The following is a 54,276-nucleotide window of genomic DNA, read 5'->3' on the forward strand; positions in this document are numbered from 1 at the left end:
GGCCGAACACGCCCGCCTCGTTGTCCTCGGTTCGCGCGGCCACGGCGGCTGGAGCGGACTCCTGGTCGGGTCGGTCGCGGTCCAGGTGACCACGCACGCTCCGTGCCCGGTCATCGTGATCCCGCACGACCTTCGGGCGCACGCCCACGAAACACCGACCGTGGTCGTCGGAGTCGACGGATCCAAGGCGTCGGCCAAGGCGATCGACTTCGCCTTCGACCAGGCCGAGGCCTTCGGCGCCCAGGTCGTCGCGCTGCACGCCTGGACCACGTCGTTGCTGAACTACGCCGACGGCGCTTCGATGCTTGCCTTCGACGAGCAGAAGATCGAGGACGAGGCCCGGCTGCTCGTCGCCGAGTCCGTGGCCGGCGCGGCGGCGGATCATCCGGACGTGCACTGGACAACCGAACTCCTCAGCGGATCGGCAGCCCAGGCCCTCGTCCGCAGAGCCGAATCCGCCGACTTGGTCGTCGTCGGCTCCCGCGGCCGGGGCGGCTTCACCGGCCTGCTCATCGGCTCGGTCGGCCAGAGCGTCCTGCACCACGCCCAGTCCCCCGTCGCGATCGTGCGCTGACGCCATGCCCAGCGTCGCTCCGCAACCACGGATGCTCCCCGAGCAGGCGACCGCCGTCCGGCGCGCGGTCCTCGTGCCGGCGCAGTTGACCGACTGGGTCCCCCAGGCTTGTGCGGAGGTCGCGACGTGCCTGTTTCGCCGTGGCATCCCGCCGTCCGGATATCCGTTCGCCCGCAGCCGGCCGGTCCACGACGATCTCATCGAGGTAGAGGCCGGCTTCCCGGTGGCGGCTCCGATCGCTGGCTCCGGCCGGGTCCGGCCGTCCACTTTGCCGGCCGGCCCGGTCGTCGTCGGCAGGCACAAGGGGGCGCACGAGCAGATCGGCCCGGCACGCCAAGCCATCGACGACTGGCTGCAAACCGAGGGCGCTGACCGGGACGGAGACAGCTGGGAGATCTACCACGACCTGCCCACCTGTGACGATCTGGGCGGTCGCATCGAGGTCGTGCAGCCGATCACCTTCTCGGCTGCCGACGTCTGACCCCGAACGGCAAACAGCCGCGGTCCGCGACGCCAGATCGCGGACCGCGGCTGTTGTGCTGCTACTCGGCTCCGGCTTCGGTGAAGAGGGCGACCTTCAGGGCACCGGTCTCCGCGGGCCGGGAGAAGACGTCGTACGCGTCCTGCATCTCGTCGAGGCCGAAGCGGTGAGTGATCAGACCGGGCATCTCCAGCCGGCCGGCGGCGAGCATCGCCAGCAGCCGCGGGGTCGACGAAGTGTCGACCAGTCCGGTGGTGATGGTGACGTTCTTGATCCAGAGATCCTCCAGGTGCAGCGTGGCCGGCGCACCGTGCACACCGACGTTCGCGACCGTCCCGCCAGGCCGGACGACACGGGTGCACAGCTCGAAGGTGGCCGGGATTCCGACCGCTTCGATCGCGACGTCGGCGCCCAGCCCACCGGTCAGCTCACGAACCGTCTTCTCGATGTCGTCGTCCGGGTCGAGTGCGAGGTCCGCACCCCGCTCGAGCGCGGCCTTGCGCCGCGAGTCGGCGGCGTCGACCACGATGATCCGCGACGGACTGAACAGCTTGCTGGTGGCGATCGCCGCGAGGCCGATCGGCCCGGCTCCCACGATCACAACCGTGTCCCCCGGCGAGACCTTGCCGTTGAGTACGCCGACCTCGTACGACGTCGGCAGGATGTCGGCCAGCAGCACTGCCTCCTCGTCACTGACGTTGTCCGGCAGCTTGTACACGGACCGATCCGCGAACGGAACCCGGACCTGCTCGGCCTGGGTGCCGTCGATCCGGTGACCGAGGATCCAGCCGCCACCGCCAAGGCACTGACCGTAGTGACCCTGCCGGCAGTACTCGCACCGGCCGCACGACGTGATGCAGGAGATCAGCACCCGATCGCCGACTGCCACACCACGAACCCCGTCGCCGACGGACAGGATCGTGCCGACCGCCTCGTGACCGAGGATCCGGCCCGGCTCGACCGTCGGCACATCGCCCTTCAGGATGTGCAGATCGGTGCCGCAGATCGTGACCGCGTCGACGCGGACGATCGCGTCCTCGGGATCCTGGATCACCGGATCCGGCACCTCGCGCCAGCTCCGCTGCCCCGGACCGTTGTAGACCAATGCCTTCATAACAGACCTCCTCCTAGATGACGTTTCCACCTCCGACGATGGCCCTTCGTACCGGCCCTGCCTGCGGCCGAACTACACCTCCAGGCGGGACCTTCGGCCCTCCCGCCAGCGCCTGCACACGGCTTGACTGGAACTGCAGGAGTACGAACCGAGAGGTGTCCCCCATGTCAGCGCAACTGCCTGTACTCGTCGGGATCGACGGATCACGCGACGGCTTGATCGCGCTCAGCTGGGCCACGTCGTACGCCACCTTGCGCCACGCGCCGTTGCACGCCGTCCACGTCCTGGACGATCAGCCGCAGCTCCCCACGAGCCCACCACCGATCGGAGCGGACGACGGCAGCGAGGTGCTGGAAGACGCCCTCCATGAGCTGGAGCGGATCGGATTCACGGCCGCGTCGCTGGAGGTGCGCCACGGCCACCCGGCCAATATCCTCCTCGAGCTGTCCGAGCGCGCCCAAGCCCTCGTCGTCGGCCGCCGCGGCATGGGCGGCTTCGCCGAGCTCGTGCTCGGATCGACGTCCCAGGCGTGTACGGCGCTCAGCACCAAGGTGCCGCTGGTCGTCGTACCCGACACCTGGGATCCGGCGGCTCCCGCACACCGGCGGATCGTGGTCGGCGTCGACGGATCGCTGGAGGGCCAGGACGCGCTGCACTTCGCCTTCGAGCTGGCCGATGCGACGAACGCCGAACTCGTCGGTGTCCACGCTGTCGAGATCCGCGAGAGCTACCCCGATCCCGGTGTCTGGACCGACCCGAGCCGGCCGCCCTGGGCCGACGCAACCGACGAGCTCCTGGCACGGACGCTGGACGACTGGCAGGCCAAGTGCCCCGAGGTCGCTGTCCACCACCGCGCCGTCGCCGATCATCCGGTGCGGGCGCTCGCGCACGAGTCCGAGCTCGCCGACCTGGTCGTAGTCGGGGGGCTCGGCCACGCCGCGTTCTCCGAGCTGCGGCTGGGATCAGTGGCCCGCGGCCTGCTCCACCACTCGCACTGCCCGGTCGCCGTCATCCATCGCGACATCTCGACCGCGCATGGTGGCTGAGCCATGCCCACGCTCCGCCGCCGCGACCTCGTGGCCTCGACCCTGATCGCCGTACTGGTGACGCTCTACCTGCTGTTCCTTGCCTCCAGCAACTTCCTTACCATCCGTGCGATGACCTGCGCGACGCTGATGCTGGGCGGAGCGATCATCATCCTCTGCTCCGACGGCGAGCGGCCGGACGCCATCAGCTGGCTGACCACCATCCTCGCTGTCACTGCGGTCGGCGCCGGGCGCCCTGGCCCTCGCCGTCTCGCCATCGACCCTCTTCCTGACCGTCGCCATCGCGACCACGCTCGCTGTGTGGTCCGTCCAGCTCGCCGAACACCTCACCTTCACCTCTCGGGAGGCACGCGATGACATCGACCCCGGTAACACGAGTTCCGCTGCCGGTACAGCCCGGTGACGAGATGGCCCAGTTGGCCCGGTTCCATCGCGATGTGCGCTGGACCGGCACCATCCAGGCCGGCGCCATGGGGCCCGGCAGCCCCGCCATGACCGCGACCGGTGAAGGCCGCCACCACACGATCCAGAACGGACTGTGGATCGTCGGCGACTACCAGCAGAACCAGTTCCTCGCCGACGGGACCTTCGTCCTCCATTGGCAGCTGCACTGGGTGGCCGGCTGGGATCCGCAGGCCGGCGAGTACCGCGCCTCGGTCGCCGACAACTACGGCCACCTGGAACTCCTGTCCGGCCGGATCAACGGCGATCTGCTCACCTTCGAGAGCATCGGCCGCCCACCCGTCCGCCTCCGCCTCTCCTGGCACCTCGCCGACGACAACACCCTCACCTGGCGCAACGAAGTCTCCATCCAAGGCGGCCCCTTCAACCTCATCGAGCGCTACCTCTGCACCACCACCGAGTGAACGAGGTCCGGATCCTGCCACCCATCCACTCGCCTGCCTCGCTGACGGACGGGCTTCATCCCTGCTGGTGGGCCGCGTCCAGGGCGGACTGCAGCGAGCGCCGGTAGCCGTCCGAGGTGAAGGTCGCGCCCGACACGGTGTCGATCTGCGCGCTCTGGGCCGCGATCGCCTCGTGCTCGAGCTGCGGCAGTGCAAACGCGCTGATCTCCTGGTCGCGCCCTCCCGACGACGGATAGACGAGCGCGGTCACGGCGACCAGGCGGTGGGAACGGATCGTGACGCGGACCTGCACCGGGCCGTACCGGGTGCCCTCCGAGCTGCCGTTCACCGTCAGGACGCCGGTCGCCGGTCCCGTGCTGACGACCCCGGGCTTGGCCGCGGCGGAGGTCGGCGAGTCGGTCCGATTCGTGCTCGTCGGGTACAGGAACAGCAGGCCGATCAGTACGCCGGTCGCCCCGACAACCGCCGCGTTGCGTCGCAGCCGCTCCGAGTGGGTCGTCATCAGGCACCGGCCCGATGTGCCGCGTCGAGCGCCGACTGCAGCGACCGCCGGTATCCCCCGGAAGTGAAGGTCGCCCCGGATACGGTGTCGATCCGCGCGCTCTGCGCGGTCAGCGTCTCCTGGACCAGCTGCGGTATCGCGTAGCTGTTGATCGCGTCGGTCTGTCCGTCGCCGCTCGGCCGAGCGAGTGCGCGGGTCCGGGTGATCTGCCCGCTCCGCAGGGTGACCTCGACCTGCACCGGCCCGTACTGCGTCTGGACCAGATCACCGGCGACGGTCACAGCCGTGGCCTTCGAAGGACTCGGGCGCGTCGGCGAGGCACTCCGGCGGGTCGCGGTGGAGCCCGGGCGGGTCGCGGAAGGGCTTGGGCGGCCCGAAGCGGTGGGACTCGGGCGGCTCGGCGGCGCCGTCCGGGTCCCGGACCGGTTCGGAGGCAGCGGCGTCGGACGAGTCGGCACGTGCCGGGGCCGCCCGGCTGGAGCGGACGACACCACCTCGGCCGACGAGTGCGGCTGCGCGCTCGCCCGCAACGCCACACCGACGACCACCAAGGTCGCCGCCGCCATGACCAGTTTGATCCCGCGCCTCACGCGCGTACTCCTCTCACCATGAGAACCGCTCTTGATGCAGCTGGTTCGGCGGAAGGCCAGCTTGGGTGGCCGCCGCGCACACCGCATCCATCCACTGGTCAGGGCCGCAGACGTAGACGTCGTACTGGCTGATGCCGGGGACGAGCTGCTGCATCGCGTCCTCGTCGGTCCATGCCGCGGCGCTCTCCGGCAGCCAGGACTGCCGGTTCCGGATCCGCCGGCCGAGCACGTAGTTCACGGTGACGCCGCGGCGCTGGGCCAGCTGGTCGAGCTCGTCACGGAACACCAGGTCGTCGAGATCGTGCGCGCGATACACCAGGACGGCGTCGCCCGGTTCGTACTCGAGCTCCTCCAGCAAGGCCCGCAGCGGTGTGATGCCGATGCCGCAGGCGAACATCGCGACCTTGCGGGTGACCCGCCGCTCGCCGGTCAGCCGCCCGTACGGGCCTTCGATCGCGACCTTGGTGCCCGGCCGCAGCCCGGCCAGCCGGCTGCTCCCGTCACCGGCCGCCTTGGCGGTCACCCGCAGGCGGTCGGGCGCGGGCGAGGGCGACAACGAGTACGGATTACCGCGCGACCATCCCGGGCCGTCGAGGAACCGGAAGACGAAGTACTGACCTGCCTGGACCGGCATCCGATGCAGGCCCCGACCGGCCAGCGTGACCGTCACCACGCCCGGCCCCTCGCGGATGACCTCTCGCACAGTGAGGCCGTGCCGAAGCGTCCGCCAGACCGGCAAGGCCACGCGGTAGACCAGGATCGCGGCGAGTGCGAAGGCGTACGCCGACCACCAGTACGCCCGTGCCACCGCCGAGGTCGTGAAGTCCGCGCCGGTCCAGATCTCGTGCGGCACGGACAGCCCCACCCCGACGTACGCGTACAGGTGCAGCAGGTGCCACGACTCGTAACGCAACGCCCGGCGGGCCACCCGGACCGAGGTGACGACGACGACGACCGTCAACGCGATACTTCCCGCGACCGCGAGGAGCATTCCGCCGTACGTCGTGACGACGCTCCACGTCTCGTGCAGGAGATCGTTGTGATCCCGGAGCGTGTATCCGCCGAGGATCAAGGCGATGTGGACCATCAGCAGGTTGAAGGACCAGAAGCCGACCAGCCGGTGCCTGCGGGCCAACTCGTCCTGGCCGTAGCTGCGCTCGATCATCGGCACCCGGGCCATCAGGAACACCTGCACCAGCAGCAGGTCCGCTGCCACCAGGCCGGACAGCCGACCGAGCGACGTCAGCAGATCCGCCGGGCCGGCCGCGAGCAATTGGACACCGCGTCCGGACAACCACAGTGCGATCACCACCAGCACGCTGCCCCAGCACAGCACGCCGATGGCGTCGCGCCACCAGACCGGAGTACGACGAGCCCGCCGCCGGAGATGCACACTGCGATGCCGGCTCGTCGCCTGGGCAGCACCGCGGTTCGTCATGCTCCGACAATGCCCGCGGATTCTTAGGCCTTCCTTTGACCGGGCTCCTCGATCGCCGGCAGGACCAGCTCGAAGGTCGCCCCGACCTCGCTCGGCGCCAGCCGGAGCTGGCCGCCATGCCGGTTCGCGACATCGTGGGTGAGCGCGAGGCCCAGGCCGTAGTGTGCCCGGCCCGCACGATGACCACCCGTGTCGAACCGGCGCAGCACCCGTTGCGCCTCCTCCGGCCCGATCCCGGGACCGGTGTCGCTGACGGCCAGGATCACGTCCCGCCGATGCCGCCGTACGGCGATCCGCACCTCGCCGTCTCCTGGTGTGTGGTCGATCGCGTTGTCGACCAGCGCGATGGTCGCGCGGCGGATCGCGCTGGCCGCGCCGAGGACCAGCAGGCTGCCCTCGTCCGCATGCCACCGCAGCCGCACGCCGGCCTGCTGGGCGTGGGCTCCCGCGCTGGCCACGACGTCCTCCGCGACCTGGGCGAGATCGACCGGCTCGTGGCCCTCGGCGCCCCGCGGGTCGGCGGCGGCGAGTAGGTCGTCGACGACCTCGCCGAGTCGCTTCGTGTCCTGGACGACGCCGTCGGAGTCACGCAGGATCTCGTCGCTCGAGCTGCTGCGGCGCAAGGTGCGGTCGAGAACCTGGGCGCGCGTGCTCAGCAACGTCAGCGGTGTGCGCAACTCATGGCCCGCATCGGCCACGAACGTCCGCTGCAGGGTGAGCGCCTGGGCCAGCGGCCGGACTGCGCGACGGCCGATGAGGACGCCCAGCAGCCCGGCGAACAACAGACCGAGCGCCGACGCGAATCCCATCGCCTGGAGCAGGCGGGCGCGCTCCTGATGCGCCGTCGCCAGATCGAGCACAGCCTGCACAGGCGTGCCTTTGCGGGTGCCTGTGGCGATGCGGTACTCACCGTCGTCGTTCTCCACCGTGATCAACCGGACCGGCCCGTCGGCTCCGTTGCGCATCGCGGCCAGTTGGGGAAGGAGTTCATCCGGCAGCCCCGGCGTGACCGTGGTACCGGCCGGGCCGGTGATGGCCAGCCAGGTGCCGGCCGGCGGATCACCGACGTCATCGGCCGTCGCGATCGCCGACCGGAGCAGATCGTCGGCGGCACCCGTCTGACCGCGGACCACGACGATCGTGACCAGAGCGATCAACAGCAGCATCGCCACCGCGACCAGAGCCGCGACCTGGACGGCAACGCCACGAGCGGCCCTGCGGACGAGGACCTCGTCACCGATCGGCCGGCCGCTCATGAACTGCCCAGCCGGTAGCCGAGTCCGCGGACGGTGCTGATCACTCCACGCCCGAGCTTCCGCCGGCAGTAATGCACATACGTGTCGACCACAGTCTCCGACTCCGCGTCGTCGAAGACCCGGTCGAGAAGCTCGCCACGACTGAACACGACACCGGGCCTCGCCGCCAGCAGCGCCAGCAAGGCCGCCTCGCGCTCGGACAGCTCGACCGTGCCACCGCCCGCCTGTCGCACTGTGCGGGTGGCGAGATCCAGAGAACCACCCGAACAGCCAGCTGGCCGGCGTGATCGAGGTGGCGCCTCAGCAGGGCCCTCAGCCGCGCCAGCAACTCCGTGAGCTCGAACGGCTTCGCCAGGTAGTCCTCCGCGCCGGCGTCCAGACCTTCGACCCGGTCCTCAGTGCTGTTCCGCGCGGACAGCACCAGGATCGGCGTGACCACGCCGCGGCTGCGCAGCCGGGCGATCAGGTCCAGGCCTTCGACAGCGGGCAGACCACGGTCGACGATCATCGCCTCGAACGACCGCGTCAACGCCAGGTGCAGTCCGGTCTGACCGTCGCCCGCGCGGGTCACGGCGTACCCCTCGTCGGCGAGCACCCGGTCGAGCAGTCCGGCGAGGTCGGCGTCATCCTCGATCAGCAGGATCTGTCTCATCGCGGTCATTGTGCCCCCGACCCCACCGCGGGCCAGCCGGGTGTCGCGAACAGGTTGCCGTCAGCAAGGATTCCCAGGCCTTCGTACCCGGGCAGTGCCGCGAGCACAGCCGGCCACTCCTCGCCCGCGACGAACGCCGCGGTGGCGAGGACATCGGCGTCTTCCAGTGACGGACCGCTCACCGACACCGACAGCCATCGGGTCGCCACCGGACCGCCGGTGCGTGGGTCGTAGAGGTGCGCACCTCTGGCCGCCGTACCGCTCGTTGCCACGGCTCCATCGGTTCGGGCCACGCTGGTGACCACCCGCCCTGGGTCGCGCGGATCCTGGATTCCGACGGTGAACGGATGGTTGCTCGGGCACAGCACCAGCACGTCGCCCCCGGCGTTCAGGCACCAATCCAGGTCGGAGACCTCCCGCAGTCGCTCGCCGGCCCGCTCGACCGCCCAGCCTTTCACCAGCCCCGAGGGATCCCACCCGCCGTCCGGCAGCTCCGGATCGAACAGCCCGCCGGTCAGCTCGCGGGCGCGCTCGCATCGCTCAGCGACCGCACGCACAACCGGGTCGACGTCGTCCCAGCCCACCTCTCCACGCGCCAGCAGGCTGACCGCGCTGTCGGTCTTGTACGGCGAGAACACGCGATCGGCCTCGACCAGCTCCGCGAAGACCTCTCGCACGGCCGCGTCCGCCCGCGCGGAGTCCGCCTGCTCCCCGCGGGCGAGAACGCTGACCGGCAGACCCATGATCTGCTCGACCCAGCTCCGCCGCGACACCATGCGGCAACGGTACGACGCTCCTAGTAGAACGTCCCGGCCGTGCCGGGAGGAGCGGTGTCGACGTCGGTCGACATCAAGTCGGGGATTGTCAACAAGTGGCGCATCATGACTCCTCGTGCCGGCGGACGATCGCGACGGGCGAGTCCGCATGGTGCAGGAGGCTCTGGCTGACGGATCCCAGCAGCAGACCGGCGACACCGCCGCGGCCACGGGAACCGACCACCACCAACGACGCTGTTGCCGACAATTCGACGAGCTGTTCGCCTGCCCGGCCCTCAATCACCAAGGCCAGTGCCTCGGCGGCGGAACGTAGCCCTCGACACCGAGGGCCGGCCACCGGCTCAGCTCGTTCAGGTAGGCCCGGACCACCCGCACCGCGCGCCGCGCCCCTCGGCCGCTTCGACGGCCCAGTGCAGCGCGAGCTGACTCTCGGGCGTGTCGTCGACGCCCACGAGGATGTACTTATCCATCGATGTGTTCCCCTCAGTGACTCGGTTGCTGGACGAGGATTCCCTTCGACCCGTCGACGAAGATGGTCACCGTGGGCATCACCCGTCGGTGGACCTCGACCAGGTAGAGGGCGCCGGAGCGACCGTCCTTGGCCCATTCGAGTTCCATCGGACGCTTGAAGTGCTTGTCGGCGGCAACCGACCAGCCGGCGAGTTCCTGGATGTCGTCGTCGGTCAGCACCAGGCCGGAGCGCTCCCGCGGTGTGGTCGGAACCGCCTGCGTGCCGCGGAGTCCGGCATACACGGTCTTGGTTCGCTTGGCGCCGCGGTGCTTGACGATCATCGGACGCGCGCCCGGGTGAACGGAGTACTGGTCGGGATCGTCGGCGCACGGTTCACCGAGGCCCCACGTGGCCAGGACCCGCACGAAGGTGCTCTCGCCGCGGACCGTGCCGGAGCTCCCCAGGTCCGCGCGCACCATCCGCTGCACGGTGACGGGCATGGCAGCTGCCAGCTGATCCGGTCCTCGGTGCTCACGGTTGCCAACGGCAACGGCACTGAACAGCGACGCGAAGCAGCACCGGCAGGCGGCGAGCACGTCCGCTCCGCTCCGCAAATGCAGGAAGGTCTCGTCGGCGACGCCGTCCTGCGGGTCGATCGGACTGCTGCGGACCGCGACCTCCGTCCCGTCGCCACCCAGCTCCTCGTAGCCGGCGAGGATCTCGTCGGTCAGGGCCGACGGCAACGATGCCTCCCGGAAGGCGGTACGGATCGCGGCGGCGACCACGACGAGCTCCCGGCCGGCGCGGTATCTGCGAAGCTCCTGCGCGATCACCGACCCAAGCCGGGCTTCGCGGACGAAGTCGTGGTACGCCGCGGCGGTCACTGCGAAGCCCGCCGGAATCCGGATTCCTTCGTTCGTCAGTTCGGCCAATCGCGCGTTCTTCACGCCGACCTGCTGTGGATCTGCGTCGCCTTGAAGCCAGACGACTCTCTCGCTGTTCATTACTCCTCCTGTCACAGCAAACCGGCGACGAGCTCGGTCATGTCGACCAGGCGGCTGGTGTAGCCCCACTCGTTGTCGTACCAGCCGAAGACCTTGACCAGGTGGTCCTGGACCTGCGTGAGCTCGGCGTCGAAGATGCAGGACGCCGGGTCGCCGATGATGTCGTGGGACACGATCGGATCTGTGGTGTAGCGCAGGATCCCCTTCAGCGGTCCGGCCGCGGCATCCGCGAAGACCTGGTTCACCTGCTCGACGGTGACGGCCTCGGACACCTGCACCGTCAGGTCGGTCAGCGAGCCGTCCTCGACCGGGACGCGCACCGCGACGCCGTCGATCTTCCCGGCCAGCTCAGGGATGACCAGGCCGACCGCACGAGCCGCGCCGGTGCTCGTCGGGATCAGGTTGACCGCGCCCGACCGTCCGCGGCGCAGATCCTTGTGTGGCGAGTCCAGCAGCACCTGATCGTTGGTGTAGCTGTGGATCGTCGTCATCAGTCCACGCTCGATGCCGAAGGCCCGGTGCAGTACGGACACCATCGGCGCGACGCAGTTCGTCGTACACGAGGCGTTCGAGATCACGTGGTGGGTCGCCGGGTCGTAGTCGTCTTCGTTGACGCCGAGGACGACGGTCACGTCGACGTCCTTCCCGGGCACCGACAGGATCACCTTGCGGGCACCGGCGGCGAGATGCGCGCCGGCGGCCTCGCGGGTCCGGAACTTGCCGGTCGACTCGATCACGATGTCGGCCCCGACCGCAGCCCAGTCCAGGCGCGCGGGGTCACGCTCGGCGGTCGCACGAACGGTGCGGCCGCCGACCGTGATCGTGTCGTCGGTGTGCCCGACCTCTTCCTTCAACGGCCCATAGGTCGAGTCGTAGCGCAGCAGGTGCGCGAGTGTTGCGGGTGCCGCGACGTCGTTGATCGCGACCACCTCGATGCCGCTCGACGTCCGCTCGAGTACGCAGCGCAGGTAGTCCCGCCCGATCCGCCCGAACCCGTTGATCCCAACCCGTACGCTCATGATCGACCCTTCAGCCGGTTGTTTCCGTCACTCTCATTCGACCCGCGGACCGGGGTCGAATGCAGAGTCGAAGGTCCCGCCTTCGGCTGCCGTACGACTTCACGAAGCCGGCGGAATCACGGCGCGCCCTGGGTGCGGCTCGTCCAGTCTGGTAGTGCCCGGGTCGTCACCGCCCATGTCCAACCGGAACGGTGGGTACTCGTCGACCATCAGTCCGGCGTACGCCGCGACCCGCAACGCCCAGCGGTCCATGCCGAGCACCAGATCGAAGACAGGCCGCGGAAAGCGACCGGTGAACAACAGGACCACAGCACCGATCAGCACGAGCAGGCCAACCAGACCGGAGCCCCAGCCCTGCCTTTCCGTCTGCGCAGCGAACCAGGTCCCGCCGCCCAGGAAGAATCCGACCACGAGATAGTGCGGAATCGCGAGCAGCCACCACTTGACCAGGACCAGACCGCGCGACAGGTGCTCCGGATAGGCGATCTCCAGATGCGCCGGGTAATCCGGTACGTCGTCGAGGGTGAAGGGCGGGTACTTGTCGGTGCCGAGCGCGCCGTACGCGTAGAACTGCACCCGCCAGGTCCACCGCAGGACTCCGACGTTGAAGTCGAAGATCCCGCGCGGGTACCGCCCGGTGAACAGGATGGCGAAGAACGCCACGAAGCTCAGCAGGACGAACCCGATCCACAGCACCGCCAGTACGAACAGGTGCGGGATCACCAGCACCCACTTCACCAGCCACAGCCAGCGATTCAGCCGCTCGTCCATCGCCCCGTCCACGCGGACGGGGTAAGTCGTCGTCCTCATCACGACCTCCTGACACTCGTCTCTTACTGCCAGCGTCGATCCGTCGCGGCGAGGTCAGCAGAGCCGAAGGTCTCGCCGAGGACGCGCCTTGGTGCCCTGACCGCGATGGACCGCATCGCACGCCGCAGGTGACAACCGTCCGGAAGGGCCTGCTCCGATCTCGGGGCAGGCCTTCAGTCGCGGATCAGGACGTCGGCGATCGGGCGGCGGGGAGTCGGTGGGACGGGCGGACCGTAGCCGAAGCGGATCACGGCCTGGGGACGTTGCCAGGGACCGAGCGGATCGTTGATCTGCCACCGGAGACCCTCGTGCTCGATCACCTGATTGAGCAGGGACGTTGAGACACCGTGTGCGGTCGCCTCGAGCAGCACGCGCTCCAGTGCCTGGCCGGCGCGGAGCCACTCGATCGGTCCGTCGTACCGAGTCGCCAGTACCGCGAACTGTGGTTGACGCTCGAAGTCCGCCACCGGCCGCAGCTCGTCGGCCCCGGTGGCGGCCAGATCACGGACGACCGGATCGCCGCCCGCGACCCGCGGCCCGAGCGCACTCGACGGCACGCCGTCGTCCGCCCGGTCACTGCCGACCCACCGGCGCCGCTCCGCCGTTCGGCCGCGATCCTGGTCGTCCGCGGTCATCGCGTCGGTCGTTGCCATCCGCAACCACCACTGCATCGGCGGTCGGTCGATCCATTGCAACACGGCGCCCTCGACCCGCGCACTCAGCCCGAGATCCGCACGGACCTGATCCGGAACCCGCACATCGCTGAACGGCTCCCGGTTCGTCCGGCGTTGCATGAGGTACGGCGCCAGTCCGGCCATCTCTGCGCTCAGCGGCGCATCGAGCTCCACCATCGCGACGAGATCCGGGCGCCGCTGGTCCACCAGGTGACGAACCGCCGAACCCATCCCGAGAGCCGCCGCAGCCACCCGCAGATTGAAGATCGACGCACCCAGCGACACGTACAGCATCCGCCGCGACGGATCCTCCGCCGGTAGTTCACGCTCCCGATCCCGGTGCACCTCGACCGTCCGCCCGGCGAACCGGAACCGCCACGGCTGGGTATTGTGCATCGACGGCGCCGCCACCGCGGCCCGCAGCATCGCGTCCGTGTCCGCGTCCGTCAGCCGAACCGTCTCCTCCATCGCGATCACCTCCGTGGATGTCAAAGCCGCCCGCCGCAACGCAGCGACCGGAAGGCCTGGTCGAACTACTGTGGGTCCGCCGCGAGGGCGACCGCGACGTCGGTTCGGGATCGCGTGACGAAATGGCCGCTCAGCCCGGCCGGGAGAGAGAACCCCTCCGGTCCGCCGGGCGCGACGTCAAGCTCGAACGCGGCCTCGCCCCAGGCTTGCCGCCGGTCCAGGTAGAACGGGCTGCCCTCGATCTCGCCGAGAAGCACGTCCCCGGGGCCGATCAGGAACTCGCCATCCGGGTAGCACCTCGGCGTACCGCCGGCACGGAAATCGCCGGACTGGACGAACATCACTGGAGCGCCACGACCGGCGCTCAGGTGACGGATCGCCTGGCGCGCGGCCGCGGTGGCCGTGATACGGATAGTGGGCATCGCATCCTCCGATCCTTACCTTGATGAGTCCATGCACCTTCGAGCGAACTGCAACTCGGTCAGGCCACGTAGGGCCGAAAGGCCTGTCCGCGCGGACCGATCGGCCGATGCGGAAGGCGGCGCGTGCAGCCCAAGCTCGAAGCAGATCGGCTCCGGAGGTGGACCGTGCATCAGCTGCACTCGAGGGTCGTGCCCGTGCCCTGGACCCGCCGGCTAGTCATCGATGCCGGCCGGGCCGCCCAGCGCCGCCACGCCATTCACGGATTGTTCGAGGTGGACGTGACCTCGGCCCGCGGGGCGTTGCGACGACACCGGGAGACGACCGGTGAGGACCTCTCGTTCACTGCGTTCGTCATCGCCTGCGTAGCTCGTGCGGTCGCCGCCGACCCCACCGTCCAGGCGTACCGCGACCTGCGCGGCCGCGACGTGATCTTCGACCAGGTCGACGTCGGCCTGCCGGTCGAGGTCGACCTGGACGGAAGCTCCTTCGCGTTCACGCACGTCCTGCGCGATGCCGGCAGCCGCACGGTGCAGGACCTGTGCCGCGAGATCCGCGACGTCAAGGCGGATCCCCACCTCAGCCCGTCGGTCCGCAAGGCACCGTGGGCACATGCCTATCTGATCCTGCCTGGCTTCGTGCGCATCCGGCTGCTTGGAGCGCTGCACCGCCTACCCCATCGCCAGCGGGCGCTGGCCGGAACCATCGGCGTGACCGCGGTCGGAATGTTCGGCGCCGGTGGCGGATGGGGCATCGCCTTCCAGCTCCACACGCTCGGCGTCGTCATCGGCGGCATCACGCGACGTCCCATTCTGTTCCAGGACCGGCTGGTCGAACGTGAGTTCCTCCAGCTGACCACCAGCGTCGACCACGACGTGGTCGACGGCGCGCCTGCCGCACGGTTCGTGGCACGTCTGCGCGGTCTGCTCATGGCTGCCGAGGAGATCGGCCTGCCGGAGAGGGCAAGGAGATCAGCATGAGACACCAGCCAGTCGTGGCCGGCATCGACGGGTCGCCGGCAGACCAGATCGCGATCAGGTGGGCGACAGCCGAGGCCAAGTCCCTGCGCACTCAGCTTCGCCTGATCCATGCCCTGCAGCCCGGTGATCCCGCGTCCGAGGCCGGTGACGTCGTCTACAAGGCTCTCGCCTTGGCCCGCGAACTCGCGCCGGCCGTCGACGTCGATCCGCGGATCGAGAACGGCCCGCCATCCACCATCCTGGTGAAGGCGTCCGGTGACGCGAAGCTGGTGGTGATCGGCAGCCGTGGCCTCGGCCTGATGGCCGGCGCACTCCTCGGCTCGACCGGCCTCGACCTCGCTGCGAACGCCCGCTGCCCGATTGTCGTCGTACGACCGGATCTCGGCACTGCGGCCGGCATTCGAGTGGTCATCGGGTACGACGGCTCGTCCGCCGGGGCGACCGCCCTCAACCTCGGCCTGGACTACGCCCGCCGTCACGGTCTCGCCGTACGCGTCGTCGCCGCCCAGCCGGCCGGCACCGAGCTGCACCGGATCACCGAGGCCGAGCTCCGCGACGCAGTACACGCACGCGGTGGTCACGACGCCGAACTCATCCAGATCACCGGCCACCCCGCCGAACACATCCTCCGCCTCGCCGCCGACGCCAACCTGATCGTCCTCGGCGCCCGCGGCCGTGGCGGCTTCACCGGCATGCTCATCGGCTCGGTCAGCCAAACCGTCCTCCACCACGCCGACTGCCCGGTCGCCATCATCCCGGCCGCCGCCACCGGAGGCTGATCCCCATGACCACCCAGCCCGCCACCTCCACCGGTTCGGCGGCTGTCTATCGTGCGATCCACTGGGGTTTCATCGCGCTGTTCGGGTCAGGCGCTGTGGTCCACTTCGTCCTGGCACTGACAACCCCGCAGTCGTACCGCCCGTTCGCCGATCACGCGCTCTTCGACTGGGTGTACAACGGCTGGCAGAACGTCTACATGGCCCACCCGTCGCTGTGGGCCCTTCTCCTCGCCGTGGCCGAACTGACCATCGCCGTACTCCTGGTAAAGAGCCCACGCGCCGGCTATGTGGCGGTCATCGCCTTCCACCTGGCTCTGATGTGCTTCGGCTGGGGCTTCTGGCTCTGGTCCGTTCCAGCCCTGTGCTTCGCGGTCCCGGCAGCCCGCCACGCCTTTCGGACCAGCCCGTAGCGCGCATCACACTCAGATGAACAGCAACACAGGCTAACGGCCCGTCGTTACAGGGCGAACGGCCCGTCCCCGGCAGCTCCCGGCGGGTCGACGCTGGAGGTGACGGCGGCGGCCATGCTCAGCTCGGCATCTGGCTGGTGTGCTTTGCCTTGGGTCCTCGGCCGGCGGTGCCCGTGGCTGCGGTCAGTTGTGCAGGCGGATGTGCTCGTGGGTGATCTGCTCGATGTCGGACGCCGCGGCGTCAAGCAGCTCGTGCGCCAGGTTGGACAGGGCCCGCGCGGCGGCTAGTTCGTCGCCGATCTCGGCGATGTCGGCGTCGTTCGGGTTCCGGTGGGCCGTGCCCCGGCCGACGAGTTGGGTCTTGTCGTCGGTGTGCAGCCGAGCCTCCGCGTGGGTGGTCCGCTCGTCCTCGTGCTCGTCGATGAAGATCTCGACGCTCCAGTGCCTGCTCGCGATCATGATGCTCGCCCTTCCGATCGATGGACCCCTTCGAGGCCATCGTCCGCCGGTGCCGCGACGCGCACCAGGGCCGTCCGGTTCACCTCGGCGGGATCTTCTGCCCTGTCGTACGGTCGCGAGCCGGCGTGTGCTGGAAGTGCACGAAGGGAACCGGCCATGAAAGACATCGAGAAAGCCCGCACACAGCGCGACGCGAAGCGCACCGTGGCCAGCCGGCGGACGACCGGATCGGCACACCCCGAGCAGAGCATCGTGCGCCACCTCGGCGTCGAGGTCTACCGGGAAAGCCACCGCCGCGACAAAGAAGCGGGCGAGCCGCAGGCGGGGCCAACCGAACAGTCGCCGGTCGACTGACTCCGGCCACGACACTTGATCTCCCGGCTCGCCGGGCCCTTTCGGGCCTCTCTCAGTTCACCGGGACCCGGGATCGAGCGGTGGCCGGGTTGCGCATCGCCCGCAGTGATGTGCCGATGCCGTAGGTGAGGAAGTGCCCCTCGGGGACGATCTCCACGATCCGGCAGTCGGCCAATCGTTCGGGCGGCACCAGCTTCGCCAGCTCCGGCAACAGCGACGTGATGTCGCTGCGGCCGGCCGGGTGGACGACCGCACGGGCATGGAAACTGATCGTGGCCGGTGGAATCGGGAACAGGAGCGCCAGCAGTCCACCTCGCCGTACCGGCACCGTCACCGCGACCTGGTCGGTCGCGGGGATGTGCAGCGCCTTCCAGCTGTTCGGTGCGACCGCGACGTACAGCCGGCCTCGCCCGGTCGTGTAAACGACACCACTCGACCGAGGCTCGCCGTTCGGTGTCACGTGGCTCAGCACTGCGAAGGACGCCTTGGACATCCGTCGCCAGATCTCGTCCCTGGTCGGTGGCCGGCGATCTTCGTTGCCGATCGCAATCTTCTGCTCTGCCTCTCTACCTGTCTTGGTCATCGTCGTTCCTCCCGTCTTCGGTGATCGTCGGGCACATCGGTCGGTCCAGGTCCAGCCCGAGTCGCTCAGCGAAGTCGTGCGCGTACGACGTGCCGCAACCGCGGACCCTCCCATCGGTCACCTCGAGTCTCCGGCGACGGCTGTGGCCAAACCACAGGCGTCAGGCCCGACTCCTGTAGGCGGACGGCCTCGCGCGCCAGCCCTTGAGAGATCACTAGCCGGGCCTTTCGGCGCAGCCCGGCGGGACCGATGGCCCTGGGGCGGCCGCGCCGCGCCGCGCGACGATCGAGACCTGAATTCGGCGCGAGGAGCCTGCGATGAACGGACGCGACGTCGATCGCCCCGCGGAGAGAGCTGAGCGAGCACCATGGGTGATGCTTGCCGTCGCCACGGTCGGGTTCGCGGTCAACTTTTGGGCCTGGGCGCTGCTGAGTCCGCTCGGGCCGCTGTTCCGGACCCAGGGCACACTCGGCCGGCTGTCCGAGTCGGATGTCGCGCTGCTGGTCGCCGTACCGGTGCTGGTCGGCTCGCTCGGCCGCATTCCGGTCGGTGCCCTGACCGATCGGTTCGGCGGGCGGGTGATGTTCCCGCTGGTCACCGCCGCGACCATCGTGCCGATCCTGTTCATCGGCTTCTTCGGGCTCGACTCGTACGGCGCACTCCTGATCGGCGGCTTCTTCCTCGGCATCGGCGGCACCACCTTCGCGGTCGGCGTGCCCTTCGTGAGTGCCTGGTTCCCGCCGGAGCGCAAAGGTCTCGCGGTCGGCATCTTCGGCGCGGGTATGGGCGGTACGGCGATCAGCGCGCTGACCACCGTGAAGCTGTACAGCAATGCCGGCCACCGGGTTCCGTTCGTGATCACGGCCTGCGTCCTGGCCGGGTACGCCGTACTGGCGTGGCTGGTACTGCGGGACGCGCCGAACCGGCGCCCCGCGCAGGGATCGTTCGTGACCCGGCTGGTGGCGAACGCCAAGCTCCCGATCAGCTGGCAGGCCTGCATCTTGTACGCCGTCGCCTTCGGCGGCTATGTGGCCTTCTCGGTCTACCTACCGTCGTACCTGAAGACTGCGTACGACCTGAGCGCCGCCGACGCGGCGAACCGGATGGCCGGCTTCGTCGTGGTCGCCGTCCTGATGCGACCGATCGGTGGCTGGCTGTCGGACCGTTTCGGACCGGTGCCCGTTCTCGCCGGTTGCTACGCGATCGTCGCCGGGGGCGCGGCGGTCGCCGCCAGCACGCCCCTGCTCGAGCACGTCGGAACCGCGGCCTTCCTGTCCATGGCCGCCGCTCTCGGCGGTGGCAGCGGAGCCACTTTCGCGCTCGTCGCGAAGGTCACCGACCCGGCCCGGGTCGGCGGCGTGACCGGCCTCGTCGGTGCGGCCGGCGGCCTCGGTGGCTTCGTCCCCCCGCTGATCATGGGCTACGTCTACGGCCGCACCCAGTCGTACGGCATCGGCCTGACGTTGCTTTCGGTCACCGCGGCCTTGACGTTGCTGCTGACCCTGACGATCGTGAGAAGGACGGCCGACCCGACGCGTCACGAGCACCGCACAGCGACTAGCGAGGGAGCTGTATGAGCACTGGGGACGGCTCGAACGACGCCTCGGGCATCGGCCTGGATGGCGGGCTCAGTGAGGCCTTGGTCCGGACTCGGCGCTACTTCACCAGGGGCGTGGTCTCCGACGACCTGCGCACCCTGCACAAGATCGGTGGCCGGAGCGCCGACGACTTCTACCGGGATCGCTGGAGTCATGACAAGGTCGTGCGCTCCACCCATGGGGTGAACTGCACCGGCTCCTGCTCGTGGAAGGTGTATGTCAAGGACGGCATCATCACCTGGGAGACGCAGCAGACCGACTACCCCTCGGTCGGTCCCGACAAGCCTGAGTACGAGCCCCGCGGCTGCCCACGCGGTGCCGCCTTCTCCTGGTACACCTACTCCCCCACGCGCATCCGCTACCCCTACATCCGTGGCGTGCTGCTGCAGATGTACCGCGAGGCCAAGTCCCAGTACAACGGCGATCCGGTCGCCGCCTGGGCGCACATTGTCGACAATCCAACGCTCGCACAAAAGTACAAGTCCGCCCGTGGCAAGGGCGGACTCGTCCGGGCGACCTGGGACGAGGCCACCGAGCTCGTCGCTGCCGCGTACGTGCACACGCTGAAGAAATGGGGACCCGACCGGATCGCCGGGTTCTCGCCGATCCCGGCGATGTCGATGGTGTCGCACGCCTCGGGCGCACGGTTCACGTCACTGATCGGCGGCACGATGCTGTCGTTCTACGACTGGTACGCCGACCTCCCGGTGGCCTCACCACAGGTGTTCGGCGACCAGACCGACGTACCCGAATCCGGAGACTGGTGGGACGCCGGCTACCTGATCATGTGGGGTTCGAACCTGCCGGTCACCAGAACGCCGGATGCGCATTGGATGGCCGAGGCGCGCTACCGCGGCCAGAAGGTCATCGCGGTGTCACCGGACTACGCGGACAACGTGAAATTCGCCGACGAGTGGTTGCCCGCGGCACCCGGTACGGACGGCGCGCTGGCGATGGCGATGGGACACGTGATCCTGAAGGAGTTCTTCGTCGATCGCGAGACGCCGTACTTCACGCACTACGCCAAGACCTACACCGACCTCCCCTACCTGGTCCGGCTCGATGCCGTAGGCAACGGTGTGCACCGGCCGGGCAAGTTCCTCACCGCGGCCGATCTCCCGGACCTCTCGGAGGAGAACGCCGACTTCAAGACCGTGATGGTGGACTCGGCCACCGGCCGGCCCGTTGTACCGAACGGTTCGCTCGGTCACCGCTTCGGCGAGGCCGGCCAAGGCAAGTGGAATCTCGACCTTGGCCCGGTGGATCCGGCGCTGTCGCTGGCCGGCGGGGACGCCGAGCCTGTGCTGCTCCGGCTGCCGCGGTTCGACACCGGTGACGGGGCAGCCGGTGACCTCATCCGTGGCGTCCCCGCGCGGCGGATCGGCGGACACCTCGTCGCGACGGTCTACGACCTGATGCTCGCCCAGTACGGCGTCGCCCGCCCCGGACTGCCCGGCGGCTGGCCCAGTTCGTACGACGACCTCGCGCCGTACACTCCGGCTTGGCAAGAGCGCATCACCGGTGTTCCGGCGGCAGCGGCTGCCCGCATCGCTCGCGAGTTCGCGCAGAACGCCGAGGACTCCCGGGGCCGCTCGATGATCGTGATGGGCGCCGGCACGAACCACTGGTTCCACTCCGACACCATCTACCGCGCGTTCCTGGCGCTCACCACGCTGACCGGCTGCCAGGGTGTGAACGGCGGCGGCTGGGCTCACTACGTCGGGCAGGAGAAATGCCGCCCGATCACCGGCTGGGCTCAGCTCGCGTTCGGGCTCGACTGGTCACGGCCGCCACGGCAGATGATCCAGACCGCCTACTGGTACCTGCACACCGACCAGTTCCGCTACGACCCGTTCGGTGCGGATACGCTGGCCGCGACGACGGGACAGGGACAACTGGCCGGGAAGACCACCGCCGACCTGATCGCGCTCAGCGCCCGGCTCGGCTGGATGCCGTCGTACCCGACGTTCAACCGCAATCCGCACGACCTCGCCGACGAGGCGCACGCCGCGGGACGGCCGGTCGCCGAGCACGTCGTCGACCAGCTCAAGACCGGAGCGCTCCGGTTCGCCTGTGAGGACCCGGACTCACCCGAGAACTTCCCGCGGATCCTGTCGATCTGGCGGGCCAACCTGCTCGGCTCGTCGGCCAAGGGCAACGAGTACTTCCTTGAGCACCTCCTCGGTGCCGGCTCGTCGCTGCGAGCCGGCGAGGCACCGGCGGGCAGCCGCCCGCGCGAGGTGGAGTGGCACGACGAGGCGCCGCGCGGCAAGCTGGATCTCCTGCTCACGCTGGACTTCCGGCAGACCAGCACGACACTCTTCTCCGACGTCGTCCTGCCGGCGGCGACGTGGTACGAGAAGCACGACCTCAACACCACCGACATGCATCCGTTCATCCACTCCTTCAACCCCGCCATCGCGCCGCCGTGGCAGACCCGCACGGACTGGGACGCGTGGCAGACGATCGCCGAGAAGTTCAGCGAGCTGGCCCAGCAGCATCTCGGCGTACGCCGTGACATCGTCGCCGTACCACTCCTGCATGACACGCCGGACGAGCTGGCGAATCCGCACGGCATCGTTCGCGATTGGAAGGCCGGCGACTGCGACCCGATTCCCGGTGTCACGATGCCGAAGCTCGTCGAGGTCGAACGCGACTACGGTGCCGTTGCCGCCAAGATGTCGGCCCTCGGCCCGCTGATGGAGAAGCTCGGCGCGACAACCAAGGGCGTCACCTACGACGTGACCGAGCCGGTCGACTACTTGCGCGCGAAGAACGGCGCTGTCCGCGGCGGCCCGGCCGACGGCCGCCCGTCACTGAAGCGCGACATCCACGCCTGCGAGGCGATCCTGGCCCTGTCGGGTACGACGAACGGCCGCCTCGCCACCGAGGGCTTCAAGACACTCGAGACCCGGGTCGGCAAACCACTGCACGATCTGGCCGCGGAGCACGAGGGCAAGCGCATCACGTTCGCCGACACCCAAGCCGCTCCGGTGCCGGTCATCACCTCCCCGGAGTGGTCGGGCTCTGAGACCGGCGGCCGGCGCTATTCGCCGTTCACCATCAACGTCGAACGGCTCAAGCCCTGGCACACGCTCACCGGTCGCCAGCACTTCTTCCTGGACCACGACTGGATGGCAGAGCTCGGCGAGAACCTGCCCGTTTACCGTCCACCACTCGACATGGGCGCACTGTTCGCCGAGCCGGAGATCGGCTCGGTCACCGAGCACGGCGTGACGGTTCGCTACCTGACGCCGCACAGCAAGTGGTCGATCCACTCGGAGTACCAGGACAACCTGTTCATGCTGTCGCTGTCGCGCGGCGGCCAGGCCATCTGGATGAGCGACAAGGACGCCGCCAAGGTCGGCATCGCGGACAACGACTGGATCGAGGCGGTCAACCGCAACGGCGTCGTCGTGGCCCGCGCGATCGTCTCGCATCGGATGCCCGAGGGCACGGTGTACATGCATCACGCGCAGGATCGGCTGATCGACGTACCGATCGCGGAGGCGTCGAAGAAGCGCGGCGGCATCCATAACTCGCTGACCCGCCTGCTGATCAAGCCGACACATCTGATCGGCGGGTATGCCCAACTGTCCTTCGCCTTCAACTACCTGGGGCCGACAGGGAACCAGAGAGACGAGGTCACCGTGATCCGGCGTCGCTCCCAGGAGGTGACCTACTGATGCGAGTCATGGCGCAGATGGCGATGGTCATGAACCTCGACAAGTGCATCGGCTGCCACACCTGCTCGGTCACCTGCAAGCAGGCCTGGACCAACCGCCCCGGCACCGAGTACGTCTGGTTCAACAACGTCGAGACCCGGCCCGGCCAGGGCTATCCACGGACCTACGAGGACCAAGAGACGTGGAAGGGCGGCTGGACGCTCACCAAGCGCGGCCGGCTCACGCTCAAGGCAGGTGGGCGGTTGAAGAAGCTCTTGACCATCTTCTCCAACCCGAAGATGCCGTCCATCCAGGACTACTACGAGCCCTGGACCTACGACTACGCGACGCTGACCGACGCGCCGGCCCAGCAGCACACGCCGGTCGCCCGGCCGAAGTCACTGATCTCCGGGCAGAACATGAAGGTCTCCTGGTCGGCGAACTGGGACGACGACCTCGGTGGCTCCGCAGCGACAGCAGAGCGAGACCCGGTGCTGAAGAAGGTCGGCGACAAGGTCAAGTTCGAGTTCGAGCAGACCTTCATGTTCTACCTGCCGCGGATCTGCGAGCACTGCCTGAACCCGTCGTGCGCCGCCTCCTGTCCGAGCGGCGCCATCTACAAGCGGTCCGAGGATGGCATCGTGCTGGTCGACCAGGATCGCTGCCGCGGCTGGCGGATGTGCATCTCCGGCTGTCCGTACAAGAAGGTCTACTTCAACCACCGCACCGGCAAAGCGGAGAAGTGCACGTTCTGCTTCCCGCGAGTGGAAGTCGGCCTGCCGACGGTCTGCTCGGAGACGTGTGTCGGCCGGCTGCGCTACCTCGGCCTGATGCTGTACGACGCCGACAAGGTCCTGGCCGCCGCGTCGACACCGGACGAGCAGGGACTCTACGAAGCCCAGCGGGACGTGTTCCTCGATCCCTCGGACCCCGACGTACGACGCGACGCCGAGCGGGCCGGGATCCCGCACGACTGGATCGAGGCCGCTCGACGATCGCCCGTGTACGCGTTGATCAACCGCTACCAGGTCGCTCTGCCGCTGCATCCGGAGTACCGAACCCTACCGATGGTCTGGTACATCCCGCCTCTGTCTCCCGTCGTCGACGTCGTCAGGGAGACCGGCGAGGACGCCGAGAAGCGGGAGAACCTGTTCGCCGCCATCGACGCACTGCGGATCCCGATCGAGTACTTGGCCGAGTTGTTCACCGCAGGCGACGTACAGCCTGTCGATCTCGTCCTGCGCAAGCTCGCCGCGATGCGCTCGTACATGCGTGACATCAACCTCGGCCGCGATCCCGACGGCGGCATCCCCCACGCGGTCGGCATGACCGAGGAGGAGATGTACGACATGTACCGCCTGCTGGCACTGGCCAAGTACGACGAACGCTACGTGATCCCACCGGCGCATGCCGAGCAGGCCCATGCGCTGGAGGAGTTGGCGACCGAGTGCTCGCTCGACTACGAAGGTGGTCCGGGCATGGGTGGATCGGGCCCGTTCGGCGAGGGTTCCGGCGTACCGACCCCGATCGCGGTCGAGAACTTCCAGATGCTGAAGGACCGGCAGACCGCCGACCGGGTCAACCTGCTGAACTGGGACGGCAAGGGCAAACCGGACGGCCTCTTCCCACCGAAGGCCGATCAGCCATGAAGTACCCGAACCCGCAACTGCCCCCTCGCGACCTCACCATCGCCTGGCAGGCAGCATCGCTGCTGCTCGACTACCCCGATGACGAACTGCTCTCACGGCTGCAACTCATCCAGCAGGGAGCGGCCCGCCTCCCCCGGACCGTCGGGGATCCGCTCCGCGCCACCGCTCGAGAGCTCGCATCCGAAGACTTGTCCGCGCTCCAGCAACGGTACGTCGACACGTTCGACAACCGGCGACGGCACACCCTCTACCTGACCTACTTCGCCCACGGAGACACCAGGCGTCGTGGAGTCGCACTCTTGCGCTTCAAGCAGACCTACCTGCGGTCCGGCTTCGTGCTGGACGATACCGAACTGCCCGATCACCTCTGTGTGGTGCTGGAGTACGCGGCGACTGTCGACCAGCGACTCGGGTGGCGCTTGCTGATCGATCACCGCGCGGGTCTCGAGATCCTTCGGCTGGCTCTCGCGGAGGCCGGGTCCGCCTGGCACGGCGCCGTACAAGGGATCACCGCGACACTGCCGCCGCTTGCCGGTGACGAACGCGCCGCGATCGACCGCCTCGCCGCCGAAGGCCCACCGCAGGAGGAAGTCGGACTCACGCCGTACGCGACACCGGCCTTCGACCCGGCGACCCAACCGTTGCCGATGCCAACGTTTCCCGGAGCACGCCGATGAGCGAGTTCCTGTGGGTGGTCTATCCCTACATCTGCCTGACGATCTTCGTCGCCGGGCACTTCTGGCGCTACCGCTACGACAAGTTCGGCTGGACCACCCGGTCCTCGCAGCTGTACGAGAACAGACTGCTGCGCTGGGGCAGCCCGCTGTTCCACTTCGGCATCCTGGGCGTGTTCCTCGGGCACGTGATCGGTCTCGGCGTACCGAAGTCCTGGACCGAGGCGGTTGGCATCTCAGAGGGTCTCTACCACTTCCTCGCCGTCTCGATCGGCGCGATCGCCGGCTTCTCCACGGTCGCCGGCCTGGCTATCCTCATCTACCGCCGCCGCACGGTCGGACCGGTGTTCTCTGCAACCACCCGGATGGACAAGGTCATGTACCTGTTCCTCGCCACCGTCATAATGCTCGGCCTCGTGAACACGGTGATCGCGAACATCTTCGGCCACTACGACTACCGCGACGGCGTCTCGATCTGGTTCCGCGGCCTCTTCCGCTTCGACGTCCACCCTGCCCTGATGGCCGAAGCTCCCCTCACCTTCCAGCTCCACGGCCTCGTCGCCATCACCCTCTTCGCCCTCTGGCCCTTCACCCGCCTGGTCCACGTCTTCAGCGCCCCGCTCGGCTACCTGACCAGGCCCTACATCGTCTACCGCAGCCGCGACCAGCGGACCGCCACTCACTCTCCGCGCCGCGGCTGGGACAACCCCTGAACCCCCTCGGCCCCAACCGTACGCACAGGGATCAGGCGCGCCGGACGACGAAGAAGACTTCCTGGACCGCACCGGCGGTCAGTGGTCGCCTAGGGCGGCGGCGAGCTCTCGGCGGGACGAGATGCCCAGTTTGCCGAAGACCTTCCGCAGGTGCCATTCGACGGTCCGCGGGCTGAGGAACAGCGCCGCCGCGATCTCCGGGTTGGATCGCCCGGCCACCGCCTGCCGGACGACCTGCGACTCCTGTGAGGTCAGCTGCTCGGGCACGCCCAGCGTCCGCTTGCGCACGGTCTCGCCGGTAGCGGCCAGTTCTCGCCTGGCCCGCTCGGCGAACGCCTCCGCGCCCATCGCGGTGAACGCGGCATGCGTCGCCCGCAGCTCGGTGCGGGCTTGACCACGGTGGTTCTCCCGGCGCAGCCATTCGCCGTACAGCAAGCCGGGCCCGCGCTTCCATCAGCGTGAGCTTGCAGCGACCGAACTGGTCGATCGCCGCGCGATAACGGTCGTCGGCCTGCGCCGCCGGTCCGGCGAGCGCGTCGGCGAGCATCCGTGCACCGAGCGCCCACGGCGTGCCGGACGAGGTCCACTCGACGAGGCTGTCCCGCGCCTGCGCGGCCAACGCCACCTCGCCGGCGCGAGCCGCCGCCTCGACGAGCTCGCTGAGCGTCCACCCGTGCGCGGTCAGATCTCGGTACACGACCGCCCGCCGGGCCGCCTCCAACGCGGCCGGGGAGTTCCCGAGCCCGTTGTACAGCACAGCCCTGGTGTATCCGGCCACACCGATCAACCGGCCCATACCGCGTTGCTCAGCGCATCCTGACCCGCCGGCGACAGGCCTCGCCCCAGGGTGAAGCACTGGACCCCACCCTGGCCGAGGACCAGGGGGCCTGACCATCACCTGTCGGTCGGTAGACGCATCATCTCCCGAGGCCTTATTCAGCAAAGACCTCAGTCCCTCCATCTGCTGCACCGACAGAACTGTGCTGATCGTCGGGGACGGCGGAGGCAGCGGCTATTGATCGTCGGGATCGATCGGTTTGCCTTCTTTTGCGGGGTGTTCCACCAGGGCAACGACTCGACTCGCCATGAACCGTGCTGTGCGGACCACGGCGCCGCTACGGGTCAGCTCGGTGACCTCGACCAAGCTACGTCGTACGGCAGTCTCTACTCGACGTCCAGCCTTGGTCGCCACCATCTCGTAAGTCCGGGTGGCATCTCCGATATCGACGACGATCTCGACTCGATCACCCTTCATCGGAGGCCTCCTGCCGTCTGCCCGCCGCGTGTCAGCACGCCCTCCGAGGATATTCGATGATTGCTCCGGCACGTCAGAAATCGCGGTGCCACGATGCACCGTCGGCGTCCTCGTCAGAGCACGTAGCCGAGCACGCAACCGCGGTCGTCAGCGTCGGGACGTTGAGCGCCGCTGGTCGGGGTGAAGTGCACTCTTCCAGGTCTTGCCGACCCACACATGCGAAATCCCACCGAGGTGGTCGGCCGGCAGCCGCGACGACCAGTGCGCCACGCCGAGGCCCTCCGGCGGCGGCTCCAACGTCGCCAGCACGGGCAACATCAGGGGCCGAGTAGCCCTGACGAGTGCACACGACGCGGCGAATGCCCTAGGAATAAAGCAACGGCCACCGACGGCGAACGCCAGTGCGTACGAGAACGGCTGATCGACTCATCAGTGGTCGGGTCAGGCCCTAAGGCACATTGCCTGCTGAGGTCTGCGGGCTCGTTACCGGCCCGGCCTGATCGCTGCGTGCGGAGCTGTCACACCAGTGAGTCTGCCGGCTCCACAACCGGGCGCGTGGTCCTCGACGCGATGAGGAACACGCCCGCGACGACGGTCCAGAGCAGGAACACGAAGTAGGTGAAGTAGAAGGGCGCGAGGATGCCGCACAGTCCCGCGACGACGCAGAAGCCACGAAGCCAACCTGGGAGGGCAGATCGACGAGCCAGCACAAGTGCGGCCACGCCGACGAACAGCGCCGGAGAGCAGATGGCCAGCAGGTTGCCGATCTCGGTGATCGTATAGATCACAGGATGCGGCACACCGGCCCGCACCGCGCTGCCTCCCTCGGCCATCGCGACCTCAAGTCCGCCGGAGACGAAGACGCCGACGACGCTCGTCGCAGTGGCCGCGATGGCCAGACCCTCAAGGAAGCCGCCGACCGAGGGGAGGTTCCGCAGGCCGTGGCCGAACACGAGCAGGCCGAGGGCGGCCAGTGCCCCGACGTACCAGAACGCGAACGCCGGGGCGAAATGGCTGGTGGCGATGTAGTCGTTGACGAGCGAGCCTTCGTAGTCACCGCCCGGGGCTCCTGCCCCTACGAAAGCGATCGCGGTGCCGAGACCGTAGACGAGGAGGCCGATTCCGGCCGTCCGGGGAATTGCGTGCATGATTCTTCCTCCTGTGGTTGTGGCGCCCCGTCATGGAACGCCTTTCGACGGTAGGAAAGACACCGCGTCGGAGGCGTCATCCGGGGTCACGTTTTCGGGATCGTCCGTCCGGGCGAGTCCCTGTCCTCCGGCCGGAGGACGCGCTGCCTCCTTGGGTGGATCTATCGTCGACACATGAGCCGTCGGAGCTGGGCCTTCGATGTCACGATCGCGCTGGTTGTGGCGTCCCTCGGCGTGCTGGAAGCGTTCTGGGGCATCGGCGCGACGCACCGGCAGGGCCCGCACTGGGCAGAGGCATTGCTATACGTCGTGACCGGCGCCCTACTGGTCCTGCGTCGCCGGAACCCGCTGGCCTGCCTGACGGCGATCCTGGTGGTCAGCGCGGCCGAGTTCGCCGTGTTCGGCTCACCCGAAGGTCAGGGGGTCGCGATCCCGGGCATCGTGGCTGCCTACTCGGTCGCGCGGTGGGAGCGTCGCCGCCCGGCTTGGTGGGGCCTGGTACTCGTCGTCCTGCTCTGGGTCGTCTGGGCCGGCCTGGACCCGTCGAACCCGACGCTCGAGGCAAAGGCGCACGCCCTCGTATGGCTCTCACCATGGGTGATCGCCTGGCTGGTCGGGGCCCTGGTCCGCAGCCAGCTGCAGAACGCCGAGCAGCGCCGCCTGGCCCGGCAGCAGTGGGCGTCCCGCGCGGTCGCCGAGGAGCGCAACCGGATCGCCCGGGAGCTGCACGACGTGATCGGGCACAGCGTCAGTGTGATGACCGTCCAGGCTTCTGCGGTACGGCGCCGGCTCGCCCCTGGGCAGAGCGTCGAGCGCGAGGCGCTGGAGACTGTCGAGGCGGTCGGACGGGAAGCCCTCGTCGAGATGAGACGGATGGTGGGCATGCTTCGACAGTCCGGCGACACGACCGACAGGGAGCCACCAACCGGCCTGGCCCAGATCGACCGGCTGGTGCAGAAGTTCCGTTCCGGCGGCCTGACCGTCGGACTGCACGTGACCGGGGTACGGCGGCCGGTGGCGCCGGGACTCGACCTCACCGCGTACCGGCTGATCCAGGAGGGCCTCACCAACACCCTCCGGCACGCGGCGTCGCCGACCCGGGTCGAGGTGTCGATCGAGTACCGCGACGAGCATCTCGAGGTCGCCGTACGCGACGACGGACAGGCTGCGGTGACGGGCACCGAGGCCGGGCACGGACTGCTGGGCCTGAAGGAGCGCGTTGCGGTGTACGGCGGGAGCCTGCTCGCCCGGCCGCGTCAGCAGGGCGGCTTCGAGCTGGTCGCCACCATGCCACTCGAGCGCGACGACCTCGCCGAGCCGGGGACCGTCGGGACGCCATGATCACCGTGCTGATCGCCGACGACCAGGCACTGGTCCGCCGTGGCTTCCAGCTGATCCTCGAGATCGAGCAGGACCTGGAGGTCGTCGGCGAGGCCGTCGACGGCGACGACGCCGTGGACAAGGCCCGCGAGCTGCGGCCCGACATCGTGCTGATGGACGTTCGGATGCCCGGGACGGACGGCATCGAGGCGACCCGGATACTGACCGCGGACCCGGACAGCAGCGCCCGCGTGGTCATGCTGACGACGTTCGACATGGACCAGTACGTGTACGAGGCGCTGAAGGCGGGAGCCAGCGGGTTCCTGCTCAAGGATGTGCGGCCCGAGCTGCTGGTGGCCGGTATCCACGCCGTGTACGCCGGGGAGTCATTGCTCGCACCCTCGCTGACCCGGCGGATGATCGACTCGTTCCTGGATCGTCCGCGGACGCTCGACCCCAGGGCCGAGCAGCGACTGGCCGGACTAACCTCCCGCGAGCGTGAGGTGCTCGCGTTGCTCGCCCGCGGCCTGACCAACGCGGAGATCGCCGACGAGCTGGTCGTCTCCGCGACGACCGTGAAGACCCACGTCGCCCGCGTACTGATGAAGCTCGAACTGCGCGACCGCGTACAGGCCGTGATCTTCGCCTATCAGCACAACCTGGCGAGGCCAAGAGCGGCGGACCCGAAGGCACATCGGTAACTCTGGCACAACTCATGCTTCACCCGATATGCCGTCGAAGATCGCATGACAGGGTTCGTGACGCGAAAGGGAGTCGACTGGTGACGCGGCAACGCGCGGCCTTTTAGTCTGTTGGTCGCAGGTTCGAATTCGACTTGGGGCGTGGGTTGTCGGCTTGGCCGAGGCCGGCACGGCGGGCGCGTTCGATCGCCTCGTTGCGGTCGCGGACCTGGAGCTTGGTGAAGACGTTGCTCAGGTGGTTGCGTACGGTCTTGGGGGCGATGACGAGCGTGCGGGCAATCTGGCTGTTCGACATCCCTCGGGCCAGCAGCTCGAGCACTTCGCGCTCACGGTCGGACAGTTCGGGGAACAGGACGGGGTCGCGGGCCGACAGCGGCCGGGTGAGGTAGGCCAGCACACGGCTCGCGATCGCGGGTCCGAAGACCGCGTCGCCGCGGGCTACCGACTCCAGCGCCCGGAGTACGTCCTCGGTGTCGGCGCCTTTCACGACGTAGCCGCGGGCACCGGCGCGCATCGCGGCGAACACCGACTCGTCCTCGTCCAGCATGGTCAGCACCAGGACCGCGATATCCGGGTTCGCGCCGAGGATCCGGCGGGTTGCCTCGACGCCGTTGACGCCCGGCATGTTGAGATCCATGACTACGACATCGGGTACGAGCTGTGCGGCGAGCTCGACAGCGGCCTCGCCGTCCGCCGCCTCACCGACGAGCTCGACGTTCTCGAGGCTGTCGAACAACGCCCCCAGACCCCGGCGGAACGTCGGGTGGTCGTCCGCCACGATCACCCGGGTCCGGGTCATGGCGCGCTCCGCAAGGGAAGTTCCGCTGTGACCGCGGTGCCGCCACCGGGCCGAGGGCCGACCGAGCAGGTTCCGCCCAGCTCGGCGGCTCGCTCGGCCATCGCGGACATCCCGAGTCCGTTGCCGCGGTACGTGCGCTGGTCCGGTACGCCGTCGCCATCGTCGTCGACGTGGAGCCGCAGGGTCGAGTCGTCGATCTCGAACGAGACCCTGGAGGTGCGCGCACGGGAGTGCCGAGCCGCGTTGGTGAGCGCCTCGACGGCGATCCGGTACGCCGCCACCTCCACCGCCGCGGGCAGGGGAGGCAGGTCGGGTGCCGACACGGTCACCAAGAGGGCGCCGCGTTCGACCAGCCGGGCGCCGTACTCCTCGATGGCCGGCACCAGCCCGAGTTGGTCGAGGGCCGGCGGCCGTAAGTCGTAGACGAGCCGGCGTACGTCGGCGACGGACGTCTGCACCTCGGCCTTCAGTCCTGCCAGCGCGGCATCGGTCGCGGCCGGGTCGCGGGTCAAATTGTTGCGCGCAGCATCGATGCCGAAGGCGATCCCGGCCAGAGCCGGCCCGAGTCCGTCGTGGAGATCCCGACGGATCCGGCGGCGTTCCTCCTCCCGCGCGATCACGAGCGACTCGCGGGAGTGCAGCAGGTCGCGAGTCAGCGCGGCCGCATGCGCCGCGACAGCGATGTGGCGCGACAGGTCGGACACCAGTGCGAGGTCGCGCTCGCCGTACCGTTCGCGTGGGCCGCGCGGGCTGACCTGCAGTGAGCCGACGTCAGACCCGCGCACGGACAACGGCACGACGATCTCGTCCCCGGTGGGCGTTCCCACCGCTGCGGTCGGCGCCGTGTCGCCGGTGAGGATGACAGCCGCGTACGGCGCGCGAAGCGCATGTGCCACCGACAGCACCGCCTCGTTGAGCAAATCGTCGGGACTCGAGGTGAGTCGGCGACCGAGATCCGACAGCGCCTCGTAGGGGTCGCCTCTGTCGCCGTACACGAGTCGGTCGACCGCGTGCTGGAGCCTGGTTCGCAGCGGGGCGAAGGCCACCGCGACCACACCTGCGGCCACGACGCCGGCTACGCCCTCGGCGCGCGCGCCGAACAGCGCCTCTGCCAGGCCGACGATGGTCAGGAAGGCGATGAGCAGGAGCACCGAGAGCAGGCCGTACACGAGCACCCGTGGAAGGAGGAGGCCGTCGCGGCGGGTGAGGGCCACGCCGAGTGCCACCGGGAGAAGGAACGTGGCGACCACGTTCAGCACCAGAGCTGCCCCCGCGAGGCCGTTGGGAACAGGAAGCGCGATCGTCAGTGCGATGACCCCGACCGTGACGACCAGCCATCGCAACTGCGACCGTACTGCGGCGTCACCGCGCCGGAACCGCCACACGACCGCGGCCACGGTGCCGATCGCGGCACACGCGAGGGACACCATGCCGGCAGACCCGAGCACGCCAAGGGCGTCCGCCGCGGAGTGCCAACCGAAAGGGTTCGGATGGTCGCCGGCGAAGTCGGTCATCGGCCCGGGCGCCAGCGCAACGCTGATCCACACGGCGAAAGCGGCAACTCCCACCAAGGCCGCGACCACCCGCCACCGCGGTCCGGGCAGCTCGCCGGTCGGGAACAGCAACAGGATGAGGAGCAGCCCGGCCGGGACTCCGATCCACAACCAACTGGAAACCCACGCGCTCGGGACGGAGAGGGGCGATCCGTTCCGCAGCGCGTAGTCGGCGTAGATGTGCAGCACGATGGTCGCGGCGCACAGCACCCCGAAGCCCAGGAAGAGCCAGGCGAGCCGATCCTGGTGCGGCGGCCGGTCCTGCGCGCTCCGGCGCAGGACAAGGGCCGCCAGCAACGGGAACGCCGGCCCGGCGACGAGGTTGATCCACGACCCGGTGCCGACGATGTCGAGCTTCAGGTCGGCCGCGACCGCGACCCAGAGCGCGACCGCGACCGCGATCGTGTCGAGCACGGCGACCACGACCGCGACCCAGACCCAGGTCGCGGAACGTTGCTCGGCGTTGTCGGTCACCACCGCTTCATCGTCCCGCGACCCGCCCCAGTTGGCCATGAGGTCTTCTTCAGGCGCCTACGAGCGCCGAATCGGCCGCCCGCTGCCCGGATCCGCGCCGGAGGCCGGGCCGCACCGCGAGCCGGACCGCCACGACCGCCAGCCACAGCATTCCCGCCAGGAACGCCAGCGGGTTCGCGCCCAGCGGATCCTTGAAGCCGAGCACCGCCAGGCCCACACCGACAACGCCGACGACCAGACCGACGTACGCCGTGGGACGGCCCACCAGCCCAGCGACGTGCAGAGCCACGGCCAGTGACCCGACGAACACGGCGAACGGCAGCCAACTCACGATGAAGGCCGAACCGTTGATGTCGTTGAGGACCTGGGCGAGCTCCGGGGAGAGATGGTCGCGATCCACCGAGAGCGCGATGATCGGGGCCGCGGAACCCAGTTTGATCGCAAGCATCGTGATCGCCGCGACCAAGCTCGTCCCGGCAGCGGTGTCCCTTCCGCCTGTGTCCCGCCGCAGCACCCCCCACAGGTAGCCGACGAAGATCATGAACAGCACGAATCCGGTCACCTCCAGCACGAAGCCGACCGTCGCCGACGTACTCGATGCGGCCCGCGCCGCATCGCTGAGCACTTCCTGACCACTCGGGTGGCTCGACTGAGATTGCCCGGCGGTGGCCATGCTGTTGCCGATGAAGATCGCGGCGACGAACGCCGCACCGGTCGCGGCCCCAACCCTCGCACGGTAGGTGGTGAGCATTTCAGGTCCCCTCCAACACCGGCGCGTTCGGCCGGCCTGACCCCAACCTCCTCGCCCCCGCGTCCCAACGTCATGGGTCCCCCAGTCCCGACCTGTCCCGTCGATCTCGGCTGGATCGTCGGTCAGAACCGCGGGCGGACCTTAGCCTTAGGCTGGCTGGAGCAGGTACGGGCGTCGACGTCGGCGGAGGCGGGTTGATGGTCGAGTACCAGTTGGGCGCGGGCGAACCGCGGCGGACGACCGCGGGGTCGCTCTGGCAGGCGATGAGCGGCCGGCCACTGAGCGCTGAGCTTCTGGAGTGGCCGCCGGACCTCTTCGCGCTGACGTCGTTGTTGCTGGAGCGGTCGGGGGCCTTTCGCTTCGCGCTGTCGCCGCCGCCTGGGCGACAGTGGCCGCCCGAATCACGAAGCCGGTGGTCGACGACGGTCGAGGCGGTCGGCCGCGCGTGGAGTGGCGTCGTCGATGCGCCCGGAGAACCGGTTCCGCCGCTGCTTGTCAGCATGATGGACATCGTGGTCGCCGCAGCGACGACGCCGCTGGAGGAGCTTTCCACCGGCGCCGACTGGGACCTGTGCGCGGCACTGCTGACGCTGCACGCCATCGCCGATGAGGCGTGCGCCGGGCTCGGCGTCGCCCTGGCCGCTTCGAATCCCCTCGGGTGCGGCTATCGGGGCCGCGCTCGGGAGCTGCTCGCGCAGCGCGGCACACTCGCGCGCATTTCGCCCGACGCGGTGCTGGTGCTGCCCAAGGTGCGCACGCCTACAGGGCCAGGAACCTCCATCCGATCCATGTCCCGGTACGCGACCGCGCAGGGGCCGAGCGTCTGCGTGCGATGGCACAAACTGCCGGCCCGTCGGCGCGGCACCGAGCCTCGCGCCGATCATGTCAACTTCCTGCTGCTGCCGTGGCCGTTGCAGATCCGCGCAAGCGACTTTCGCCCCGTCGAAGGTTCCGCGCAGCGCGATACCGACGAACCGTATGGATTCTTCGACTTCGACCCCGCCGAGCGACTCGACCTGGATCTGGTCGACCGGATGCTGGTCGCCGCTCGCAACGAGGTCGACAGCATCGACGTGGTGTGCCTGCCGGAAAGCGCGCTCGCGGAGGATGAGCTTGCGCCGTTGGAGGCACTACTCGAGTCACATGGTGTCGCCTCGCTCGCCACCGGCGTACGCCGACAGCGATCACCGCTCGACGAGTTCCCCGACAACTGGGTGCACTGGGGCCTGTCACCGCAACTGGAGAAGGGCCGCTCCCGACCGCTGGAGGGCTTCGGCACCGGCTGGTTCCACGTCCGCCAGAACAAGCATCATCGATGGTCGTTGGACGCCGGGCAGATCTATCAGTACCACCTCGGAGGAGAGCTGCACCCCGCGATGCGGTGGTGGGAAGCCGTGAACGCACCCCGACGCGTTCTCCACTTCATCGAGTTCGGCGAAGGGTTCACCGTAGTAGTCCTGATCTGCGAGGACCTTGCGCAGAACGACGAAGTCTCCGACCTCATCCGCGCGATCGGCCCGACGGGGATCGTGGCGCCGCTTCTCGACGGGCCGCAGCTCGCATCGCGATGGTCCGCTCGCTACGCGAGCGTATTTGCCGACGACCCAGGTTCCGCCGTACTGACCCTCAGCGCGTGGGGCCTGGTAGACCGGTGCCGTCCAGGCGGACTCGCTGCCGCACGTGTAGTCGGCCTGTGGAAAGACCCCAGCAACGGCTTCAACGAGATCCCGCTGGAGCCCGGGGCACAGGGCGTTCTGCTGACCGCATGCGTCAGCCCCGCGCAGCGGCACAGCAACGACGGGCGTCGCCCGGTGCAGAACGCGGTCGACCTCTACGCCGTTGGCCAGCATCAGATCCGCCCGGCGCCGACTGGCTCCCAAGATGAGACGCCGGTTCAGCAGCTGTCAGGTCCGACGCCGCTGAATGTCGACGACCTGACAATCCTGTGCGGCTGGGCCGAGGCCGTAGCCGAGGCGTTGGCGTACGCGCCCGGCCGGGTTGCCGCAGTTCTGAGCGACGCCGCCGCAGGCTCGCTTTGGCGGGCCACGTTCGACCTCAACGAGCCTTCAGACCCGCTGCGGAAAGCCATCCAACTCATGGACGACGTGGTCAGCACCACCGCTGCCACCGGCGACCACCTCGACGCCATCCTGGCCGCGGTCAGCGACGACATCGCCGGCGCCGATGACCCGCTCGCGGGCCTGGTCCGGCGCGTCCTCCTGGCGGCTCTCGAACTCCGCGAAGGCCGGCGCAGACACGAAGAAGCCCAACGGGCCACATGATCACTCGCAGGCCGGGGTGCTGGCTCGGCGGTGGTGCGCGGACGAACCTGCAGTCACTTCTGGCGGACGTCGAACGACAGCCGATTGATCAGGTCACCGATGAGTGCAGCGGAAGTTGTCGTGCTCGGGTACTGGGCGATCACCACCCGGAGCGAGCTGTCCGCGCCAACTCCGGCCCAGCACAGGACTGCGCGGCCGCCACCCTTCTGCTGTCTGTAAACGCGGACGACGCCGTCTATACCGCCCACCGAACCGAACGATTGCGCCGTGGGTGCGCCCAGCCCAACGCAGCTGGACTCGGTGTCCAGCGCTGTCCCGGCCACGAGGCTCGCGGATCTGTCGAGGAGCTCCGCCGGGAGCGGCGCCGTACGTACTGTCAGCGTTTCCTCGTTGGAGGACAGCCGAACTCGTCCTGGCAGCGCGTCATCCATACTCCAGCCGGTAGGACGACAGGCCGAGATGCCGCCCGCCGGGTCATAGGAACTCGTGTACGACGTGGCCGCGGCGGTCGTGGTCACAGTGGCGGTGGCCAGCAACCGGTCATCGAGCCAGGCATCGAGGCGGTATTCACCACGACCCGTGCAGCCGCGGTCCACGAGAATCTGCCGGCCCGGAGACGCCGCGCTGAGCCGGGCGATCGCGACGAGGTTCATTCGCTGCTGCCAAGGCTCGTCCGGGCTGCGCCTGATGTAACCGATCCAGGAAACCCGCGACTGCGCGGAGAGGTTCGCTCGGTCGTACGTCGCCACGAGGTAGGGGCCACTGGCGGTCAGCTTCAGCGCCGAGATCTTCGCGTCCGCTCCCGCCGGGTTCGGGCCGGGCGAGACCTGTTCCGCTTGGTCAGCCACCAGCGTTCCCTGGAGCTCCCGCACCAAGTTCTTCCGGTCCGGCTCCATCGCGGCCAGGATCTCCAGCGCGGTGCGTGCACTGGCGTACAGATCAGCCTGTTCGACCGGGTCGGGCCTGCCGGCCGCGCGCCGACTCATCTCGGCGTACGACGCTCGGGCGTCAGCTTCCCTGCCTTGGGCTGCTTGGACAAGCCCCAGATTCGACCACGGCAGCGGCAGTCGGTCGTTGGACTCCAGCGCCCTGCGAGTCAGCTCCTCGGATTCGGCATACCGCCCGAGGTGAAAGAGGTTGGCGCCCTGGTTGACGAGCGACAGGTAGTCGGGAACCGGATTGAGGTCGAGTACCCGGTCCAGGTCTTCGATGGCTCGAAGCCGATACTTTTCGTCGACCATGGTGATGGTGTAAACGGCGTTCTCAGGGCTGCCGGCGCGTTCGAATGCAGTCGCGCGGGCCCGATAGGCCTGCGCATAGTCTCCACGCAGCCGTATCGCCGCGGTGTACGACTCGATGGCAGCGTCGGGCTGGGACAGCACCATCTGCTTGTCGCCCTCTGCGAGAGCGACAACCGCCGCATCTGGAGTGACGTGAGGCCGTTGGACAGCGGCAGCGACACCGACCAGTGCCGCGAAGCCCGCGATCATGACGGCGGGGACCACCACCACGTTCCGAACACCCTCAGTCAGCGTGAGCGACAGCCCCAACAGCGCGAGAGCCACCGCAAGCAAGGTGATTCCCAGAACATACCGGTCTGCTTTCGCGCCCCACGCCGTCGCGGTCTCCCGCTGCGCGTCGGCTCGGAGCGCGGTCACCCGCGGCTGGAAGAGGCGGTCGGCCGCCGCTCGGTTCACATCGGCAAAATGCGTCCCGTCCGTCTCCTTCACCGCGAGGTCCGCCAGTGCCTTCGACGACCTGTCCCAAGCCTGCGCCGCAGCTAGATACGCGTCCGATCCGGTGAGCGACGATGCAACCCGTGCGAACTCCGCTCGCTGGCGCAGCGATCGGGCTTCGGCATCATTGCCGGCCACCTTCGAGATCTCTACGTACGCCGCGCCGTAGTCGGCGAGGGCAGTGATCGACGCCTGTTGCGCACGAGCCGACAGGTCCTGCTCGTGCTCGCTCGCACGACTCGCGGCGAGAGCCAGCAGGCTCCCGAACAGCACGAGAAGCGCGGCCGAGCAGGCGATGACCTTTTTGAACGTCGTGTCCAGCGCCTCGATCTCCGGTATCTCGATCTGCGCCTCGGGAACAGGCATGGCATGCTCCGCTTCTCATCAGCCGCCGACGGCCAGATTGACGGCTGCTCCGACGGTCACGATCACGAACCCTGTCGTGGCTGCCGCGAGTACAGCCTTCCGCCAGCGAGGACGCACGACCCGGCCGACGGTCAGCAGCAGCACGAGCACGAGCAGCATGACGACCGCCACCATGGTGCGGATGCTCTGCGCATGCCGGCCCTCAGCGACCCGGGTGGTAGCAGCGGGCTGGTCCGGCTGCAGTTCCTCGAACGACTCGTACCCTTTGACCGTGTCAAGTCGACGCTCGGTGTCATAGGTCGCGGACGACGTCGGACCACTCAGGCGGGTCACGTCGAAGGTCGTCTCCCGGAAGGCATCAGCCATGCTGCGCAGCACCAGCGCATCGGCTCTCAGTTGCGCGGCTCGAGTTGCGTTTTCGGCCGACTGGGCCGTGGTCGCCTGCGACTCCAGCGCCTCGGCCTCGGCGAGCGTCCGACGGTAGCGACTCGCCGCAGCGGACTCGGCTTGCACCCGGACAGCGGCCACCGCCTGCTGACGTTGAAGCTGCAGCGTCTGCAGCGTGGCCTGACCGCGCGCCTCCGCGGCCGCGTCATCCTGGCCGACTGCGACGTACGTGAGCAGCGCCGCGGTCAGAGTCACGATACCGATGGCAACGGCTACAGCGCGTTCCCAGTCCCCCAGCAACCGCGCAACCAGACCGCCTCGCGGCGCGCCCGCAGCCCCCTCCGCTGCCGCCACACCCTCCGGCGGGGTCGGCGAAACCGCCCCCTGAAGATCGACCATGTCGGACTTCCCCCCACCCCACGAATCCGCAGGATGAGATCCACTGTCGATGCTGGAGGCACCGAAGTCCAGCCCCTGGACGCAAGATCGGCGCCGGTGGGAGGGCCGCAGCCCAACCTCCGGCCGGCAGCGGACGGCACCCGCGGGCCGTCGGTTCGGGCTCTGTTGCTGCAAGCAACATCTTTGCATGTCCGGGGGGACCGGGCTGTCACATCGCGGGTCCGTGCGCGGACGTATTGATGAGCCGGCCGGCACGCGGTCGGCTGTCCCCCGCACGGAAGTGGACAGATCCATGAGAATTCCCCTGAGGAACCCCGCTCGCCGACCCAAAGGACGCGGGCGCAGCCTGGCGTTCCTGCTGACTGCCGCGGCGCTGGCACTGGCGAGCATCAACCCGGTGCAGAGCGCTGCCGGAGAGCAGCGTGGAGCGAAGCCGACCATCGTGTTGGTGCACGGCTCCTGGGCGGATGCCTCGAGTTGGAACCGCGTCACCGAGCGACTGCAGGAGGACGGGTACACGGTCCGCGCCATCCCCAACCCGCTGCGCTCGGTAGCAGGCGACGCGGCGTCGGTGCGGGCCTTCCTGCAAACATTGATCGGACCGGTGGTGCTGGTCGGCCACTCGTACGGCGGTTTCGTGATCACCGACGCGGCCACCGGGCTCGCGAACGTCAAGGCTCTCGTGTACATCAACGCCTTCGCACCGGACACCGGCGAGACCCCGTTCCAGCTCGTGGGGCCGGATTCCGCGCTCTCGGCCGACCCGGCGACCATCTTCGACCTCGTACCGCCCACGCTGCCGCCCGGCCCGACCACCGACGTGTACCTCAAGCGGTCGACCGTCTTCACGTCGTTCGCGACCGGGTTGAGCGTCCACGACAAGGATCTCGTCTACGCGACCCAGCGACCCGGCGCACTGGGAGCACTCAACGAGCCATCCGCAACCCCGGCCTGGAAGACGATCCCGTCCTGGAGCGCGATCGGCACCAAGGACCAGATCATCCCGGCCAGTCAGCAGCGGATCATGTCCAAGCGGGCCGGCGCCACCATCACCGAGTACGACGCCGGGCACCTCGGCCTGATGTCCGACCCCAAGACCGTCACCAAGGTGATCGAGCAGGCCGCGCGCAGCTGACCCCAACTAGAACCTGTATCAAAGGAAGGACAATCTGATGGCCAAGCACGTTCTGGAGGAGGCGGCGCAGGGGATCGCCGACGCGACGTCGCAACCGCCGTTCCTCTACCAGCTGTCGAAGGAAGAGGCCCGCAAGGTCCTCGACGACATCCAGGCAGCACCGATCGACAAGCTCACCGTCGACGACCAGTGGATCACGGTACCGGCCGAGGTCGGTGACGTCCGGGTCCGGATCGTCAAGCCGGTCGGCGCCGAAGGGCTGCTGCCCACGATCCTGTACATCCACGGCGGTGGCTGGATCCTCGGCAACGCGGGCACCCACGACCGGCTGGTCCGCGAGCTGTCCGTCGGCGCCGAGGCCGCGGTCGTGTTCGTCGAGTACGACCGCTCGCCGGAGGCGCAGTACCCGGTCGCGATCGAGCAGGCGTACGCCACCGCCCGCTGGATCACCGCGCACGGCCGCGACGAAGGCCTCGACCCGAGCCGGCTGGTGATCGCGGGCGACTCGGTCGGCGGCAACATGACCGCGGCGGTGACCATGCTGGCCAAGCAGCGCGGAGACGTCACCTTCGTGCACCAGTCGTTGTACTACCCGGTGACCGATGCCGCGCAGGACACCGACAGCTACCGCGAGTTCGCCGACGGACCGTTCCTGACCGCCAAGGGAATGGCCTGGTTCTGGGACGCCTACCTGCCGGACCACACCCTACGCGGCGAGAGCACCGTGTCGCCGTTGCGGGCTGAGCTCGACGAACTCGCCGGTCTGCCGGAGGCGTTCGTCATCGTCGACGAGAACGACGTACTGCGCGACGAGGGCGAGGCGTACGCCCGCAAGCTGACCGAGGCCGGCGTCCGCACCACGAGCGTCCGCTACAACGGCACGATTCACGACTTCATGATGCTGAACCCGTTGCGTGAGTCCGCGGCCGTCACAGGGGCGATAGAGCAGGCGATCCACGTGCTCCGGAAGGCACTCGGCGTCAAGTAGGTCAGACCGCCGAGACCGGGCTTGCGGCGTCGATCAGGGTCGCGGAGAGCTGTTTTCGCGACGTGACGGCCAGCTTGGTGAACACCTTGCGGAGATGCCATTCCACGGTGTGATGACTGAGGAACAGCTGGCTGCCGATCTCTTGGTTCGTGAGCCCGCCGGCAGCCAGCTGGGCGATCTGCGCTTCTTGTGCGGTGAGGATGTCACGCGTCTCCACCTGCCGCCTTCGCGCTGTCGCTCCGGTCGCGACGAGCTCCTGGCGAGCCCGCTCGGTGAACGCCTTCGCGCCCATGTCGCCCAGGCTGTCGTAGGCGACGCGCAGGTGGAACCGGGCATCCTGGCGACGCTGCTCACGGCGCAACCACTCGCCGTACACAAGGTGGGCACGGGCCAGGTGTACCGCGATCCGCGTGCGGCCGAGCCGCTCGATCGCCTCTCGGTAGAGGACGTCGGCGGCCGGGCCTACGGTGAGCAGTGCCCTCGACCGGGCCAGGACCCCGAGGCCCCAGTCGGTCCCGGCTGGGCCCGCGTGTTGCTCGAGCTGTTGCAGTGCCTCGGCCGCTGTTTCATCGGCATTGCTGCGCGCGGCCGCCTCGACGAGTTCGGCCAGGGACCAGCCGAAGAATCCGAGATCCGCCTGCTCGCAGGCCCGGCGGGCTGCGTCGAGGGCGGCGTCGTACCGGGAAAGGCCGTTGTAGAGCACGGCGGTCACGTACTCGCACAATGCGAGCGCCCGGCCTTCGCCGCGCTCGGTCGCGTCCTTGGCCGCGGCCTCGATCGTCGTCATGGCTGCGCCCTCCTCGCCACGCCAGGAGGCGAGCATCAGGCGGGAGTACCGCAGCGGCGCCCTGCCGGTTGCCGCGGCGATGGCGTCGGACTCGGAGATGAGTGAAGCCGCCGCAGCGAACTCTCCGGCGTGCACGTGAACGCCCGCCCGGTGCGACAGTGCCACCGGGAGGACACCGAGGGCTCCGAGCTTTCGACCGAACTCGACGGCGCGGGTAGACAGGTCATGCCAGGCGTCGTCGTCCCAGAGCTCGGGCGCGACCGGTTCGGGCGCGGCCGGGCAGGCCAGCCACAGCCAGTGCTCCAGCCTGGCCGCTCCGCGAGTGGCGTCCGCGCGGAGGGCGTACAGAGCCTTCCGCAGTGGTTGTACGGCGGCCCCGTACCCCTCGGTGAATCGCGTGGCGACCCCGTCCAGAAGGAGATCCATCGGGCCGGCCGGCGCAGGGGCAGGACGAGCCGCGCGCGCTGCCTCGGCCGCTTTCACGACGTCGCCGAGCCGGCCGCCGAAAATGGCTGCATTGAGCGACTCCAGGTATGTCTCCCGCGCCAACGGGTCACCCAGGTCCTCGAGCCGGTTGGCCGCGTCGAGGAGCAAAGGACCGGCATCGCTGCTGCGGCTGCGGGCGAAGACGATCTGGGCGCGCAGCCGCGCGAGGTGGGCGCTCTGGAGGTCGTCCAGCGGGCCGATCTCCGCGGCGGCGAGCAGCTCGTAGGCGGCGTCCGGTTCGCCGGCCCGGAACTTGGTGCCGGCGGCGGCCAGCGCTCGCCCGGCGCGACGTACCGGATCCGGTGTCAGTCCGGCCGCTCGCTCCAGAAAGGCAGCGGCTGCGGCCAGACCACCGCGCGCCCGGGCCCGCTCGGCGGCGCTCTCCAGTTCGGCGGCCACCGCCTCGTCGAGCCCGACGGTGGCGTGGGCGCGGTGCCAGGCTCGCCGATCAGGATCCACTGCGGGGTCGGTGGCTTCGGCCAAGGCACCGTGCACCCTGCGCCGGTCCGCCGGCGAGGCGTCCCGGTAGACGACCGAGCGGATCAGCGGATGCCGGAACCGTACTCGGGCACCGATGTCGATCACGTCGGCGGACTCCGCCGGTGCGGCTGCGTCGGGACCGATCCCCAGCCGCTCGGCAGCTCGCCAGAGCAGGGCGGCGTCACCAATCGGCTCGGCGGCGGCGGTCAGCACGAGCAGCCGAGACTCGGGCGGCAGCGACTGGAGGCGACTCCGGAAGCCTTCCTCGATCCGGCTGGTCAGCGCACGCGCGTCCGGGGCGTCGGGGAGTCCGAAGCCACCTGCCAGTTGGCCGGCCGACAGAGTGCGGGGCAACTCCATCAGCGCCAGCGGATTGCCTCGCGTCTCGGCCACGAACCGGTCCCTGACGCGCTCGTCCACGACACCCTTGAGGGCCACATCCAGCAGGGCGCGGGCATCGCTGAAGTCCAGACCCGTCACGGCGAGTTCGGGCAGGCCCGACAGCTCATCGGCTGCGCTGGGGTCACGGGCCGCGAAGATGAGCGCCACCCGCTCGGCCAGCAGCCGGCGGGCCACGAAGGCCAGCGTCTGAGTGGACACCCGATCCAGCCACTGAGCGTCGTCGATCAAGCAGATCAGCGGCTCGTCCTCGGCGACCTCGGTCAGCAGGTTCAGCATCGAGACGCCGACCAGGAAGCGGTCCGGGGGGTCACCCGGAGTCAAGCCGAACGCGGTACTGAGGGCGTCGTACCTGGGGGTGGAGAGGTCCGGCCGCAGCTGGGCGCACAGTTGGTGCAGGCCGCCGTACGCCAGCTCCAGCTCGGACTCGACGCCGGCTGCTCGCACGACGCGGCTCGCGGCGGGGTGCGTCTGCAGGTAATCCAGCAAGGCGGTCTTGCCGATTCCGGCTTCGCCGCGGAGCACGAGCGCACCGCTCTGCCCGGCTCGAAGACTGACTACGAGCCGATCGAGCGTCTCGCACTCGCGCTGCCGGCCTTGCAGCTGGATCGCCATCCACCACCGCCCAATAGCCGAGCCTAAGCTGCGGGCAGTGAGGGTGGCAACGACCCTCAGGCCGCCAGATCGGCGGCCAGGACCTCCTCCAGGTCGGCGAACTCGCCGGCCTGGGCGGCATTCAGGAACGCGTGCAAGAAGGTCTCGTGGGAGGCCGAGTTCGCCACTGTACGTGCGTCGGCGGCGAGATGTGTGCGGGCGCGGCTGACCAGCTGCCTGGCGTTGGCCACTCCGACCTGGAGTCGCTCCGACATCTGCCGGTACGGGTAGCCGAACGCCTCCCGGAGCACGTAGGCGGCGCGCTCACTCGGAGTCAGTTTCGCCATCATCAGCTGTACTGCCTCTCCGACGGCTTCGCGATGTTCGGTCTGAGTCGCCGGATCGTTGCCGGCATCGCCTGCCTCGGGCGCCCAGCGATCGACCAGGGCCTCGTGCCGCCGCCGGGCGGACTTGCGCACGTTGATTGCGAGCCGGGTGGTCATCGTGGTCAGCAGAGCCTGCGGGTTCGCTACGACCGTGCGGTCCGTCTTCTGCCAGCGCAGCCAAGTCTCCTGGACGACGTCCTCGGCCTCGCTCGTGCTGCCGAGCAGCCGGTACGCGATCGCCATCAGCCGCGGCCGCAGCTCGACGAACGCCGCCAGTGCCTCGTCGAGGTCCGATAGTTCTTCCTTCACCGTTCCGGCCTTCCTACACTCTGGAATGTCCTCCCTTCACATTCCGTCGCCGGCGCCGCCGTCGCGCCCTGGCAGACCCGTAGGCAATCCCGTGGTCAACGTGATCCGTCCTGACTACGGGATCCCGTCGAGTGCTCCCGGACCTCCGGGAGGTGCCCGTGCCTAGCCCTGCTCAGCCACGGCTCGCGCCGACGTCCCGCGCCGTACGAGAACTGGAGACCGCGGCGATCCGCTGCCCGCGACGTGACCGCCCAGGCGACAGTTCGTGCCCTATGCATGCCCTCGTGCTGCGAGCCAACGCCGTCGCGTACCAATCTCGTGCTCGGCGCGCATCCTCGTTGCTTCGGCTACTCGCCTGTGAAGCGGAACTCCGCCTGCCACGGGCCGTCGGTTTGGACAACATCCCAGTAGCGCTCGGCAATACGGTCCGGGTCAAAAGCAGTACCGGCAACGATCTGTCCGGCAATCGTGAGCGTCGCCACCCGGATGCCGTCCGGTTCCAAGTCGGCCCCAAGCATCGTGGCGGCTGACCGGAGAGCGGCTTTGCCGAGAGAGACCGTCGCGAGGGCTGGGATCGGATGATCTGCGAATCCACCCCCGGTGACGATCATGGTGCCGAATCCTGCGGCCTTCAGTGCTGGCGCGGCTGCCTGCGCGACAAGGATGGCGCCAATCACGTCGACGGCATAGGCGGCCTGCAGGTGAGCAACACTCGCGCTCAACAGTCGGTCAGGTGCACCCATGACCGCGTTGTAGATGATGACTCCGGGCGCATCTTCCCCGCGGTAGAGCTCAGCGATCCCGAGCGCCCAGGCCCCCGGGATCGCTTGCGTCCGCCTCGATCGTGCCGATCTCGGCGCCTGTGTCGGACAAGCTGCCCGCGAGATCACCCAGTCGATCGGCACTCCGGGCTACCAACGTGACTCGGTAACCTCCGACCGCGAAACGGCGGGCGACGGCCATGCCGAGGCCTGGGCCGGCGCCGACCAGTAGCAGGTGACTGCGGTTCCTCGTGCCGACTCTCTCAGGGTCGCTGGTAGATGTATCTGCCATCAGGGCTCCTCACCCGTTCTCGCAGTTCAAGTGGACTGGGTGTGAGCCGCAGAGATCACATTGCCGCCGTACGAATGGCCGCCGAGCACGATCGGACCGCTCAGGGTCCGCAGGAAGTCGGCCAGGTAGGCGGCGTCGCCGGCGAGATCGCGAAGCGGGTTGCCGAACCCGATGGCGGAGTACCCGCGGTCCTGCAGCGCACAGATCTCGGTGTCGAAACCGGTCGCGTCGGCCCACGCACCGTGGACCAAGACAATCGTCGGCATCTCAGCAGCCATTCTCGTCTCCTCCCCTGTCTTTAATGCGGTTTGCCGGGGCCCGGGCGGCGGGATCAGGCGGGGCGACGAGACCGTCAGGTGCGGGCCGGTGACCTACCGCAATTCGACTCGATATCGCGAGGCATCACAACCCCCGCATCCGGGTTCGGCTGGGTTTCCGGTCGCGGTCCCAGATCGCGGCCTGGGTCGTCGCCGGCGGTCGTTGAGGCCCTGACGAAGTGCGGTAGTTCCACTGCTGACAGGCGATCTCGGCGTCACTGATGCTGAAGGATGTGACAAGCTATCCGACCGGCGCGGCCTCGCGCGTCTACTCCGCGTTCGCCTACCTTGCGTTCGCGCTCACTGCGACATGGGCGATCGCGTTCCTCGCCGACCTGCCAATCGTCCCCGCCATCGACGACGCCCCCGCGGGGCCGGCCTGGCTGGCGGTGCCTGTCGATTCGGCCCTGCTGTTCGCGGTCGCTGCATCGGCATACATCGCCGTGGGGGTCCGGTTCGAGGAGCGTGACCTGCACCGTCACCTCGGAGACGTGTACGGCGAGTACGCGCGGCGCGTGCCCCGGTTCGTGCCCCGCCACCCGCGATCGGCGTACGCGGTCCCCCGAAGCGAGACGAAGGCAGGCCTGTCATGACAATGTCACCGGACGGATCGACCGAGCGCCCCGCGAGCCGTATCCGCGTCGGTACGGCGATCCCGGCGATAGGAGGCCGTCTGCTCACGGGCACGCATCGGCGCGAGGCAGTGATCGGCATCGCCGACGCCGGGCTGGACCACGTGCTGTTCGGCGACCACATCAGCTTTCACGGAGGCTTCGGCATGGACGGCCTGATCCAGGCCGCCGCGTCGCTGGGATGCCGCCCCGACCTCGATGTCTACGTCGGCTTGTACCTGCTTCCGCTGCGCCACCCGGTTCCGGTGGCCCGCCAGCTCAGCGACCTCGCCGAACTGGCGCCGGGCAAGCTCACCCTAGGCGTCGGAATAGGCGGCGAGGACCGCCACGAGGTCGCTGTCTGCGGCGTCGATCCGGCGACCCGAGGCAAGCGGATGGACGAATCACTGACGGTCCTGCGCAACCTGATCGCCGGCGATCAGGTGACCTTCCACGGCGACCACTTCACCGTCGACGAGGCACTCGTACGGCCGATCCAGACCAAGCCCGCCCCGCTGATCGTCGGAGGCAGATCGCCGGCAGCACTCGACCGCGCCGCGCGCCTGGGCGACGGTTGCCTCGGGATCTGGATCTCACCCACCCGGTTCGCGGCAGCGACAGCAACCATCGCCGCCCGGGCAACGGAAATCGGCCGCGAGACCGCAGCGTTCTCGCACGGACTCAACGTCTGGTGCGGACTGGCCCCGAACCGCGACCGTGCCAGATCCGCCGTCGCCGATGCGATGCAGTCCACCTACCGGCTGCCATTCGACAAGTTCGAGCGGTACTCGCCAATCGGCTCCGCTGCGGAGGTAACCGACTTCCTCGGTCCTTATGTCGAGGCAGGGTGCACAACCTTCAACCTCATCCCGTGTGGCGACAACCCCGACACGGTGATCACAATGGCCAGCGAGATCCACCGACAGCTCACCGGCGATGCTCGGCGAGCCGCTCCCCACGACACCCTGATCCGCATCAGAACGTAGCGGTGACGAGGCGCTCATCGGCCCCGACTGGCGGCTGCCGTTGGTCGCAGCGGCAGCCGCCCGATCGCCGGTTATCGCAGGAACTGCAGGAGGATCCTGGTGAGCTCGGCGGGGTGTTCTTGGTAGAGCCAGTGCCCGGAGTTCGGGACGACCACCCCGGTCACGTTGGTGGCGTACCCGCGGACCCAAGTGGCCTCACGGCTACCAAGGTTGCCCGAGGCACCGATGGCGAGGACTGGCATGCTGAGCTTGGTCTTCTGGTAGATGGCGTTGTCCTTGACGTCTTGCGGCAGGGTGGCGAACCACTCGATGCTTGCCCGCAAGTGTCCGGGTTGTGCGAGGGAGTGGGCGTAGATGTCCATGTCGCATGCGGTGACGGCACCCTTGACCACCTCGCTCGTCGGCATGAAGTCGGTCACCCACTGCTGCTCCCGGCCGGCCATCAAGTCCTCGGCCAGGCCGTTCTTCTCGGCGAACAGGCCGAACCACCACAGCCCGGGACCGTTCGGAGTCAGCGAGGGGAAGGTGTAGATGGTCGGGTCCGGGATCGGGGCCTCGCTGAGCACAAGTTTCACGACGTCATCGCGATGGGCGGCGGCGTACGGATAGGCGACTGTGGTGCCGATGTCGTGGCCGACGATCCTGATGTTGCGGCTGAGGCCGAGCTTGACCATGAGCGCGTAGATGTCGGCGGCCATGGCCTTCTTCGTATAGGCGGCGGAGGAGGCGGGAGCATCGCTCAGCCCAGCGCCCGGCAGGTCTGGTGCGACGACCGTGTAGTGCTGGGCGAGAGCGGGCAGGACGTGGTCCCACGTGTACCAGGTCTGCGGGTAGCCGTGCAGCAGGAGCAGGGTGGGCCCGTGACCGCCGCGCACGTAGTTGATGCCGATGCCGTTCACTTTGACTTTGCGCTCGATGAAGCCGGCCGGGGGTGACGGGTTGAGTGAGCAGGCGCGCTGGGCCGTCAGGGCAGCGCCGCCCGGGGCGGATCGAGCGCGAGCGGATCCGGCTTGGGCGGACCCCCCCGGTCCGGCCGCGATGAGCAGCCCGGCGATGCCGGCGACCGCCGCGATGACGATGGCGAGTGCACGCACGCTTATCAGGTGCGCGAGACGAGACGACCGTGCAGCTGTATTCATTTCCAAACCTCTCGCAAGCGGATAGTGCTTCCACTCGATGAAAACCTCCTGCTCGAGAAGGCCGTTACCAGACTTTGTGGGCCTGGATGAGATGGCTTCCATCTCTCCTGGAGATCCACCTCAGCCGGCTCGGCGGTTTGGCGTGAGTGCCACCTTCCCGATGAAGGAGATCGCAGCAAATCCGGGTGGTTTCAGCAGCCGACTGGTCTTCCTGGAGGCAGGATTCGCCCGAGGTAATCCAAGACGCGGACTTGGTCCGGGTCGGTGACACGCAGGCCGACGTAACCGTCAGGCCGCACGATCAGAAGAGTGTCGCCGTCAATGCCGTAATCGCGGTGAGCGTGGCCCTCGTGATCGATCACCGAAGTCGCATCCAGGCCGGCGATGGGAGAATCGGGCGGTAGGACAGCGAACGACCGCAGTTCCCGAGGAAAGCGGTCGGCGAGAACCTGGGCGGTCTTGCGGCTCTGCGGCCCGAAGGCGAGCGCGGTCAGGTGCGGACCGCGGAAGAGGTCGAAGAACCGGGCGGTGGTGCCGTCGGCTGCCTGGACCAGCGAGTCCAGTGCGCGGTCCCCCGGGTTCACGACCGCATCAGATCGCGCGGGGCCGTCGTTGAGTGCGCTGGCGGGATAGTTCAGATTCAGTTGCAGGGTGTCCGTACTTCGCCCCTCGCTCGGCACGCCCCCTTTGAGGCGTTCGGAGATGAGCTTCGAGGAGAGACTCAGAATATCGGCGGCGATGGGGAGCCGTTCCTCCTCGTAGGTATCGAGGAGTGTTTCAGGGGCTCCGCCCAGCACGTGAGCGATCTTCCAGCCGAGGTTGTATGCGTCCTGGATACCGGTGTTCATTCCCAGCCCTCCTGCCGGCGAGTGGACATGGGCCGAGTCACCGGCGAGGAAGACCCGGCCCACCCTGTACCGGTCGACCATCCGCACGTTGAAACGCCAGACGGACTGGGACACAACGCGCCGGACGCGGATATCGTTTCGCCCGCTCCGCTGGTCGATCAGGCGCTGAATCTCCTCCCGTGAGAACTCCTCCGCGGCATCGGGGGACACACCGATCTGGATCTGGAAGGTGTCCGTGGACGCCAGCGGGCACAGCGCCAGGAGCTTCCCGTCGGGGCTGGGCCACCAGTGCCAGAAGTCGCGGTCCAGGCCGCTCAGTTCGACATCGCCGGTAAGCATTCTGACTGTCTCGTCCGTCTGCCCCAGAAAACCGACGCCGATGAGCTTTCGCACCTCACTGGACGCCCCGTCGCTGCCCACGACATAGAGGACGGAGACGTTCTCACGCCCGCCCGCGTTCTGGATGGTGACATGGGCGGCGAATTCGCCGTCCTGCTCCAGTCCCACAAGCCGCGACCCATACTCCACGGTCACGCCCAGTTCTCCGAGCCGCTCGCGCAGCACCTCCTCCACGCGCCACTGCGGGATCAGCATGGTGCGGGTGTAGGGGGTGGATCTGCTCGGTTCCTGGGCATCGGGGTTCACCTCGCTAGTCCCCAGGACAGTCGTGCCCTTGTACTTGCGTATCGGCGTACGGGAGCGTCCAGACGCCATGATCCGTCCGACCACACCGAGGTCATCGAGCACTTCGAGGCTGCGGGGCTGCAGCCCTTTGGCGCGCGAACCCGACGACGATCCGTCGGCGGCGTCGATGACACGCACCGCGATCCCCCTGCGCGCCAGATCGCAGGCGGCGACCAGCCCCACGGGCCCGGCTCCGACTACCAGTACCTGGACCTTCGTGGAACCGGTGACTTCGCGCTCGTCGGTGCCTCGCATATCTGTGACCCTTCGCTCTCCGGTTGGTGTACGCCCCTCCATAGGATAGCGTTCGTTATATAGCGATCGTTATCCTACGGCGCTGGGTATGCCGCCCCGACGCGGCACAAGTCGGAGAGTGAAGAGCAATGACAGTGAGCTACAAGGACACGCCGACCATGACGGTGGATGTCGACGGAGTCCCCTTCGCGTATCGGCAGGTGGGCGCCGACGGCGGCGTCCCGCTGGTATTCCTGCACCACCTCACGGCCGGGCTGGACGACTGGGACCCCGCGGTGATCGATGGCATCGCCTCAGAGCGGCACGTGATCGCCTTCGACAACCGCGGCGTCGGCCGATCCGGAGGTACGACCCCCGACAACGTCGAGGCCATGGCCGACGATGCCGTGGCGTTCCTCGAGGCCCTCGGACTGGGCACCGTCGACCTGCTGGGCTTCTCCCTGGGCGGCATGGTCGCCCAGGTCGTCGCCCAAAAGCGTACGGACCTCGTCCGGCGCCTCGTTCTGGCCGGAACCGGCCCCGCCGGCGGCAAGGGAGGGGCGAACGCCGGCCCCTTGCTCCAGAGTGCTGTTCAGCAGGCGTCGGACCAGGGGAAGCACCCCAAGCACATCCTGTTCTTCTCGCCGACGCCGACCAGTCAGGCAGCCGCAGACGCCTTCCTCGGCCGCCTCGACGAGCGCACTCTGCAAGACCGGGACACGCCAGTAACGAACGAGTCAATCGGCGCCCAGGTCACGGCGCTCGCCAAGTGGGAGCAGGGCACCTCACCCGCCGGACTGGCGACCGTCGCGCAGCCCGTCCTGGTCGTGAACGGCGACGAGGACATCATGCTGCCGACGATCAATTCCTTCGAGCTGGCACAGCTTCTCCCGAATGCCCAGCTGAGCGTCTACCCCGATGCCGGACACGGCGGCATCTTCCAACACCACGCCCTTTTCGTGCAGCAAACCTTGGGATTCCTGCGCCACTGAACGCGTCCCCCGGGTACTGCAACCCGGCGACGCACCAACGGTTGATTGGATTCGAGATGACTTTTAGCGTGCCGGAAGGCAGCGCTGACCTGGAGTACGCGAAGAAGGGCGGACTGTACGTCCCGAACAAGGACGGGGCGACGACGTGGTTCAACGGAGACCTCTACGCCGTTATGCTCTCCGGTGAGCAGACCGGCGGGCAGATCGGTCTGATAGAGGCGATGGTGCCGCCGGGCGGCGGGCCGCCGCCGCACATCCACGAGCGGACCGACGAGACGTTCTACGTGGTCAACGGCGAGTTGGAGTTCCTGAGCGGTGACGAGACCTTCACCGCGTCGACCGGTGATGTGGTGTTTCTGCCGCGCGGCAATGTCCACCGCTTCCACAACCCGGGCATCCGCCCCGCAACGCTCGTGTTCATCTACACACCCGGTGGCGCGGAGGCAATGTTTGTGGAGGGCGGCGACGAGCCGCAGCCCGGCGTCCAGGTGCAGCCCTGGGGACCCGAGCGCATCGACGAGCGCATGCTCGGGTTGCTCTCGAAGCACGACACCGTTCTGCCGCCTCCACCTGGACGCCCGTGATCGACGTACTTGGCGTAGCGCTCGTTATATAGCGAGCGCTACGCTAAAGTCCGAGCGCCCGGAGACAGGAAGGAGACCGGGGATGAGGTACACGAAGGAGCACAGAGCGCAGGCCAAGGCCGCGATCGTGCAGGAGGCGGGTCGAACGCTCAAGGAGAACGGCTTCCACGGCGTCGGAGTCGACGGCCTGGCCGCGTCGGCCCAGGTCACCTCAGGGGCCCTCTACTCCAACTTCGCCAACAAGGAAGCCGTCCTCGAAGAGGTCGTGGCCACGCAACTGGGCATCGAATTCGCAGGCCTCGCCGACAAGGAGCCGGCCGAACGGCGACGCCTGCTCGGAGACGTTCTCCGCGTCTACCTCAGCGACCTGCACCGCGAGAACCCCGCAGACGGCTGTGTGATGCCGTCACTGAGCGCGGACGTGGCACGGGCGGGCGACTCGGTCCGCGAGACATACCGCCGCCGGATGGTCGATGTGATCGCGACCATCGCCCCCGCCATGCCCGGCGACGAGGAGGAACAGACGCAGCAGGCCTGGACCCTCGTCGCCTCGATCGTGGGCGCCATCACGATCGCGCGAGCCCTCCCGGCAGGCGACCAGGCCAAGGCGATACTCGACGCCGTCCTCACAACAGCCCTGCAGTCGATCCCGGACGAACGGCGAGAGTGATCCCTCGCAGCGGACGACTTCCTCGAACCGTTGGACGAACTCGTTGCCGAAGGCATCGCCGACGCGAACCGACTGGCCGTGGCCGGCTACAGCTACGGCGGCCGCGATGTCACCGATCAAACAGGTCGACCAGGTCCGGACGCCAACACTCGTCCTGCACGGCACCCACGACGTCCGCTGCCCGCTCGGCCGGTCCCGTCGACGGGCTGGGTGCAGCCCATAGGTAACGCTGGCCGGAACGGACCCTGCGTCAGCACTGCGAGAGGCAGCAGATGGAGTCGCACCCCGACGTCGAGGATCGGCCACATCTGCTGCCTCGTCACCAGCCGACCAGGTCTATCGGCTCTGCATCTCCGGTCGGCCGGACGCGGCGACGGCGGCCGATCGTCGAGCGATGACGATGGCGATGAATGCGCCGACCGACAGCACACTGGCGAAACCGATCATCGACGGCCGGAGCGCGACATGCTGGATGACCAGGCTGAACGCGATCGACGGCAGCCCCATGCCGACGTACGCGATGATGAAGAACATGGCGAGCACGCCGGCCCGCGAAGCCGGTACGGCGGCGATCGCGGCCTGAGTCACACCGCTCTTGATGAGGAGCCCCGCGCCACCGCCGGCAAGAGCCGCAGACGTGAGCGCCAGCCAGAGCGTCGGCTGGTAGAGCGACACCGCGGTCAACGCCAGCCCGATCGGGAACAGCAGCCCGCCGATCATGAGCACCGTCGAATGGGCGAGCCTACCGAGCGCGAGCTGCGCGACGGCTGACGCGGCGAAGGCGGCGAACGGCGCAAGGCCGGCGACGAAATATGACGTGATGCCCAACTCGCTGCGCACGATGATGACGCCGAGCGACGAGAACAACCCCATCACCGCGAACGCGAAGAACCCGACGGCTGCTGCTGCCCCGAAGGCTGTGTGCTGACCTGGACGCAGCGCAAAGCGCACCGGCCGGTCCTGATCCGCCGCCGCGGTGTCGATGGTCTCGGGGCTGGCCATCACGAGCACGAGAAGCCCCGCCATCAACGCTCCGAAGATGATGTACGGCGTACGCAAGGGCGACGGCACCCACTGGGCCAGTACTCCCGCTGCCAGCGGGCCGAGTGCGAGACCACCGAGATTGACAGCGGTCGCGACCAGTGCGGGAACAGGTGATCCGTCCCGCTCGGGCCGCGCCTCGTGGTACAGATCCGCGAGATAGGCGGTCGCTGTCGACGCGATCAGACCGATCGCCACACCAGTCAGCACCCGGCCGACGATCAGGCCAGGCAGGTCAGGCCAGAAGGCCAGGACCGCATCGGCAGCAATCGCGACCAGCAGTCCAGGGACGATCACCCGGCGGCGGCCGAGCCGATCGGACAGGTGGCCGAGCAGCCGGAAACTGGAGCCGGTGCCGACGACCAGCACCGCAAAGG

General features: G+C 68.6%; 57 protein-coding genes and 1 pseudogene (2 of these 58 running past the window's edge). 25 read left to right on the forward strand and 33 right to left on the reverse strand.

Annotated elements, in window-relative coordinates:
- Together ACXC9Q_RS22305 and ACXC9Q_RS22310 are read left to right on the forward strand one after the other, a co-directional pair.
- On the forward strand, positions 1 to 574 hold the 3' portion of the coding sequence (locus ACXC9Q_RS22305) for a universal stress protein (RefSeq protein ID WP_457058559.1). The gene continues 302 nt to the left of window position 1, outside the view; only the last 574 of its 876 coding nucleotides appear in the window; its start codon lies beyond the left edge, outside the window; the stop codon is at positions 572 to 574.
- 4 nt (positions 575 to 578) lie between these two features.
- Positions 579 to 1,055: a GyrI-like domain-containing protein gene (locus ACXC9Q_RS22310; RefSeq protein WP_457058560.1), complete on the forward strand. Its 477-nt coding sequence runs from the start codon at positions 579 to 581 to the stop codon at positions 1,053 to 1,055.
- Positions 1,056 to 1,116: 61 nt separating this feature from the next.
- On the opposite strand, the gene ACXC9Q_RS22315 is transcribed toward ACXC9Q_RS22310, so the two are convergent.
- A complete protein-coding gene (locus tag ACXC9Q_RS22315) occupies positions 1,117 to 2,169 on the reverse strand; it encodes a zinc-dependent alcohol dehydrogenase family protein (RefSeq protein ID WP_457058561.1) in 1,053 nt (350 codons plus the stop codon).
- Positions 2,170 to 2,333: 164 nt separating this feature from the next.
- Between ACXC9Q_RS22315 and ACXC9Q_RS22320 the strand changes: the two genes are divergently transcribed.
- The 3 genes from ACXC9Q_RS22320 to ACXC9Q_RS22330 are packed head-to-tail and all read left to right on the forward strand — an operon-like array spanning position 2,334 to position 4,081.
- The gene (locus tag ACXC9Q_RS22320; RefSeq protein ID WP_457058562.1) at positions 2,334 to 3,215 is read left to right on the forward strand and encodes a universal stress protein; all 882 of its coding nucleotides are present in this window, start codon (positions 2,334 to 2,336) and stop codon (positions 3,213 to 3,215) included.
- A 3-nt stretch (positions 3,216 to 3,218) separates the two neighbouring features.
- Positions 3,219 to 3,572 (forward strand): hypothetical protein, encoded by a 354-nt coding sequence (locus tag ACXC9Q_RS22325; protein WP_457058563.1) that lies wholly within the window; start codon positions 3,219 to 3,221, stop codon positions 3,570 to 3,572.
- Positions 3,569 to 4,081: a DUF1579 family protein gene (locus ACXC9Q_RS22330; RefSeq protein ID WP_457058564.1), complete on the forward strand. Its 513-nt coding sequence runs from the start codon at positions 3,569 to 3,571 to the stop codon at positions 4,079 to 4,081. The genes ACXC9Q_RS22325 and ACXC9Q_RS22330 overlap by 4 nt, the downstream gene beginning before the upstream one ends.
- Before the next feature lie 55 nt (positions 4,082 to 4,136).
- On the opposite strand, the gene ACXC9Q_RS22335 is transcribed toward ACXC9Q_RS22330, so the two are convergent.
- Both ACXC9Q_RS22335 and ACXC9Q_RS22340 read right to left on the reverse strand, forming a co-directional pair.
- A complete protein-coding gene (locus ACXC9Q_RS22335) occupies positions 4,137 to 4,583 on the reverse strand; it encodes an FMN-binding protein (RefSeq protein ID WP_457058565.1) in 447 nt (148 codons plus the stop codon).
- Positions 4,583 to 4,864, reverse strand: a complete 282-nt coding sequence (locus ACXC9Q_RS22340; protein ID WP_457058566.1) for an FMN-binding protein — start codon at positions 4,862 to 4,864, stop codon at positions 4,583 to 4,585. Before ACXC9Q_RS22340 ends, ACXC9Q_RS22335 begins: the two co-directional genes overlap by 1 nt.
- Before the next feature lie 4 nt (positions 4,865 to 4,868).
- On the opposite strand from ACXC9Q_RS22340, the gene ACXC9Q_RS22345 reads away from it, so the two are divergent.
- Positions 4,869 to 5,195 (forward strand): hypothetical protein, encoded by a 327-nt coding sequence (locus ACXC9Q_RS22345; RefSeq protein ID WP_457058567.1) that lies wholly within the window; start codon positions 4,869 to 4,871, stop codon positions 5,193 to 5,195.
- Here the strand turns inward: ACXC9Q_RS22345 and ACXC9Q_RS22350 are convergent.
- The 12 genes and pseudogenes from ACXC9Q_RS22350 to ACXC9Q_RS22405 form a co-directional block, all read right to left on the reverse strand.
- The gene (locus ACXC9Q_RS22350; protein ID WP_457058568.1) at positions 5,187 to 6,611 is read right to left on the reverse strand and encodes a ferredoxin reductase family protein; all 1,425 of its coding nucleotides are present in this window, start codon (positions 6,609 to 6,611) and stop codon (positions 5,187 to 5,189) included. The two genes, ACXC9Q_RS22345 and ACXC9Q_RS22350, sit on opposite strands and share 9 nt — an antisense overlap.
- A gap of 23 nt (positions 6,612 to 6,634) precedes the next feature.
- Complete coding sequence (locus ACXC9Q_RS22355) at positions 6,635 to 7,867, reverse strand: sensor histidine kinase (protein ID WP_457058569.1); 1,233 nt, start codon at positions 7,865 to 7,867, stop codon at positions 6,635 to 6,637.
- Positions 7,864 to 8,100, reverse strand: a complete 237-nt coding sequence (locus ACXC9Q_RS22360) for a winged helix-turn-helix domain-containing protein (RefSeq protein ID WP_457058570.1) — start codon at positions 8,098 to 8,100, stop codon at positions 7,864 to 7,866. Before ACXC9Q_RS22360 ends, ACXC9Q_RS22355 begins: the two co-directional genes overlap by 4 nt.
- A 140-nt stretch (positions 8,101 to 8,240) precedes the next feature.
- Positions 8,241 to 8,528: pseudogene (locus tag ACXC9Q_RS22365) on the reverse strand (response regulator); the annotation flags it as partial.
- Positions 8,525 to 9,295, reverse strand: a complete 771-nt coding sequence (locus ACXC9Q_RS22370; RefSeq protein WP_457058571.1) for an FAD:protein FMN transferase — start codon at positions 9,293 to 9,295, stop codon at positions 8,525 to 8,527. The pseudogene ACXC9Q_RS22365 and the gene ACXC9Q_RS22370, both read right to left, overlap by 4 nt.
- 103 nt (positions 9,296 to 9,398) lie before the next feature.
- Entirely contained in the window at positions 9,399 to 9,632 is a 234-nt protein-coding gene (locus ACXC9Q_RS22375; protein WP_457058572.1) for a universal stress protein, read from the reverse strand.
- Positions 9,633 to 9,645: 13 nt separating this feature from the next.
- A complete protein-coding gene (locus tag ACXC9Q_RS22380) occupies positions 9,646 to 9,765 on the reverse strand; it encodes a universal stress protein (RefSeq protein WP_457058573.1) in 120 nt (39 codons plus the stop codon).
- Positions 9,766 to 9,778: 13 nt separating this feature from the next.
- The gene (locus tag ACXC9Q_RS22385; RefSeq protein ID WP_457058574.1) at positions 9,779 to 10,750 is read right to left on the reverse strand and encodes a PEP/pyruvate-binding domain-containing protein; all 972 of its coding nucleotides are present in this window, start codon (positions 10,748 to 10,750) and stop codon (positions 9,779 to 9,781) included.
- Positions 10,751 to 10,761: 11 nt separating this feature from the next.
- Positions 10,762 to 11,769 carry a type I glyceraldehyde-3-phosphate dehydrogenase gene (gene gap, locus ACXC9Q_RS22390; RefSeq protein WP_457058575.1) on the reverse strand — a complete coding sequence of 336 codons (1,008 nt, stop codon included), beginning with the start codon at positions 11,767 to 11,769 and terminating at the stop codon, positions 10,762 to 10,764.
- Between the two features lie 99 nt (positions 11,770 to 11,868).
- Positions 11,869 to 12,579 (reverse strand): DUF4389 domain-containing protein, encoded by a 711-nt coding sequence (locus tag ACXC9Q_RS22395; RefSeq protein ID WP_457058576.1) that lies wholly within the window; start codon positions 12,577 to 12,579, stop codon positions 11,869 to 11,871.
- Positions 12,580 to 12,752: 173 nt separating this feature from the next.
- Positions 12,753 to 13,721: an Acg family FMN-binding oxidoreductase gene (locus ACXC9Q_RS22400; RefSeq protein WP_457058577.1), complete on the reverse strand. Its 969-nt coding sequence runs from the start codon at positions 13,719 to 13,721 to the stop codon at positions 12,753 to 12,755.
- Positions 13,722 to 13,786: 65 nt separating this feature from the next.
- Positions 13,787 to 14,143 (reverse strand): DUF779 domain-containing protein, encoded by a 357-nt coding sequence (locus ACXC9Q_RS22405; protein ID WP_457058578.1) that lies wholly within the window; start codon positions 14,141 to 14,143, stop codon positions 13,787 to 13,789.
- Positions 14,144 to 14,308: 165 nt separating this feature from the next.
- On the opposite strand from ACXC9Q_RS22405, the gene ACXC9Q_RS22410 reads away from it, so the two are divergent.
- Genes ACXC9Q_RS22410 through ACXC9Q_RS22420 form a run of 3 tightly spaced genes read left to right on the forward strand, consistent with a single transcriptional unit; the run spans position 14,309 to position 16,310 of the window.
- Positions 14,309 to 15,121 (forward strand): 2-oxo acid dehydrogenase subunit E2, encoded by an 813-nt coding sequence (locus tag ACXC9Q_RS22410; protein WP_457058579.1) that lies wholly within the window; start codon positions 14,309 to 14,311, stop codon positions 15,119 to 15,121.
- A complete protein-coding gene (locus tag ACXC9Q_RS22415; RefSeq protein WP_457058580.1) occupies positions 15,118 to 15,900 on the forward strand; it encodes a universal stress protein in 783 nt (260 codons plus the stop codon). The genes ACXC9Q_RS22410 and ACXC9Q_RS22415 overlap by 4 nt, the downstream gene beginning before the upstream one ends.
- Positions 15,901 to 15,905: 5 nt before the next feature.
- Positions 15,906 to 16,310 (forward strand): hypothetical protein, encoded by a 405-nt coding sequence (locus tag ACXC9Q_RS22420; RefSeq protein ID WP_457058582.1) that lies wholly within the window; start codon positions 15,906 to 15,908, stop codon positions 16,308 to 16,310.
- A gap of 183 nt (positions 16,311 to 16,493) precedes the next feature.
- On the opposite strand, the gene ACXC9Q_RS22425 is transcribed toward ACXC9Q_RS22420, so the two are convergent.
- The gene (locus tag ACXC9Q_RS22425) at positions 16,494 to 16,769 is read right to left on the reverse strand and encodes a DUF1876 domain-containing protein (protein ID WP_457058583.1); all 276 of its coding nucleotides are present in this window, start codon (positions 16,767 to 16,769) and stop codon (positions 16,494 to 16,496) included.
- Between the two features lie 156 nt (positions 16,770 to 16,925).
- Here ACXC9Q_RS22425 and ACXC9Q_RS22430 point away from each other — a divergent pair, with 156 nt between their 5' ends.
- The gene (locus tag ACXC9Q_RS22430) at positions 16,926 to 17,123 is read left to right on the forward strand and encodes a hypothetical protein (RefSeq protein WP_457058584.1); all 198 of its coding nucleotides are present in this window, start codon (positions 16,926 to 16,928) and stop codon (positions 17,121 to 17,123) included.
- A 52-nt stretch (positions 17,124 to 17,175) separates the two neighbouring features.
- Here ACXC9Q_RS22430 and ACXC9Q_RS22435 read toward each other — a convergent pair whose 3' ends face one another.
- Complete coding sequence (locus ACXC9Q_RS22435) at positions 17,176 to 17,706, reverse strand: hypothetical protein (RefSeq protein WP_457058585.1); 531 nt, start codon at positions 17,704 to 17,706, stop codon at positions 17,176 to 17,178.
- A 317-nt stretch (positions 17,707 to 18,023) separates the two neighbouring features.
- On the opposite strand from ACXC9Q_RS22435, the gene ACXC9Q_RS22440 reads away from it, so the two are divergent.
- From ACXC9Q_RS22440 to narI, 5 genes are read left to right on the forward strand one after another with little or no spacing between them, the layout of a single operon-like run.
- Positions 18,024 to 19,283, forward strand: a complete 1,260-nt coding sequence (locus tag ACXC9Q_RS22440; RefSeq protein ID WP_457058586.1) for an MFS transporter — start codon at positions 18,024 to 18,026, stop codon at positions 19,281 to 19,283.
- Positions 19,280 to 22,990 carry a nitrate reductase subunit alpha gene (locus ACXC9Q_RS22445; RefSeq protein WP_457058587.1) on the forward strand — a complete coding sequence of 1,237 codons (3,711 nt, stop codon included), beginning with the start codon at positions 19,280 to 19,282 and terminating at the stop codon, positions 22,988 to 22,990. Before ACXC9Q_RS22440 ends, ACXC9Q_RS22445 begins: the two co-directional genes overlap by 4 nt.
- Entirely contained in the window at positions 22,990 to 24,618 is a 1,629-nt protein-coding gene (gene narH / locus ACXC9Q_RS22450; RefSeq protein ID WP_457058588.1) for a nitrate reductase subunit beta, read from the forward strand. Before ACXC9Q_RS22445 ends, narH begins: the two co-directional genes overlap by 1 nt.
- On the forward strand, positions 24,615 to 25,295 hold the full coding sequence (gene narJ / locus ACXC9Q_RS22455; protein WP_457058589.1) for a nitrate reductase molybdenum cofactor assembly chaperone: 681 nt from the start codon (positions 24,615 to 24,617) through the stop codon (positions 25,293 to 25,295). Before narH ends, narJ begins: the two co-directional genes overlap by 4 nt.
- Positions 25,292 to 26,005: a respiratory nitrate reductase subunit gamma gene (gene narI, locus ACXC9Q_RS22460; protein WP_457058590.1), complete on the forward strand. Its 714-nt coding sequence runs from the start codon at positions 25,292 to 25,294 to the stop codon at positions 26,003 to 26,005. Before narJ ends, narI begins: the two co-directional genes overlap by 4 nt.
- Before the next feature lie 78 nt (positions 26,006 to 26,083).
- Here the strand turns inward: narI and ACXC9Q_RS22465 are convergent, their stop codons facing one another.
- The 3 genes from ACXC9Q_RS22465 to ACXC9Q_RS22475 form a co-directional block, all read right to left on the reverse strand.
- Positions 26,084 to 26,440 (reverse strand): helix-turn-helix domain-containing protein, encoded by a 357-nt coding sequence (locus ACXC9Q_RS22465; RefSeq protein WP_457058591.1) that lies wholly within the window; start codon positions 26,438 to 26,440, stop codon positions 26,084 to 26,086.
- A gap of 577 nt (positions 26,441 to 27,017) precedes the next feature.
- Positions 27,018 to 27,260: a hypothetical protein gene (locus ACXC9Q_RS22470; RefSeq protein ID WP_457058592.1), complete on the reverse strand. Its 243-nt coding sequence runs from the start codon at positions 27,258 to 27,260 to the stop codon at positions 27,018 to 27,020.
- Between the two features lie 518 nt (positions 27,261 to 27,778).
- The gene (locus ACXC9Q_RS22475; protein ID WP_457058593.1) at positions 27,779 to 28,408 is read right to left on the reverse strand and encodes a hypothetical protein; all 630 of its coding nucleotides are present in this window, start codon (positions 28,406 to 28,408) and stop codon (positions 27,779 to 27,781) included.
- A 174-nt stretch (positions 28,409 to 28,582) separates the two neighbouring features.
- On the opposite strand from ACXC9Q_RS22475, the gene ACXC9Q_RS22480 reads away from it, so the two are divergent.
- The gene (locus ACXC9Q_RS22480) at positions 28,583 to 29,749 is read left to right on the forward strand and encodes a sensor histidine kinase (protein WP_457058594.1); all 1,167 of its coding nucleotides are present in this window, start codon (positions 28,583 to 28,585) and stop codon (positions 29,747 to 29,749) included.
- Positions 29,746 to 30,429, forward strand: a complete 684-nt coding sequence (locus ACXC9Q_RS22485) for a response regulator (RefSeq protein WP_457058595.1) — start codon at positions 29,746 to 29,748, stop codon at positions 30,427 to 30,429. Before ACXC9Q_RS22480 ends, ACXC9Q_RS22485 begins: the two co-directional genes overlap by 4 nt.
- A gap of 103 nt (positions 30,430 to 30,532) precedes the next feature.
- Here ACXC9Q_RS22485 and ACXC9Q_RS22490 read toward each other — a convergent pair whose 3' ends face one another.
- The 3 genes from ACXC9Q_RS22490 to ACXC9Q_RS22500 are packed head-to-tail and all read right to left on the reverse strand — an operon-like array spanning position 30,533 to position 34,006.
- Positions 30,533 to 31,228: a response regulator gene (locus ACXC9Q_RS22490; protein ID WP_457058596.1), complete on the reverse strand. Its 696-nt coding sequence runs from the start codon at positions 31,226 to 31,228 to the stop codon at positions 30,533 to 30,535.
- Entirely contained in the window at positions 31,225 to 33,294 is a 2,070-nt protein-coding gene (locus tag ACXC9Q_RS22495) for a histidine kinase (protein ID WP_457058597.1), read from the reverse strand. The genes ACXC9Q_RS22490 and ACXC9Q_RS22495 overlap by 4 nt, the downstream gene beginning before the upstream one ends.
- Before the next feature lie 10 nt (positions 33,295 to 33,304).
- Positions 33,305 to 34,006 carry a hypothetical protein gene (locus ACXC9Q_RS22500; RefSeq protein ID WP_457058598.1) on the reverse strand — a complete coding sequence of 234 codons (702 nt, stop codon included), beginning with the start codon at positions 34,004 to 34,006 and terminating at the stop codon, positions 33,305 to 33,307.
- A 329-nt stretch (positions 34,007 to 34,335) separates the two neighbouring features.
- Between ACXC9Q_RS22500 and ACXC9Q_RS22505 the strand changes: the two genes are divergently transcribed.
- A complete protein-coding gene (locus tag ACXC9Q_RS22505; protein ID WP_457058599.1) occupies positions 34,336 to 36,288 on the forward strand; it encodes a hypothetical protein in 1,953 nt (650 codons plus the stop codon).
- Between the two features lie 53 nt (positions 36,289 to 36,341).
- On the opposite strand, the gene ACXC9Q_RS22510 is transcribed toward ACXC9Q_RS22505, so the two are convergent.
- Together ACXC9Q_RS22510 and ACXC9Q_RS22515 are read right to left on the reverse strand one after the other, a co-directional pair.
- Positions 36,342 to 38,390 carry a tetratricopeptide repeat protein gene (locus ACXC9Q_RS22510; protein WP_457058600.1) on the reverse strand — a complete coding sequence of 683 codons (2,049 nt, stop codon included), beginning with the start codon at positions 38,388 to 38,390 and terminating at the stop codon, positions 36,342 to 36,344.
- Positions 38,391 to 38,408: 18 nt separating this feature from the next.
- Entirely contained in the window at positions 38,409 to 39,032 is a 624-nt protein-coding gene (locus tag ACXC9Q_RS22515) for a hypothetical protein (protein ID WP_457058601.1), read from the reverse strand.
- 436 nt (positions 39,033 to 39,468) lie between these two features.
- Between ACXC9Q_RS22515 and ACXC9Q_RS22520 the strand changes: the two genes are divergently transcribed.
- A complete protein-coding gene (locus tag ACXC9Q_RS22520; RefSeq protein WP_457058602.1) occupies positions 39,469 to 40,311 on the forward strand; it encodes an alpha/beta fold hydrolase in 843 nt (280 codons plus the stop codon).
- Positions 40,312 to 40,348: 37 nt separating this feature from the next.
- Positions 40,349 to 41,299 carry an alpha/beta hydrolase gene (locus ACXC9Q_RS22525; RefSeq protein WP_457058604.1) on the forward strand — a complete coding sequence of 317 codons (951 nt, stop codon included), beginning with the start codon at positions 40,349 to 40,351 and terminating at the stop codon, positions 41,297 to 41,299.
- 1 nt (position 41,300) lies between these two features.
- Here ACXC9Q_RS22525 and ACXC9Q_RS22530 read toward each other — a convergent pair whose 3' ends face one another.
- The 5 genes from ACXC9Q_RS22530 to ACXC9Q_RS22550 all read right to left on the reverse strand — a co-directional run bounded on the left by ACXC9Q_RS22530 (position 41,301) and on the right by ACXC9Q_RS22550 (position 46,071).
- Positions 41,301 to 44,066 (reverse strand): helix-turn-helix transcriptional regulator, encoded by a 2,766-nt coding sequence (locus ACXC9Q_RS22530; RefSeq protein WP_457058605.1) that lies wholly within the window; start codon positions 44,064 to 44,066, stop codon positions 41,301 to 41,303.
- Between the two features lie 56 nt (positions 44,067 to 44,122).
- Positions 44,123 to 44,740, reverse strand: coding sequence for a sigma-70 family RNA polymerase sigma factor (locus ACXC9Q_RS22535; protein ID WP_457058606.1), 618 nt, complete (start codon positions 44,738 to 44,740; stop codon positions 44,123 to 44,125).
- A 347-nt stretch (positions 44,741 to 45,087) separates the two neighbouring features.
- Entirely contained in the window at positions 45,088 to 45,645 is a 558-nt protein-coding gene (locus tag ACXC9Q_RS22540) for an SDR family oxidoreductase (RefSeq protein WP_457058607.1), read from the reverse strand.
- Positions 45,533 to 45,793: an SDR family NAD(P)-dependent oxidoreductase gene (locus ACXC9Q_RS22545; RefSeq protein ID WP_457058608.1), complete on the reverse strand. Its 261-nt coding sequence runs from the start codon at positions 45,791 to 45,793 to the stop codon at positions 45,533 to 45,535. The genes ACXC9Q_RS22540 and ACXC9Q_RS22545 overlap by 113 nt, the downstream gene beginning before the upstream one ends.
- Positions 45,794 to 45,819: 26 nt before the next feature.
- Positions 45,820 to 46,071 carry an alpha/beta fold hydrolase gene (locus ACXC9Q_RS22550; RefSeq protein ID WP_457058609.1) on the reverse strand — a complete coding sequence of 84 codons (252 nt, stop codon included), beginning with the start codon at positions 46,069 to 46,071 and terminating at the stop codon, positions 45,820 to 45,822.
- 272 nt (positions 46,072 to 46,343) lie between these two features.
- Here ACXC9Q_RS22550 and ACXC9Q_RS22555 point away from each other — a divergent pair, with 272 nt between their 5' ends.
- Positions 46,344 to 46,703 carry a methyltransferase family protein gene (locus tag ACXC9Q_RS22555; protein WP_457058610.1) on the forward strand — a complete coding sequence of 120 codons (360 nt, stop codon included), beginning with the start codon at positions 46,344 to 46,346 and terminating at the stop codon, positions 46,701 to 46,703.
- Positions 46,700 to 47,707: an LLM class flavin-dependent oxidoreductase gene (locus tag ACXC9Q_RS22560; RefSeq protein ID WP_457058611.1), complete on the forward strand. Its 1,008-nt coding sequence runs from the start codon at positions 46,700 to 46,702 to the stop codon at positions 47,705 to 47,707. The genes ACXC9Q_RS22555 and ACXC9Q_RS22560 overlap by 4 nt, the downstream gene beginning before the upstream one ends.
- Before the next feature lie 71 nt (positions 47,708 to 47,778).
- Here ACXC9Q_RS22560 and ACXC9Q_RS22565 read toward each other — a convergent pair whose 3' ends face one another.
- Both ACXC9Q_RS22565 and ACXC9Q_RS22570 read right to left on the reverse strand, forming a co-directional pair.
- Positions 47,779 to 48,846: an alpha/beta fold hydrolase gene (locus tag ACXC9Q_RS22565; protein WP_457058612.1), complete on the reverse strand. Its 1,068-nt coding sequence runs from the start codon at positions 48,844 to 48,846 to the stop codon at positions 47,779 to 47,781.
- A 191-nt stretch (positions 48,847 to 49,037) separates the two neighbouring features.
- Complete coding sequence (locus tag ACXC9Q_RS22570) at positions 49,038 to 50,633, reverse strand: FAD-dependent monooxygenase (RefSeq protein ID WP_457058613.1); 1,596 nt, start codon at positions 50,631 to 50,633, stop codon at positions 49,038 to 49,040.
- A gap of 128 nt (positions 50,634 to 50,761) precedes the next feature.
- Here ACXC9Q_RS22570 and ACXC9Q_RS22575 point away from each other — a divergent pair, with 128 nt between their 5' ends.
- The 3 genes from ACXC9Q_RS22575 to ACXC9Q_RS22585 all read left to right on the forward strand — a co-directional run bounded on the left by ACXC9Q_RS22575 (position 50,762) and on the right by ACXC9Q_RS22585 (position 52,858).
- The gene (locus ACXC9Q_RS22575; RefSeq protein WP_457058614.1) at positions 50,762 to 51,604 is read left to right on the forward strand and encodes an alpha/beta fold hydrolase; all 843 of its coding nucleotides are present in this window, start codon (positions 50,762 to 50,764) and stop codon (positions 51,602 to 51,604) included.
- A gap of 56 nt (positions 51,605 to 51,660) precedes the next feature.
- A complete protein-coding gene (locus ACXC9Q_RS22580; protein ID WP_457058615.1) occupies positions 51,661 to 52,188 on the forward strand; it encodes a cupin domain-containing protein in 528 nt (175 codons plus the stop codon).
- 82 nt (positions 52,189 to 52,270) lie between these two features.
- Positions 52,271 to 52,858, forward strand: coding sequence for a TetR/AcrR family transcriptional regulator (locus ACXC9Q_RS22585; protein WP_457058616.1), 588 nt, complete (start codon positions 52,271 to 52,273; stop codon positions 52,856 to 52,858).
- Between the two features lie 336 nt (positions 52,859 to 53,194).
- On the opposite strand, the gene ACXC9Q_RS22590 is transcribed toward ACXC9Q_RS22585, so the two are convergent.
- A protein-coding gene (locus tag ACXC9Q_RS22590) for an MFS transporter (protein WP_457058617.1) crosses the window boundary here: on the reverse strand, positions 53,195 to 54,276 show its 3' portion. The gene runs 178 nt beyond the window's last position; 1,082 of the gene's 1,260 nt are visible here — the last part of the coding sequence; its start codon lies off the right edge, out of view; its stop codon occupies positions 53,195 to 53,197.

This window comes from Kribbella sp. CWNU-51 (assembly GCF_054073265.1).

Excerpts from the sequence above, each read along its gene's own strand:
- ACXC9Q_RS22310 (WP_457058560.1), top strand. The coding sequence starts at position 579 with ATGCCCAGCGTCGCTCCGCAACCACGGATGCTCCCCGAGCAGGCGACC.
- ACXC9Q_RS22315 (WP_457058561.1), bottom strand. The coding sequence starts at position 2,169 with ATGAAGGCATTGGTCTACAACGGTCCGGGGCAGCGGAGCTGGCGCGAG.
- ACXC9Q_RS22320 (WP_457058562.1), top strand. The coding sequence starts at position 2,334 with ATGTCAGCGCAACTGCCTGTACTCGTCGGGATCGACGGATCACGCGAC.
- ACXC9Q_RS22325 (WP_457058563.1), top strand. The coding sequence starts at position 3,219 with ATGCCCACGCTCCGCCGCCGCGACCTCGTGGCCTCGACCCTGATCGCC.
- ACXC9Q_RS22330 (WP_457058564.1), top strand. The coding sequence starts at position 3,569 with ATGACATCGACCCCGGTAACACGAGTTCCGCTGCCGGTACAGCCCGGT.
- ACXC9Q_RS22335 (WP_457058565.1), bottom strand. The coding sequence starts at position 4,583 with ATGACGACCCACTCGGAGCGGCTGCGACGCAACGCGGCGGTTGTCGGG.
- ACXC9Q_RS22350 (WP_457058568.1), bottom strand. The coding sequence starts at position 6,611 with ATGACGAACCGCGGTGCTGCCCAGGCGACGAGCCGGCATCGCAGTGTG.
- ACXC9Q_RS22355 (WP_457058569.1), bottom strand. The coding sequence starts at position 7,867 with ATGAGCGGCCGGCCGATCGGTGACGAGGTCCTCGTCCGCAGGGCCGCT.
- ACXC9Q_RS22370 (WP_457058571.1), bottom strand. The coding sequence starts at position 9,295 with ATGGTGTCGCGGCGGAGCTGGGTCGAGCAGATCATGGGTCTGCCGGTC.
- ACXC9Q_RS22380 (WP_457058573.1), bottom strand. The coding sequence starts at position 9,765 with ATGGATAAGTACATCCTCGTGGGCGTCGACGACACGCCCGAGAGTCAG.
- ACXC9Q_RS22385 (WP_457058574.1), bottom strand. The coding sequence starts at position 10,750 with ATGAACAGCGAGAGAGTCGTCTGGCTTCAAGGCGACGCAGATCCACAG.
- gap (WP_457058575.1), bottom strand. The coding sequence starts at position 11,769 with ATGAGCGTACGGGTTGGGATCAACGGGTTCGGGCGGATCGGGCGGGAC.
- ACXC9Q_RS22395 (WP_457058576.1), bottom strand. The coding sequence starts at position 12,579 with ATGAGGACGACGACTTACCCCGTCCGCGTGGACGGGGCGATGGACGAG.
- ACXC9Q_RS22400 (WP_457058577.1), bottom strand. The coding sequence starts at position 13,721 with ATGGAGGAGACGGTTCGGCTGACGGACGCGGACACGGACGCGATGCTG.
- ACXC9Q_RS22405 (WP_457058578.1), bottom strand. The coding sequence starts at position 14,143 with ATGCCCACTATCCGTATCACGGCCACCGCGGCCGCGCGCCAGGCGATC.
- ACXC9Q_RS22415 (WP_457058580.1), top strand. The coding sequence starts at position 15,118 with ATGAGACACCAGCCAGTCGTGGCCGGCATCGACGGGTCGCCGGCAGAC.
- ACXC9Q_RS22420 (WP_457058582.1), top strand. The coding sequence starts at position 15,906 with ATGACCACCCAGCCCGCCACCTCCACCGGTTCGGCGGCTGTCTATCGT.
- ACXC9Q_RS22425 (WP_457058583.1), bottom strand. The coding sequence starts at position 16,769 with ATGATCGCGAGCAGGCACTGGAGCGTCGAGATCTTCATCGACGAGCAC.
- ACXC9Q_RS22430 (WP_457058584.1), top strand. The coding sequence starts at position 16,926 with ATGAAAGACATCGAGAAAGCCCGCACACAGCGCGACGCGAAGCGCACC.
- ACXC9Q_RS22435 (WP_457058585.1), bottom strand. The coding sequence starts at position 17,706 with ATGACCAAGACAGGTAGAGAGGCAGAGCAGAAGATTGCGATCGGCAAC.
- ACXC9Q_RS22440 (WP_457058586.1), top strand. The coding sequence starts at position 18,024 with ATGAACGGACGCGACGTCGATCGCCCCGCGGAGAGAGCTGAGCGAGCA.
- ACXC9Q_RS22445 (WP_457058587.1), top strand. The coding sequence starts at position 19,280 with ATGAGCACTGGGGACGGCTCGAACGACGCCTCGGGCATCGGCCTGGAT.
- narH (WP_457058588.1), top strand. The coding sequence starts at position 22,990 with ATGCGAGTCATGGCGCAGATGGCGATGGTCATGAACCTCGACAAGTGC.
- narJ (WP_457058589.1), top strand. The coding sequence starts at position 24,615 with ATGAAGTACCCGAACCCGCAACTGCCCCCTCGCGACCTCACCATCGCC.
- narI (WP_457058590.1), top strand. The coding sequence starts at position 25,292 with ATGAGCGAGTTCCTGTGGGTGGTCTATCCCTACATCTGCCTGACGATC.
- ACXC9Q_RS22470 (WP_457058592.1), bottom strand. The coding sequence starts at position 27,260 with ATGAAGGGTGATCGAGTCGAGATCGTCGTCGATATCGGAGATGCCACC.
- ACXC9Q_RS22475 (WP_457058593.1), bottom strand. The coding sequence starts at position 28,408 with ATGCACGCAATTCCCCGGACGGCCGGAATCGGCCTCCTCGTCTACGGT.
- ACXC9Q_RS22480 (WP_457058594.1), top strand. The coding sequence starts at position 28,583 with ATGAGCCGTCGGAGCTGGGCCTTCGATGTCACGATCGCGCTGGTTGTG.
- ACXC9Q_RS22485 (WP_457058595.1), top strand. The coding sequence starts at position 29,746 with ATGATCACCGTGCTGATCGCCGACGACCAGGCACTGGTCCGCCGTGGC.
- ACXC9Q_RS22490 (WP_457058596.1), bottom strand. The coding sequence starts at position 31,228 with ATGACCCGGACCCGGGTGATCGTGGCGGACGACCACCCGACGTTCCGC.
- ACXC9Q_RS22495 (WP_457058597.1), bottom strand. The coding sequence starts at position 33,294 with ATGGCCAACTGGGGCGGGTCGCGGGACGATGAAGCGGTGGTGACCGAC.
- ACXC9Q_RS22500 (WP_457058598.1), bottom strand. The coding sequence starts at position 34,006 with ATGCTCACCACCTACCGTGCGAGGGTTGGGGCCGCGACCGGTGCGGCG.
- ACXC9Q_RS22510 (WP_457058600.1), bottom strand. The coding sequence starts at position 38,390 with ATGCCTGTTCCCGAGGCGCAGATCGAGATACCGGAGATCGAGGCGCTG.
- ACXC9Q_RS22520 (WP_457058602.1), top strand. The coding sequence starts at position 39,469 with ATGAGAATTCCCCTGAGGAACCCCGCTCGCCGACCCAAAGGACGCGGG.
- ACXC9Q_RS22525 (WP_457058604.1), top strand. The coding sequence starts at position 40,349 with ATGGCCAAGCACGTTCTGGAGGAGGCGGCGCAGGGGATCGCCGACGCG.
- ACXC9Q_RS22530 (WP_457058605.1), bottom strand. The coding sequence starts at position 44,066 with ATGGCGATCCAGCTGCAAGGCCGGCAGCGCGAGTGCGAGACGCTCGAT.
- ACXC9Q_RS22545 (WP_457058608.1), bottom strand. The coding sequence starts at position 45,793 with ATGGCAGATACATCTACCAGCGACCCTGAGAGAGTCGGCACGAGGAAC.
- ACXC9Q_RS22550 (WP_457058609.1), bottom strand. The coding sequence starts at position 46,071 with ATGGCTGCTGAGATGCCGACGATTGTCTTGGTCCACGGTGCGTGGGCC.
- ACXC9Q_RS22560 (WP_457058611.1), top strand. The coding sequence starts at position 46,700 with ATGACAATGTCACCGGACGGATCGACCGAGCGCCCCGCGAGCCGTATC.
- ACXC9Q_RS22565 (WP_457058612.1), bottom strand. The coding sequence starts at position 48,846 with ATGAATACAGCTGCACGGTCGTCTCGTCTCGCGCACCTGATAAGCGTG.
- ACXC9Q_RS22570 (WP_457058613.1), bottom strand. The coding sequence starts at position 50,633 with ATGCGAGGCACCGACGAGCGCGAAGTCACCGGTTCCACGAAGGTCCAG.
- ACXC9Q_RS22575 (WP_457058614.1), top strand. The coding sequence starts at position 50,762 with ATGACAGTGAGCTACAAGGACACGCCGACCATGACGGTGGATGTCGAC.
- ACXC9Q_RS22580 (WP_457058615.1), top strand. The coding sequence starts at position 51,661 with ATGACTTTTAGCGTGCCGGAAGGCAGCGCTGACCTGGAGTACGCGAAG.
- ACXC9Q_RS22585 (WP_457058616.1), top strand. The coding sequence starts at position 52,271 with ATGAGGTACACGAAGGAGCACAGAGCGCAGGCCAAGGCCGCGATCGTG.